This is a genomic window from Escherichia sp. KCJ4928 (assembly GCF_004352695.1).
Taxonomy (GTDB): Bacteria; Pseudomonadota; Gammaproteobacteria; order Enterobacterales; family Enterobacteriaceae; genus ECMA0423.
In genome coordinates, this window is record NZ_SJWV01000006.1 from 1 (window position 1) to 57,671 (window position 57,671).

The following is a 57,671-nucleotide window of genomic DNA, read 5'->3' on the forward strand; positions in this document are numbered from 1 at the left end:
ATTTAATGCATTAATTCTTAACATTAATTGATCAATAATATTCACCAAATCAATATCAAAAAAAATCGCAAAACATATAATTCAATACAAATCATCAGGATAGGTTTTGCAACGCGTGCATTTTGTCCCCTTTTTCCTCGTTGATTAGATGCAAAAATTTATGCTGAAATATGTCAACCGATGAAAAGCGTCGGTAGTTAAGCAGAAATTAATATCGCTTACTTTAACCACCGCAGCACAATTAGCTAATTTTACGGATGCAGAACTCACGCTGGCGGGACGTTTTTATTGCGTCAGGGTTGACATCCGTTTTTGTATCCAGTAACTCTAAAAGCATATCGCATTCATCTGGAGCTGATTTAATGACTCACATCGTTCGCTTTATCGGTCTACTACTACTAAACGCATCTTCTTTGCGCGGTAGACGAGTGAGCGGCATCCAGCATTAAGCCAGCACGCAGTCAAACAAAAAACCCGCGCCATTGCGCGGGTTTTTTTATGCCCGAAGCGAGGCGCTCTAAAAGAGACAAGGACCCAAACCATGAGCCAGCAAGTCATTATTTTCGATACCACATTGCGCGACGGTGAACAGGCGTTACAGGCAAGCTTGAGTGTGAAAGAAAAACTGCAAATTGCGCTGGCCCTTGAGCGTATGGGTGTTGACGTGATGGAAGTCGGTTTCCCCGTCTCTTCGCCGGGCGATTTTGAATCGGTGCAAACCATCGCCCGCCAGGTTAAAAACAGCCGCGTATGTGCGTTAGCTCGCTGCGTGGAAAAAGATATCGACGTGGCGGCCGAATCCCTGAAAGTCGCCGAAGCCTTCCGTATTCATACCTTTATTGCTACCTCCCCAATGCACATCGCCACCAAGCTGCGCAGCACGCTGGATGAAGTGATCGAACGCGCTATCTATATGGTGAAACGCGCCCGTAATTACACCGATGATGTTGAATTTTCTTGCGAAGATGCCGGGCGTACACCCATTGCCGATCTGGCGCGAGTGGTCGAAGCGGCGATTAATGCCGGTGCCACCACCATCAACATTCCGGACACCGTGGGCTACACCATGCCGTTTGAGTTCGCCGGAATCATCAGCGGCCTGTATGAACGCGTACCTAACATCGACAAAGCCATTATTTCCGTACATACCCACGACGATTTAGGCCTGGCGGTCGGCAACTCACTGGCGGCGGTACATGCCGGTGCACGCCAGGTGGAAGGTGCAATGAACGGGATCGGCGAGCGTGCCGGTAACTGTTCGCTGGAAGAAGTCATCATGGCGATTAAAGTTCGTAAGGATATTCTCAACGTCCACACCGCCATTAATCACCAGGAGATATGGCGCACCAGCCAGTTAGTTAGCCAGATTTGTAATATGCCGATCCCGGCAAACAAAGCCATTGTTGGCAGCGGCGCATTCGCTCACTCCTCCGGTATCCACCAGGATGGCGTGCTGAAAAACCGCGAAAACTACGAAATCATGACACCAGAATCTATTGGTCTGAACCAAATCCAGCTGAATCTGACCTCTCGTTCGGGGCGTGCGGCGGTGAAACATCGCATGGATGAGATGGGGTATAAAGAAAGTGAATATAATTTAGACAATTTGTACGATGCTTTCCTGAAGCTGGCGGACAAAAAAGGTCAGGTGTTTGATTACGATCTGGAGGCGCTGGCCTTCATCGGTAAGCAGCAAGAAGAGCCGGAGCATTTCCGTCTGGATTACTTCAGCGTGCAGTCTGGCTCTAACGATATCGCCACCGCCGCCGTCAAACTGGCCTGTGGCGAAGAAGTCAAAGCAGAAGCCGCCAACGGTAACGGTCCGGTCGATGCCGTCTATCAGGCAATTAACCGCATCACTGACTATAACGTCGAACTGGTGAAATACAGCCTGACCGCCAAAGGTCACGGTAAAGATGCGCTGGGTCAGGTGGATATTGTCGCCAACTACAACGGTCGCCGCTTCCACGGCGTCGGCCTGGCCACCGATATTGTCGAGTCCTCCGCCAAAGCCATGGTGCACGTACTGAACAATATCTGGCGTGCCGCAGAAGTCGAAAAAGAGTTGCAACGCAAAGCTCAACACAACGAAAACAACAAGGAAACCGTGTGATGTCGAAGAATTACCATATTGCCGTATTGCCGGGGGACGGTATTGGTCCGGAAGTGATGACCCAGGCGCTGAAAGTGCTGGATGCCGTGCGCAACCGCTTTGCGATGCGCATCACCACCAGCCATTACGATGTAGGCGGCGCAGCCATTGATAACCACGGGCAACCACTGCCGCCTGCGACGGTTGAAGGTTGTGAGCAAGCCGATGCCGTGCTGTTTGGCTCGGTAGGCGGTCCGAAATGGGAACATTTACCACCAGACCAGCAACCAGAACGCGGCGCGCTGTTGCCTTTGCGTAAGCACTTCAAATTATTCAGCAACCTGCGCCCGGCAAAACTGTATCAGGGGCTGGAAGCATTCTGTCCGCTGCGTGCAGACATTGCCGCTAACGGCTTCGACATCCTGTGCGTGCGCGAACTGACCGGCGGCATCTATTTCGGTCAGCCAAAAGGCCGCGAAGGTAGCGGACAATATGAAAAAGCGTTTGATACCGAGGTGTATCACCGTTTTGAGATCGAGCGTATTGCCCGCATCGCGTTTGAATCTGCTCGTAAACGTCGCCACAAAGTCACCTCAATCGACAAAGCTAACGTGCTGCAATCCTCTATTTTATGGCGTGAAATCGTCAACGAGATCGCCACGGAATACCCGGATGTCGAACTGGCGCATATGTACATCGACAACGCCACCATGCAGCTGATTAAAGATCCATCACAGTTTGACGTTCTGCTGTGCTCCAACCTGTTTGGCGACATTCTGTCTGACGAGTGCGCAATGATCACTGGCTCGATGGGGATGTTGCCTTCCGCCAGCCTGAACGAGCAAGGTTTTGGTCTGTATGAACCGGCAGGCGGCTCAGCACCAGATATCGCAGGCAAAAACATCGCCAACCCGATTGCGCAAATTCTGTCGCTGGCACTGCTGCTGCGCTACAGCCTGGATGCCGATGATGCGGCTTGCGCCATTGAACGCGCCATTAACCGCGCATTAGAAGAAGGCATTCGCACCGGGGATTTAGCCCGTGGCGCTGCCGCCGTTAGTACCGATGAAATGGGCGATATCATTGCCCGCTATGTGGCAGAAGGGGTGTAATCATGGCTAAAACGTTATACGAAAAATTATTCGACGCTCACGTAGTGTACGAAGCCGAAAACGAAACCCCGCTGTTATATATCGACCGCCACCTGGTGCATGAAGTGACCTCACCGCAGGCGTTCGATGGTCTGCGCGCCCACGGTCGCCCGGTACGTCAGCCGGGCAAAACCTTCGCCACTATGGATCACAACGTCTCTACCCAGACGAAAGACATTAATGCCTGTGGTGAAATGGCGCGCATCCAGATGCAGGAGCTGATTAAAAACTGCAAAGAATTTGGCGTCGAACTGTATGACCTGAATCACCCGTATCAGGGGATCGTCCACGTAATGGGGCCGGAACAGGGCGTCACCTTGCCGGGGATGACCATTGTCTGCGGCGACTCGCATACCGCCACCCACGGCGCGTTTGGCGCACTGGCCTTTGGTATCGGCACTTCCGAAGTTGAACACGTACTGGCAACGCAAACCCTGAAACAGGGCCGCGCAAAAACCATGAAAATTGAAGTCCAGGGCAAAGCCGCGCCGGGCATTACCGCAAAAGATATCGTGCTGGCAATTATCGGTAAAACCGGTAGCGCAGGCGGCACCGGGCATGTGGTGGAGTTTTGCGGCGAAGCAATCCGTGATTTAAGCATGGAAGGTCGTATGACCCTGTGCAATATGGCAATCGAAATGGGCGCAAAAGCCGGTCTGGTTGCACCGGACGAAACCACCTTTAACTATGTCAAAGGCCGTTTGCATGCGCCGAAAGGCAAAGATTTCGACGACGCCGTTGCCTACTGGAAAACCCTGCAAACCGACGAAGGCGCAACTTTCGATACCGTTGTCACTCTGCAAGCAGAAGAAATTTCACCGCAGGTCACCTGGGGCACCAATCCAGGCCAGGTGATTTCCGTGAACGACAATATTCCCGATCCGGCTTCGTTTGCCGATCCGGTTGAACGCGCGTCGGCAGAAAAAGCGCTGGCCTATATGGGGCTGAAACCGGGCATTCCGCTGACCGAAGTGGCTATCGACAAAGTGTTTATCGGTTCCTGTACCAACTCGCGCATTGAAGATTTACGCGCGGCAGCGGAGATCGCCAAAGGGCGAAAAGTCGCGCCAGGCGTGCAGGCACTGGTGGTTCCCGGCTCTGGCCCGGTAAAAGCCCAGGCGGAAGCGGAAGGTCTGGATAAAATCTTTATTGAAGCCGGTTTTGAATGGCGCTTGCCTGGCTGCTCAATGTGTCTGGCGATGAACAACGACCGTCTGAATCCGGGCGAACGTTGTGCATCCACCAGCAACCGTAACTTTGAAGGCCGCCAGGGGCGCGGCGGGCGCACGCATCTGGTCAGCCCGGCAATGGCTGCCGCTGCTGCTGTGACCGGACATTTCGCCGACATTCGCAACATTAAATAAGGAGCACACCATGGCAGAGAAATTTATCAAACACACAGGCCTGGTGGTTCCGCTGGATGCCGCCAATGTCGATACCGATGCAATCATCCCGAAACAGTTTTTGCAGAAAGTGACCCGTACGGGTTTTGGCGCGCATCTGTTTAACGACTGGCGTTTTCTCGATGAAAAAGGCCAACAGCCAAACCCGGACTTCGTGCTGAACTTCCCGCAGTATCAGGGCGCTTCCATTTTGCTGGCACGAGAAAACTTCGGCTGTGGCTCCTCGCGTGAGCACGCGCCCTGGGCATTGACCGACTACGGTTTTAAAGTGGTGATTGCGCCGAGTTTTGCTGACATCTTCTACGGCAATAGCTTTAACAACCAGCTGCTGCCGGTGAAATTAAGCGATGCAGAAGTGGACGAACTGTTTGCGCTGGTGAAAGCCAATCCGGGGATCCATTTCGACGTGGATCTGGAAGCGCAAGAGGTGAAAGCGGGAGAGAAAACCTATCGCTTTACCATCGATGCCTTCCGCCGCCACTGCATGATGAACGGTCTGGACAGTATTGGGCTTACCTTGCAGCACGACGACGCCATTGCCGCTTATGAAGCAAAACAACCTGCGTTTATGAATTAATCCCCTTGCCCGGTCAAATGACCGGGCTTTCCGCTATCGTCCACGTCATCAAACGTCTTTAACCTTTGCGGTTAAAAATAATGCGACAACAGAAATAACCGCAATTACCCAGTAGACAGCAAAGTGCCCCCAACTTTGTGCAATTGCTCCCTGAATAACGCCAGCCAGAATTACCCCGGTAGAAATACTGTTAGTAAATAAGGTGGTAGCTGCCCCCGCTCTTCCAGGCATTAAATCCTGAAACCATAGCATCCCAATACCCGCAACAATGCCGATAAATACAGCGTTAAAAAGTTGCAGCGTCATCAACGCCATACGGCTATGAAAGAAAATCAATCCGGTGTAAAACAGTACTCCTGCCGCCACTGCTATGACCATCATTCGCCGCTTACCATAACGTTTGACATAGTAGCCAGCCAGAATCATTGCTGGTATTTCCAGTCCAGCTGCCGTCCCCATCAGGAAACCCGCCAGTTTGTCTGGCAATCCTAACTCGCTACTGATCCACAACGGCATATCAATAATGTACATGGTGTTGCAGGTCCACATTAACGTCGAGGCGACAAATAACATCCGTACGTTACTATCCTGCCAGCCACCTTGCATTGATAAAGCATTTTCCGACGGCAGTTCTACCCACGCCACAGACGGAAGCATAAATGCAATCAATACCAGACTGAGTGTGAATATCCCGGCGGCAATCGAAAACATCACCGTAAAGCCGTAATTCAACGCCAGCATAAAGGCCAACGGTGGACCGATAACCCATGCCAGAGAAAGCTGCGCACGCATCACCGAGCTAAACATCACCACTTCTCGCGCCGAGTTATCCGCATATTCCCGCGCCAGAGCAAATAACTGTGGCATTGCCGTATTGGCCAGAGATGCCAGAAGCACACCACAGGTGATAAGCGTCAGATAATGACGATTAAATGCAAACAATAGCGCATTGCCGATAGCCATCAAACAGCAAAATATAATCAGTTTTCGCCGATCGCCCTGACTGTCAGAACGTTTTGCCAACCAGAGGCTTACGCCGATCCCAGCAATAGCATTCACCGTATAAAAGAGTCCGATCCAGAAAGGTTGCGCGCCAACCTCACGACTCAGAAATAAGCTCAATGTAGGAGCCTGTAGCGCCCCGGCCACCCCCATCATAAAAGCGACCAGCATAAATGCCGCGTAAACACCGTTCATACGGCGAGCCATCGTCATTATCCAGATCATACGTTCCCTTTTTAGCGCGGCGAGAATAAAAAAAACCAGCAGGTATAATCTGCTGGCGGGTGATTTTACACCAATACTCAGTCACACATGATGCAGGCAAGTCAACTTTCAGAATTGCGGTCATCCCACTGCATCAGTCCTTCAAGCATGGTTAATCGTTGTGGGACGCTTAACCAACGCAACCAACACAACTTCGCTGTCGCGGTAAAATAGTGCTGATAAAACTGACGCATGGGGCACCTCCTTGCTTCATCGTTAGGAATTATTGACTTAATATAGGGAAAATAAAATTGCTGTCTTTTGCGCAGGAGTTCCCCTTTTATGCCATCTGCTCGTCTGCAACAACAGTTCATCCGCCTGTGGCAATGCTGCGAGGGTAAATCGCAGGACACAACGCTCAACGAACTGGCAGCGTTATTGAGCTGCTCGCGTCGTCATATGCGTACCCTGCTCAACACCATGCAGGATCGCGGCTGGCTGACGTGGGAAGCGGAAGTCGGGCGCGGTAAACGCTCGCGTCTGACATTCCTCTATACCGGGCTGGCGCTTCAGCAACAGCGGGCGGAAGACCTGCTGGAGCAGGATCGTATCGACCAACTAGTGCAGTTGGTTGGCGACAAAGCGACTGTGCGGCAAATGCTGGTTTCTCATCTGGGCCGCAGCTTCCGCCAGGGGCGGCACATCCTGCGCGTGCTCTACTATCGTCCGTTGCGTAATCTGCTACCTGGCAGCGCATTGCGCCGTTCCGAAACCCATATTGCCCGGCAAATCTTCAGTTCGCTAACGCGCATAAATGAGGAAAATGGGGAACTGGAAGCAGACATCGCCCACCACTGGCAGCAAATATCACCGCTTCACTGGCGTTTCTTTTTGCGTCCAGGAGTCCATTTTCATCATGGTCGTGAACTGGAAATGGACGACGTGATCGCCTCTTTAAAACGAATCAATACGCTGCCGCTCTATTCGCATATTGCGGACATTGTGTCGCCGACGCCCTGGACGCTGGATATCCATCTCACGCAACCGGACCGCTGGTTACCGTTACTGCTGGGACAAGTTCCGGCGATGATCCTGCCGCGCGAATGGGAAACCCTCAGTAACTTTGCCAGCCATCCCATCGGCACCGGTCCGTATGCGGTGATCCGCAACACCACCAATCAACTGAAAATTCAGGCATTCGATGACTTCTTCGGTTACCGGGCATTAATCGATGAAGTTAACGTCTGGGTTCTGCCGGAAATTGCCGACGAGCCAGCTGGAGGTCTGATGCTAAAAGGTCCACAGGGCGAGGAAAAAGAGATTGAAAGCCGCCTGGAGGAAGGTTGCTACTATTTACTGTTCGACAGCCGCACCCATCGCGGGGCGAATCAGCAAGTCAGGGACTGGGTAAGCTATGTGCTTTCTCCAACTAATCTGGTCTATTTCGCTGAGGAACAGTACCAGCAACTGTGGTTCCCGGCTTATGGACTGCTCCCCCGTTGGCACCATGCCCGCACCATAAAGAGCGAAAAACCGGCTGGCCTGGAAAGCCTCACCCTGACCTTTTATCAGGATCACAGTGAGCATCGGGTGATTGCCGGGATCATGCAGCAGATTCTGGCAAGTCACCAGGTCACGCTGGAAATCAAAGAGATCAGCTACGATCAGTGGCATGAAGGAGAGATCGAGAGCGATATCTGGCTTAATAGCGCCAACTTTACGCTGCCGCTGGATTTTTCGCTGTTCGCGCACTTGTGCGAGGTGCCGCTGCTCCAACACTGTATTCCGATCGACTGGCAAGCCGACGCCGCCCGCTGGCGCAATGGCGAAATGAACCTGGCGAACTGGTGCCAGCAACTGGTCGCCAGTAAAGCAATGGTGCCGCTTATCCACCACTGGCTGATCATTCAGGGACAACGCAGTATGCGCGGCCTGCGTATGAATACCCTCGGCTGGTTCGATTTTAAATCAGCGTGGTTTGCGCCGCCGGATCCATGATTGCTGGTAGATAACAAAATCACTACACTAACGCCGTTCTCAACGGGGTGCCACGCAAACGCGTGCGCTGAGAAAATACCCGTCGAACCTGATCCGGATAACGCCGGCGAAGGGATTTGAGGCTCCTTCTCAAGTCCTTTGCCACTCTTTTTTGAGGTGCAAAGTGTTAAAAAAATGTCTTCCCCTGCTGTTGCTGTGCACAGCGCCCGTTTTCGCTAAACCCGTTCTGACTGTTTATACCTACGATTCCTTCGCCGCCGACTGGGGGCCTGGTCCAAAGATCAAAAAAGCTTTTGAAGCCGACTGTAACTGCGAACTGAAACTGGTGGCGCTGGAAGATGGCGTTTCGCTTCTCAACCGTCTACGGATGGAAGGCAAAAATAGTAAAGCCGATGTGGTGCTGGGGCTGGATAACAATCTGTTAGACGCCGCCAGTAAAACCGGACTATTTGCCAAAAGCGGTGTGGCAGCGGATGCCGTTAACGTTCCCGGCGGCTGGAATAATGACACTTTCGTCCCGTTTGATTACGGCTATTTCGCCTTCGTCTATGACAAGAACAAACTGAAAAACCCGCCGCAAAGCCTGAAAGAATTGGTTGAGAGCGATCAAAACTGGCGGGTGATTTATCAGGATCCGCGCACCAGTACGCCGGGGCTGGGCCTGCTGTTGTGGATGCAAAAAGTCTATGGCGATGACGCCCCACAAGCCTGGCAAAAACTGGCGAAGAAAACCGTCACGGTCACCAAAGGCTGGAGCGAAGCCTACGGCCTGTTTTTAAAAGGTGAAAGCGATCTGGTACTGAGTTACACCACCTCTCCGGCTTATCACATTCTCGAAGAGAAAAAAGATAACTACGCCGCCGCGAACTTTAGCGAAGGTCACTATCTGCAGGTGGAAGTCGCCGCCCGCACCGCTGCCAGCAAGCAGCCGGAGCTGGCGCAAAAATTCCTCCAGTTTATGGTTTCTCCGGCTTTTCAGAATGCGATCCCAACCGGTAACTGGATGTATCCGGTGGCAAATGTCACGCTGCCTGCCGGGTTTGAACAATTGACCAAACCGGCCACCACGCTGGAGTTCACACCAGCTGAAGTGGCGGCACAACGTCAGGCATGGATTAGCGAATGGCAACGCGCCGTCAGCCGTTAATTCCCGGCTGGTTAATTCCAGGTGTAAGCGCCGCCACGCTGGTGGTAGCGGTTGCGCTCGCGGCGTTTCTCGCCCTGTGGTGGAACGCGCCGCAGGGTAACTGGGTGGCAGTCTGGCAGGACAGCTACCTGTGGCATGTGGTGCGCTTCTCCTTCTGGCAGGCGTTTCTCTCGGCGCTACTCTCTGTCGTACCCGCGATATTCCTCGCCCGCGCCCTCTATCGCAGGCGCTTTCCGGGTCGGCTGGCGCTGTTGCGTCTGTGCGCAATGACCTTGATCCTCCCGGTGCTAGTTGCTGTTTTCGGCATTCTTAGCGTCTATGGTCGTCAGGGCTGGCTGGCATCGCTCTGCCAATCGCTCGGTCTGGAGTGGACCTTTTCGCCCTACGGCCTGCAAGGCATTTTGCTGGCGCACGTATTTTTTAATCTGCCGATGGCGAGCCGCTTATTACTCCAGGCACTGGAAAACATTCCCGGCGAACAACGTCAGCTTGCCGCCCAGCTTGGGATGCGCGGCTGGCATTTTTTCCGCTTCGTCGAATGGCCGTGGCTACGGCGACAAATCCCGCCGGTTGCCGCGCTTATCTTTATGCTCTGTTTCGCCAGCTTCGCCACCGTGCTATCGCTGGGCGGCGGTCCGCAGGCAACTACTATCGAGCTGGCTATTTATCAGGCGCTGAGTTACGACTACGATCCTGCCCGCGCGGCGATGCTGGCGCTGCTCCAGATGGTGTGTTGCCTTGGGCTGGTGCTGTTGAGTCAGCGACTAAGTAAGGCCATTGCGCCCGGTACCACGCTGCTGCAAGGCTGGCGCGATCCGGACGATCGTCTGCATAGCCGCATTTGCGACACGGTGTTAATAGTGCTGGCGCTGCTGCTGTTGCTGCCACCGTTGCTGGCGGTGATCGTCGATGGCGTAAATCGCCAGTTGCCGGAAGTGCTGGCACAACCGGTGCTGTGGCAGGCGCTGTGGACCTCGTTGCGTATTGCGCTGGCGGCAGGTGTATTGTGCGTAGTGCTGACCATGATGCTGCTATGGAGCAGTCGCGAACTGCGGGCGCGGCAGAAAATGCTGGCGGGTCAGGCGCTGGAGATGAGCGGCATGTTGATCCTCGCCATGCCGGGGATTGTGCTGGCTACCGGCTTCTTTTTACTGCTCAACAACACTATCGGCCTGCCACAATCTGCTGACGGCATTGTGATTTTCACCAATGCGTTAATGGCGATCCCTTATGCGCTGAAAGTACTGGAAAACCCGATGCGCGATATCACCGCCCGCTACAGTATGTTGTGTCAGTCGCTGGGCATTGAAGGCTGGTCGCGCTTAAAAGTGGTCGAGCTGCGCGCCCTGAAACGTCCACTGGCGCAGGCGCTGGCTTTTGCCTGCGTGCTGTCGATTGGTGATTTTGGCGTAGTGGCGTTGTTCGGTAACGATGATTTCCGTACCCTGCCGTTTTATCTCTACCAGCAAATTGGCTCCTATCGCAGCCAGGACGGTGCGGTCACCGCGTTAATTCTGCTGCTGCTCTGTTTTCTGCTGTTTACCGTGATTGAAAAACTACCGGGGCGAAATGTTAAAACTGACTGATATCACCTGGCTTTATCACCATTTGCCGATGCGTTTTAGCTTAACGGTGGAACGCGGCGAGCAGGTGGCGATCCTCGGGCCAAGCGGCGCGGGTAAAAGTACCCTGCTGAATTTGATTGCCGGTTTTCTGACGCCAGCCAGCGGTTCGCTGACTATCGATGGCGTAGATCACACAACTATGCCGCCGTCACGCCGTCCGGTGTCGATGCTGTTTCAGGAGAACAACCTGTTCAGCCACCTGACGGTCGCGCAGAACATCGGGCTGGGGCTTAATCCAGGACTGAAGCTGAACGCGGCACAGCAGGAGAAAATGCACGCGATTGCCCGTCAGATGGGGATTGATAATTTAATGGCGCGGTTACCGGGCGAGCTTTCCGGCGGTCAGCGACAGCGCGTGGCGTTAGCGCGTTGTCTGGTACGCGAACAACCGATTTTATTGCTCGATGAACCGTTTTCTGCGCTCGATCCGGCGCTGCGTCAGGAGATGCTGACGCTGGTGAGCACGAGCTGCCAGCAGCAAAAAATGACGCTATTGATGGTGTCGCACAGCGTGGAAGATGCGGCGCGGATTGCCACGCGCTCGGTGGTGGTCGCCGACGGGCGTATCGCCTGGCAGGGTAAGACCGATGAGTTGTTGAGCGGTAAGGCGAGAGCTTCGGCACTATTGGGGATTACGGGTTAGTATGCACTGTCGGATGCGGCGTGAACGCCTTATCCGACCTACGGACAGTGCGTTTTGTAGGCCTGATAAGACGCGGCAAGCGTCGCATCAGGCAACCCGCCCTAAACCCCAACCACTTTACGCAAAATATCGATATACACCGGCATCAACGGGTGGCGAATTAACACCACCAGCGCCACCACGCCGATGGCAGAAATCAACGGCGTCAGCCACAACAAACGACCGCGGGACAAATAATGACTCAAACGGTCAGTCGCTTTACCGCTGCGCCATAACCGCCAGCACAGCCAGCCACCAACCCACAAAAATACCGCTGTTGCCAGCAGCAACCATTTAAACTCACCGCTCTGCATTCCGGCAGGAATATCGATCGCCGCGCCCGCCAGAATCCCCGGCAGGAAGTAAAACGGCGGCCATAACAGGCAGCCAATAATATTTGGCGTGATAAATTTTGCCACCGGCAGATCCAGCATTCCCGCCACCATTGGCACCAGCGGACGCGTCGGGCCAACAAAACGACCGACCAGAATGGTGAACATGCTGTGTTGATGCAACGCATGTTCAGTTTTATCGAGTAATACTTTGTTTTTCTTCAGAAATGACCAGCGATGCAACGGCTTTTTAAAACGCCAGCCCAGCCAGAAGGAGATCCAGTCGCCCAGCAGGCAACCGACGATCCCTGCCAGCCAGGCGTGCCAGAAACTTAACTCGCCGCTGCCAATCAGCGCTCCCAGCCCCGCCATCAGCACCGTACCGGGTAGAATCAAACCGACCAGCGCCAGCGACTCCAGAAAGGCCACCAACACCACCGCCATCAATGAATACACGGTAGATTGGGTAATAAAGTGTTCCAGCAATGCTTGCATAATGTGCCTGTCAAATGGACGAAGCAGGGATTCTGCAAACCCTATGCTACTCCGTCAAGCCGTCAATTGTCTGATTCGTTACCAATTATGACAACTTGACGGCTACATCATTCACTTTTTCTTCACAACCGGCACGGAACTCGCTCGGGCTGGCCCCGGTGCATTTTTTAAATACTCGCGAGAAATAGAGTTGATCGTCAAAACCAACATTGCGACCGACGGTGGCGATAGGCATCCGGGTGGTGCTCAAAAGCAGCTTCGCCTGGCTGATACGTTGGTCCTCGCGCCAGCTTAAGACGCTAATCCCTAACTGCTGGCGGAAAAGATGTGACAGACGCGACGGTGACAAGCAAACATGCTGTGCGACGCTGGCGATATCAAAATTGCTGTCTGCCAGGTGATCGCTGATGTACTGACAAGCCTCGCGTACCCGATTATCCATCGGTGGATGGAGCGACTCGTTAATCGCTTCCATGCGCCGCAGTAACAATTGCTCAAGCAGATTTATCGCCAGCAGCTCCGAATAGCGCCCTTCCCCTTGCCCGGCGTTAATGATTTGCCCAAACAGGTCGCTGAAATGCGGCTGGTGCGCTTCATCCGGGCGAAAGAAACCCGTATTGGCAAATATTGACGGCCAGTTAAGCCATTCATGCCAGTAGGCGCGCGGACGAAAGTAAACCCACTGGTGATACCATTCGCGAGCCTCCGGATGACGACCGTAGTGATGAATCTCTCCTGGCGGGAACAGCAAAATGTCACCCGGTCGGCAAACAAATTCTCGTCCCTGATTTTTCACCACCCCCTGACCGCGAATGGTGAGATTGAGAATATAACCTTTCATTCCCAGCGGTCGGTCGATAAAAAAATCGAGATAACCGTTGGCCTCAATCGGCGTTAAACCCGCCACCAGATGGGCATTAAACGAGTATCCCGGCAGCAGGGGATCATTTTGCGCTTCAGCCATACTTTTCATACTCCCGCCATTCAGAGAAGAAACCAATTGTCCATATTGCATCAGACATTGCCGTCACTGCGTCTTTTACTGGCTCTTCTCGCTAACCCAACCGGTAACCCCGCTTATTAAAAGCATTCTGTAACAAAGCGGGACCAAAGCCATGACAAAAACGCGTAACAAAAGTGTCTATAATCACGGCAGAAAAGTCCACATTGATTATTTGCACGGCGTCACACTTTGCTATGCCATAGCATTTTTATCCATAAGATTAGCGGATCCTACCTGACGCTTTTTATCGCAACTCTCTACTGTTTCTCCATACCCGTTTTTTTGGATGGAGTGAAACGATGGCGATTGCAATTGGCCTCGATTTTGGCAGTGATTCTGTGCGAGCTTTGGCGGTGGACTGCGCCAGCGGTGAAGAGATCGCCACCAGCGTAGAGTGGTATCCCCGTTGGCAAAAAGGGCAATTTTGTGATGCCCCGAATAACCAGTTCCGTCATCATCCGCGTGACTACATTGAGTCAATGGAAGCGGCACTGAAAACCGTGCTTGCAGAGCTTAGCGTCGAACAGCGCGCAGCTGTGGTCGGGATTGGCGTTGACACAACCGGCTCGACGCCCGCACCGATTGATGCCGACGGTAACGTGCTGGCGCTGCGCCCGGAGTTTGCCGAAAACCCGAACGCGATGTTCGTATTGTGGAAAGACCACACTGCGGTTGAAGAAGCGGAAGAGATTACCCGTTTGTGCCACGCGCCGGGCAACGTTGACTACTCCCGCTACATTGGCGGTATTTATTCCAGCGAATGGTTCTGGGCAAAAATCCTGCATGTGACTCGCCAGGACACCGCCGTGGCGCAATCTGCCGCATCGTGGATTGAGCTGTGCGACTGGGTGCCAGCTCTGCTTTCCGGTACCACCCGCCCGCAGGATATTCGTCGCGGACGTTGCAGCGCCGGGCATAAGTCGCTATGGCACGAAAGCTGGGGTGGCTTGCCGCCAGCCAGTTTCTTTGATGAGCTGGACCCGATCCTCAATCGCCATTTGCCTTCCCCGCTGTTCACTGACACCTGGACTGCCGATATTCCGGTGGGCACCTTATGCCCGGAATGGGCGCAGCGTCTCGGCCTGCCTGAAAGCGTGGTGATTTCCGGCGGCGCGTTTGACTGCCATATGGGCGCAGTTGGCGCAGGCGCACAGCCTAACGCACTGGTAAAAGTTATCGGTACTTCCACCTGCGACATTCTGATTGCCGACAAACAGAGCGTTGGCGAGCGGGCAGTGAAAGGTATTTGCGGTCAGGTTGATGGCAGCGTGGTACCTGGATTTATCGGTCTGGAAGCAGGCCAATCGGCGTTTGGTGATATCTACGCCTGGTTTGGTCGCGTACTCGGCTGGCCGCTGGAACAGCTTGCCGCCCAGCATCCGGAACTGAAAGCGCAAATCAACGCCAGCCAGAAACAACTGCTTCCGGCGCTGACCGAAGCATGGGCCAAAAATCCGTCTCTGGATCACCTGCCGGTGGTGCTCGACTGGTTTAACGGCCGCCGCACACCGAACGCTAACCAACGCCTGAAAGGGGTGATTACCGATCTTAACCTCGCTACCGACGCTCCGCTGCTGTTCGGCGGTTTGATTGCTGCCACCGCCTTTGGCGCACGCGCAATCATGGAGTGCTTTACCGATCAGGGGATCGCCGTCAATAACGTGATGGCGCTGGGCGGCATCGCGCGGAAAAACCAGGTCATTATGCAGGCCTGCTGCGACGTGCTGAATCGCCCGCTGCAAATTGTTGCCTCTGACCAGTGCTGTGCGCTCGGTGCGGCGATTTTTGCTGCCGTCGCCGCGAAAGTGCACGCAGACATCCCATCAGCCCAGCAAAAAATGGCCAGTGCGGTAGAGAAAACCCTGCAACCGCGCAGCGAACAGGCACAACGCTTTGAACAGCTTTATCGCCGCTATCAGCAATGGGCGATGAGCGCCGAACAACACTATCTTCCAACTTCCGCCCCGGCACAGGCTGCCCAGGCCGTTGCGACTCTATAAGGACACGATAATGACGATTTTTGATAATTATGAAGTGTGGTTTGTCATTGGCAGCCAGCATCTGTATGGCCCGGAAACCCTGCGTCAGGTCACCCAACATGCCGAGCACGTTGTTAATGCGCTGAATACGGAAGCGAAACTGCCCTGCAAACTAGTGTTGAAACCGCTGGGCACCACGCCGGATGAAATCACCGCTATTTGCCGCGACGCGAATTACGACGATCGTTGCGCTGGTCTGGTGGTGTGGCTGCACACCTTCTCCCCGGCCAAAATGTGGATCAACGGCCTGACCATGCTCAACAAACCGTTGCTGCAATTCCACACCCAGTTTAACGCGGCGCTGCCGTGGGACAGTATCGATATGGACTTTATGAACCTGAACCAGACTGCACATGGCGGTCGCGAGTTCGGCTTCATTGGCGCGCGTATGCGTCAGCAACATGCCGTGGTTACCGGTCACTGGCAGGATAAACAAGCCCATGAGCGTATCGGCTCCTGGATGCGCCAGGCGGTCTCTAAACAGGATACCCGTCATCTGAAAGTCTGCCGTTTTGGCGATAACATGCGTGAAGTAGCGGTCACCGATGGTGATAAAGTTGCCGCACAGATCAAGTTCGGTTTCTCCGTCAATACCTGGGCGGTTGGCGATCTGGTGCAGGTGGTGAACTCCATCAGCGACGGCGATGTTAACGCGCTGGTCGATGAGTACGAAAGCTGCTACACCATGACGCCTGCCACACAAATCCACGGCGAAAAACGACAGAACGTGCTGGAAGCGGCGCGTATTGAGCTGGGGATGAAGCGTTTCCTGGAACAAGGTGGCTTCCACGCGTTCACCACCACCTTTGAAGATTTGCACGGTCTGAAACAGCTTCCAGGTCTGGCCGTACAGCGTCTGATGCAGCAGGGTTACGGCTTTGCGGGCGAAGGCGACTGGAAAACCGCCGCCCTGCTTCGCATCATGAAGGTGATGTCAACCGGTCTGCAGGGCGGCACCTCCTTTATGGAGGACTACACCTATCACTTCGAGAAAGGTAATGACCTGGTGCTCGGCTCCCATATGCTGGAAGTCTGCCCGTCGATTGCCGTAGAAGAGAAACCGATCCTCGACGTTCAGCATCTCGGTATTGGTGGTAAGGACGATCCTGCCCGACTGATCTTCAATACCCAAACCGGTCCAGCGATTGTCGCCAGCCTGATTGATCTCGGCGATCGTTACCGTCTGCTGGTTAACTGTATCGACACGGTGAAAACACCGCACTCCCTGCCGAAACTGCCGGTGGCGAATGCGCTGTGGAAAGCGCAACCGGATCTGCCAACTGCTTCCGAAGCGTGGATCCTTGCTGGTGGCGCGCACCATACCGTCTTCAGCCATGCGCTGAACCTCAACGATATGCGCCAGTTCGCCGAGATGCACGACATTGAAATCACGGTGATTGATAACGACACCCGCCTGCCAGCGTTTAAAGACGCACTGCGCTGGAACGAAGTGTATTACGGATTTCGTCGCTAAGTAGCCACATCAGGTATGTAACGCCTGATGCGACGCTGACGCGTCTTATCTGGCCTACACGCTGCGATTTTGTAGGCCGGATAAGCAAAGCGCATCCGGCATTGTTTTCCCCCTCGCCCCTTTGGGGAGAGGGCCGGGGTGAGGGGAAACGACCTCTCAGGAGTCAACATGTTAGAAGATCTCAAACGCCAGGTATTAGAAGCCAACCTGGCGCTGCCAAAACACAACCTGGTCACGCTCACATGGGGCAACGTCAGCGCCGTTGATCGCGAGCGCGGCGTCTTTGTGATCAAACCTTCCGGCGTCGATTACAGCGTCATGACCGCTGACGATATGGTCGTGGTTAGCATCGAAACCGGTGAAGTGGTTGAAGGTACGAAAAAGCCCTCCTCCGACACGCCAACTCACCGGCTGCTCTATCAGGCATTCCCCTCCATTGGCGGCATTGTGCATACGCACTCGCGCCACGCCACCATCTGGGCGCAGGCGGGTCAGTCGATTCCAGCAACCGGCACCACCCACGCCGACTATTTCTACGGCACCATTCCCTGCACCCGCAAAATGACCGACGCAGAAATCAACGGCGAATATGAGTGGGAAACCGGTAACGTCATCGTAGAAACCTTTGAAAAACAGGGTATCGATGCAGCGCAAATGCCCGGCGTTCTGGTCCATTCCCACGGCCCGTTTGCATGGGGCAAAAATGCCGAAGATGCGGTGCATAACGCCATCGTGCTGGAAGAGGTCGCTTATATGGGGATATTCTGCCGTCAGTTAGCGCCGCAGTTACCGGATATGCAGCAAACGCTGCTGGATAAACACTATCTGCGTAAGCATGGCGCGAAGGCATATTACGGGCAGTAATGACTGTATAAAACCACAGCCAATCAAACGAAACCAGGCTATACTCAAGCCTGGTTTTTTGATGGATTTTCAGCGTGGCGCAGGCAGGTTTTATCTTAACCCGACACTGGCGGGACACCCCGCAAGGGACAGAAGTCTCCTTCTGGCTGGCGACGGACAACGGGCCGTTGCAGGTTACGCTTGCACCGCAAGAGTCCGTGGCGTTTATTCCCGCCGATCAGGTTCCCCGCGCTCAGCATATTTTGCAGGGTGAACAAGGCTTTCGCCTGACACCGCTGGCGTTAAAGGATTTTCACCGCCAGCCGGTGTATGGCCTTTACTGTCGCGCCCATCGCCAATTGATGAATTACGAAAAGCGCCTGCGTGAAGGTGGCGTTACCGTCTACGAGGCCGATGTGCGCCCGCCAGAACGCTATCTGATGGAGCGGTTTATCACCTCACCGGTGTGGGTCGAGGGTGATATGCACAATGGCACTATCGTTAATGCCCGTCTGAAACCGCATCCCGACTATCGTCCGCCGCTCAAGTGGGTTTCTATAGATATTGAAACCACCCGCCACGGTGAGCTGTACTGCATCGGCCTGGAAGGCTGCGGGCAGCGCATCGTTTATATGCTGGGGCCGGAGAATGGCGACGCCTCCTCGCTTGATTTCGAACTGGAATACGTCGCCAGCCGCCCGCAGTTGCTGGAAAAACTCAACGCCTGGTTTGCCAACTACGATCCTGATGTGATCATCGGTTGGAACATGGTGCAGTTCGATCTGCGAATGCTGCAAAAACATGCCGAGCGTTACCGTCTTCCGCTGCGTCTTGGGCGCGATAATAGCGAGCTGGAGTGGCGCGAGCACGGCTTTAAAAACGGCGTCTTTTTTGCCCAGGCTAAAGGTCGGCTAATTATCGACGGTATCGAGGCGCTGAAATCCGCGTTCTGGAATTTCTCTTCATTCTCGCTGGAAACTGTCGCTCAGGAGCTATTAGGCGAAGGAAAATCTATCGATAACCCGTGGGATCGAATGGACGAAATTGACCGCCGTTTCGCCGAAGATAAACCTGCGCTGGCAACTTATAACCTGAAAGATTGCGAGCTGGTGACGCAGATCTTCCACAAAACTGAAATCATGCCATTTTTACTCGAACGAGCAACGGTGAACGGCCTGCCGGTGGATCGGCACGGCGGTTCGGTGGCAGCGTTTGGTCATCTCTATTTTCCGCGAATGCATCGCGCTGGTTATGTCGCGCCTAATCTCGGCGAAGTGCCACCGCACGCCAGCCCTGGCGGCTACGTGATGGATTCACGGCCAGGGCTTTATGATTCAGTGCTGGTGCTGGACTATAAAAGCCTGTACCCGTCGATCATCCGCACCTTTCTGATTGATCCCGTCGGGCTGGTTGAAGGCATGGCGCAACCTGATCCAGAGCACAGTACCGAAGGTTTTCTCGATGCCTGGTTCTCACGGGAGAAACATTGCCTGCCGGAGATTGTGACTAACATCTGGCACGGGCGCGATGAAGCCAAACGTCAGGGTAATAAGCCGCTTTCGCAGGCGCTGAAGATCATTATGAATGCCTTTTATGGCGTGCTCGGCACCACCGCCTGCCGCTTCTTCGATCCGCGCCTGGCATCGTCGATCACCATGCGTGGTCATCAGATCATGCGGCAAACCAAAGCATTGATTGAAACGCAGGGCTACGACGTTATCTACGGAGATACCGACTCGACTTTTGTCTGGCTAAAAGGTGCACATTCGGAAGAAGAGGCGGCGAAAATCGGTCGTGCACTGGTGCAGCACGTTAACGCCTGGTGGGCGGAAACGCTGCAAAAACAACGGCTGACCAGCGCATTAGAACTGGAGTATGAAACTCATTTCTGCCGTTTTCTTATGCCAACCATTCGCGGAGCTGATACCGGCAGTAAAAAGCGCTACGCCGGGCTGATTCAGGAGGGCGACAAGCAGCGGATGGTGTTTAAAGGACTGGAAACCGTGCGCACCGACTGGACGCCGCTGGCCCAGCAGTTTCAGCAGGAGCTGTACCTGCGTATCTTCCGCAACGAGCCATATCAGGAGTACGTCCGCCAAACCATCGACAAACTGATGGCGGGTGAACTGGATGCGCGGCTGGTTTACCGTAAACGCCTTCGCCGTCCGCTGAGCGAATATCAGCGTAATGTTCCGCCTCATGTACGCGCCGCTCGCCTTGCCGATGAAGAAAATCAAAAGCGCGGTCGCCCCTTGCAATATCAGAATCGCGGCACCATTAAGTACGTATGGACCACCAACGGCCCGGAGCCGCTGGACTACCAACGTTCGCCACTGGATTACGAACACTATCTGACCCGCCAGCTACAACCCGTGGCGGAGGGAATACTCCCTTTTATTGAGGATAATTTTGCTACACTTATGACCGGGCAACTTGGGCTATTTTGAGCAAAAAAAAGAGTTCGCCAGATACCATTTTGATGCGTGACGAATGCTTTGCCATCCAGTACCATAGCGCCCTTTCCATTCCTGGACCTGAATAACACCACTACCTCATAAGCACGGTAGCGGGTGGTTATTGCCTGCAATTAAAGATATAGAGCCGAACACATATGCCTTTTACACTTGGTCAACGCTGGATCAGCGATACAGAAAGCGAATTGGGACTTGGAACCGTTGTCGCGGTGGATGCGCGAACTGTCACTTTACTTTTCCCATCTACTGGTGAAAACCGTCTGTACGCACGCAGTGATTCCCCCGTGACCCGCGTGATGTTCAACCCTGGTGATACTATTACCAGCCATGACGGCTGGCAGATGCAAGTCGAAGAAGTAAAAGAAGAAAATGGCTTGCTGACCTATATCGGTACTCGCCTGGATACTGAAGAGTCCGGCGTAGCCCTGCGTGAAGTTTTCCTTGATAGCAAACTGGTGTTCAGCAAACCGCAGGACCGTCTGTTTGCCGGGCAGATTGACCGTATGGACCGCTTTGCGCTGCGTTATCGCGCGCGTAAGTATTCCAGCGAACAGTTCCGTATGCCGTACAGCGGCCTGCGCGGTCAGCGTACCAGCCTGATTCCGCATCAGCTCAACATCGCTCATGATGTTGGTCGCCGCCACGCGCCGCGCGTCCTGCTGGCTGACGAAGTGGGTTTAGGGAAAACCATTGAAGCCGGGATGATCCTGCATCAGCAACTGCTCTCTGGCGCTGCTGAACGTGTGCTAATTATCGTCCCGGAAACCTTACAGCATCAGTGGCTGGTAGAAATGCTGCGCCGTTTCAACCTGCGCTTTGCGCTATTTGATGATGAGCGTTATGCCGAAGCTCAGCACGATGCTTACAACCCGTTCGACACCGAACAGCTGGTGATTTGCTCGCTGGATTTTGCCCGTCGTAGCAAACAGCGCCTGGAACATCTCTGTGAAGCCGAATGGGACCTGCTGGTGGTCGATGAAGCGCATCACCTGGTGTGGAGCGAAGATGCGCCAAGCCGTGAATATCAGGCCATTGAACAACTGGCAGAGCACGTGCCGGGCGTTCTGCTGCTGACCGCGACCCCGGAACAGCTGGGGATGGAAAGCCACTTCGCCCGTCTGCGTCTGCTGGACCCGAACCGTTTCCACGATTTTGCGCAGTTCGTTGAAGAGCAGAAAAATTATCGTCCGGTTGCGGACGCCGTTGCCATGCTGCTGGCAGGTAACAAACTGAGCAATGACGAACTGAACATGCTCGGCGAGATGATCGGCGAGCAGGATATCGAGCCGCTGTTGCAGGCAGCAAACAGCGACAGCGAAGATGCCCAGAGCGCCCGTCAGGAGCTGGTTTCGATGCTGATGGATCGCCACGGCACCAGCCGCGTGCTGTTCCGTAACACGCGTAACGGTGTGAAAGGATTCCCGAAACGCGAGCTGCACACCATTAAACTGCCGCTACCGACGCAGTATCAGACGGCTATTAAAGTCTCCGGCATTATGGGCGCACGTAAAAGTGCGGAAGATCGTGCTCGCGATATGCTCTACCCGGAGCGTATTTATCAGGAATTTGAAGGTGATAACGCCACCTGGTGGAACTTCGATCCGCGCGTTGAGTGGCTGATGGGCTACCTGACCAGCCATCGCTCTCAGAAAGTGCTGGTGATCTGCGCCAAAGCTGCCACTGCGCTGCAACTGGAGCAGGTACTGCGCGAACGTGAAGGTATTCGCGCTGCGGTGTTCCACGAAGGTATGTCGATTATCGAACGTGACCGCGCTGCCGCCTGGTTTGCCGAAGAAGACACCGGCGCACAGGTACTGCTGTGCTCAGAAATCGGTTCTGAAGGACGTAACTTCCAGTTCGCCAGCCACATGGTGATGTTTGACCTGCCATTCAACCCGGATCTACTGGAGCAGCGTATTGGTCGTCTGGATCGTATCGGCCAGGCGCACGATATTCAGATCCATGTGCCTTATCTGGAGAAAACCGCTCAGTCGGTGCTGGTGCGCTGGTATCACGAAGGTCTGGATGCATTTGAGCACACCTGCCCGACCGGACGCACTATTTACGATAGCGTATACAACGATCTGATTAACTATCTGGCTTCACCGGATCAAACCGAAGGCTTTGACGATCTGATCAAAAACTGCCGCGAGCAACATGAAGCGCTGAAAGCACAACTGGAACAGGGGCGTGATCGCCTGCTGGAAATCCACTCCAACGGTGGCGAAAAAGCCCAGGCACTGGCAGAAAGCATTGAAGAGCAGGATGACGATACCAACCTGATCGCCTTCGCCATGAACCTGTTCGATATTATCGGTATCAATCAGGACGATCGCGGCGACAACATGATCGTGCTGACCCCGTCCGATCATATGCTGGTGCCGGACTTCCCTGGCCTGTCGGAAGATGGCATCACCATCACCTTTGATCGTGAAGTGGCACTGGCGCGTGAAGATGCACAGTTTATTACCTGGGAGCATCCGCTGATCCGCAACGGTCTGGATCTGATTCTTTCTGGCGATACCGGTAGCAGCACGATTTCACTGTTAAAAAACAAAGCGTTGCCGGTAGGTACGCTGTTGGTGGAACTGATTTATGTGGTTGAAGCCCAGGCTCCGAAGCAGTTGCAGCTCAACCGCTTCCTGCCACCGACGCCGGTACGTATGCTGCTGGATAAAAACGGCAACAACCTGGCGGCGCAGGTAGAGTTTGAAACCTTTAACCGCCAGCTTAACGCGGTTAACCGTCACACCGGCAGCAAACTGGTTAACGCCGTGCAGCAGGATGTTCACGCTATCCTTCAACTGGGTGAAGCGCAGATCGAGAAATCTGCCCGTGCATTGATTGATGCAGCGCGTAACGAAGCCGACGAAAAACTGTCTGCCGAGCTGTCTCGTCTGGAAGCTCTGCGTGCAGTGAACCCGAACATTCGTGACGACGAACTGACCGCCATTGAGAGCAACCGTCAGCAGGTAATGGAAAGCCTGGATCAGGCAGGTTGGCGTCTGGATGCCCTGCGTTTGATCGTTGTAACGCATCAGTAACGGAGCCGAAAATGGGGATGGAAAACTACAATCCACCGCAGGAACCCTGGTTGGTTATCCTGTATCAGGATGACCATATTATGGTGGTCAACAAGCCGAGCGGTTTGTTGTCGGTGCCGGGTCGTCTGGAAGAGCACAAAGACAGCGTGATGACGCGCATTCAGCGTGATTATCCGCAGGCAGAATCGGTGCATCGTCTGGATATGGCTACCAGCGGCGTGATTGTAGTGGCGCTGACCAAAGCCGCGGAGCGGGAGTTAAAACGCCAGTTCCGCGAGCGCGAGCCGAAAAAGCAGTATGTGGCCCGCGTCTGGGGGCATCCATCCCCCGCAGAAGGTCTGGTGGATCTGCCGCTGATTTGCGACTGGCCAAACCGCCCGAAACAGAAAGTCTGTTACGAAACGGGTAAACCTGCGCAGACGGAATATGAAGTGGTGGAGTATGCGGCGGATAACACGGCAAGAGTGGTGTTAAAACCGATTACCGGGCGTTCGCATCAATTGCGTGTGCATATGCTGGCGCTGGGGCATCCGATTCTCGGCGATCGTTTTTATGCATCACCAGAAGCGAGAGCGATGGCACCGCGTTTGTTGCTACATGCAGAGATGTTGACGATTACCCATCCGGCGTATGGCAATAGTATGACGTTTAAAGCGCCAGCGGATTTTTAATCGTCACGCTGGCGCAGTTCGGTAGGCGGATAAGGCGTTCACGCCGCATCCGGCAATTGTGCGCCGATTGCCTGATGCGACGCGGGCCGCGTCTTATCAGGCCTACAGTTTAAAACTTATTTAAACCCTTTCTGCTGCTTTATCAGCTCATATGCCTGCTGAATTTCCTGCGCTTTCTGCTTCGCCATCTCCATCATCTCAGGCGGCAAACCTTTCGCCACCAGCTTATCGGGATGGTGTTCACTCATCAGCTTACGGTAGGCACGTTTGATGGTGGTCGCATCATCCGTCGGCTTCACGCCCAGCACATTACAGGCATCTTCCAGCGTCGGGCCACGCTGCGCTTGCTGCCAGTTACCACCGCCAGATTGCTGCTGATAACCGCCGCCAAACTGTGCACCGCCCTGCATCATGCGCAAAAACTGGTCAAACTGGGCGCGGGAGATCCCTAATTCTTCAGCAATAACATACAGCACCGCCCGTTCATTCGGGTGCAGTGAACCATCAGCAAACGCCGCCTGAATCTGGATCTCCAGAAACATACGAATTAAGTCAAAACGACCAAAGCAGACACTGCGAAACTGGCGCATCTTTTCGCGCAGCGGGTAATTGTCTGATTTTCCCACCCGGAACGCATTTTGCGCCGCAGTACGGGAAGCGCCATGAAGATTCATTCGGTCCATCAACTGGCTGGCGATATGAATATCAGCCTCCGTGACGCGACCTTTGGATTTGGTTAAATGCCCCATCACTTCAAAAGTGGTGGCAAAAAACAGCGCCTGACGCTCACGCTGGTTGGCGAACCACGCCATTTTACGGCTACGGGCTTTATCAAACATATGGCCAATTAACAGGCCTAACACTACGCCCCAAAAGCCGCCGCCCATCAGTAAGGCCACGGCCACGCCAATGATTTTTCCCCAATACTGCATATATTCCCCAAATCGACACACGGATATCAGGGCTATCTCCCACAATATAAAGGTGCTTTTACCGTTTTCCGGCTGCGGTCAATTGTGGGACATCGCCTATAATTTGCATTATCATACCTGTCATTCAATGCCGTGCCTAACACCACTGACGCTATTCGGACAGGATTAACACTAGCGTAGAGATGACGAGTACGTTAGTCTCTGACCGTTTGTCACGCGCAACGTTACCGATGATGGAACAATAAAATCAACGTATGAAAAAACGTATCCCCACTCTCCTGGCCACCATGATTGCCACCGCCCTTTATAGTCAACAGGGACTGGCAGCCGACCTCGCCTCACAGTGCATGTTGGGCGTGCCAAGCTATGACCGTCCTCTGGTACAGGGCGATACCAATGACTTACCCGTGACTATCAATGCTGACCACGCGAAAGGGGACTACCCGGATGACGCCGTGTTTACTGGCAGCGTGGATATCATGCAGGGTAACAGCCGTCTGCAGGCCGACGAAGTGCAGCTCCATCAAAAAGAGGCACCAGGACAACCGGAGCCGGTACGTACCGTTGATGCGCTCGGTAATGTCCATTACGACGATAACCAGGTGATCCTCAAAGGGCCGAAAGGCTGGGCGAATCTGAACACCAAAGATACCAACGTCTGGGAAGGTGATTACCAGATGGTGGGTCGCCAGGGTCGCGGTAAAGCGGACCTGATGAAACAACGTGGCGAAAACCGCTATACCATTCTGGATAACGGTAGCTTTACCTCTTGTCTGCCGGGTTCTGACACCTGGAGCGTGGTAGGTAGCGAAATTATTCATGACCGCGAAGAACAAGTTGCGGAGATCTGGAACGCCCGCTTTAAGGTGGGTCCGGTACCGATCTTTTATAGCCCCTATTTGCAGTTGCCGGTGGGTGACAAACGTCGCTCTGGTTTCTTGATCCCGAACGCCAAGTACACCACCACCAACTACTTTGAGTTCTACCTGCCATATTACTGGAACATCGCGCCAAATATGGATGCCACCATCACGCCGCATTATATGCATCGTCGTGGCAACATCATGTGGGAGAACGAATTCCGCTACCTCTCCCAAGCGGGCGCTGGCTTGATGGAACTGGACTATCTGCCTTCAGATAAAGTCTATGAAGATGAACACCCGAACGATGACAGTTCACGTCGTTGGTTATTCTACTGGAACCACTCCGGGGTCATGGATCAGGTGTGGCGTTTCAACGTCGACTACACCAAGGTCAGCGATCCTAGCTACTTCAATGATTTCGATAACAAGTACGGTTCCAGTACTGACGGCTACGCAACGCAAAAATTCAGCGTTGGCTATGCGGTGCAAAACTTCAATGCCACCGTTTCAACCAAGCAGTTCCAGGTTTTCAGCGAACAGAACACCAGTAGCTACTCGGCAGAGCCGCAGTTAGACGTTAATTACTACCAGAATGATGTTGGTCCGTTTGATACGCGTATTTACGGCCAGGCAGTGCACTTTGTTAACACCAGAGACGACATGCCTGAAGCAACCCGTGTTCACCTGGAACCGACCATCAATTTGCCGCTCTCTAATAACTGGGGCAGCATCAATACCGAAGCGAAGTTGCTGGCAACCCATTATCAGCAAACCAATCTTGACTGGTATAACTCCAGAAACACGACCAAGCTGGACGAATCCGTTAACCGCGTAATGCCGCAATTCAAAGTTGACGGCAAAATGGTCTTTGAACGCGATATGGAAATGCTGGCTCCGGGTTATACCCAAACGCTGGAACCGCGCGCGCAGTATTTGTACGTGCCGTATCGCGATCAGAGCGACATCTATAACTACGACTCGTCTCTGCTGCAATCTGACTACTCTGGCCTGTTCCGGGACCGGACTTACGGCGGTCTTGACCGTATTGCCTCCGCTAACCAGGTGACGACCGGTGTCACATCTCGCATATATGATGATGCTGCCGTTGAACGTTTTAATATTTCCGTTGGTCAAATCTACTATTTCACGGAGTCTCGCACTGGCGATGACAACATAACATGGGAGAATGACGACAAAACGGGTTCACTGGTGTGGGCAGGCGATACTTACTGGCGTATCTCCGAGCGTTGGGGATTGCGTGGCGGGATTCAGTACGATACACGTCTGGATAACGTAGCGACCAGTAACTCCAGCATTGAATACCGTCGGGATGAAGACCGTCTGGTACAGCTGAATTACCGTTACGCCAGCCCGGAATATATTCAGGCTACGCTGCCTAAGTACTATTCCACTGCTGAGCAATATAAGAATGGTATTTCGCAGGTAGGTGCTGTCGCCAGCTGGCCAATTGCCGATCGTTGGTCCATTGTTGGGGCCTACTACTACGACACCAATGCGAACAAGCAAGCCGACTCTATGTTAGGTGTGCAATACAGCTCCTGCTGCTATGCAATTCGCGTCGGTTACGAGCGGAAGCTGAACGGTTGGGATAACGATAAACAACATGCGGTATATGACAATGCAATCGGCTTTAACATCGAACTTCGCGGCCTGAGCTCCAACTACGGTCTGGGTACGCAAGAGATGCTGCGTTCGAACATTCTGCCGTATCAAAACACTTTGTGATTTGTTGATTTACCACGTAATCCGCAGTGCGGTTAATTGAAATGGAAAAAGTATGAAGAACTGGAAAACGCTGCTTCTCGGTATCGCCATGATCGCGAATACCAGTTTCGCTGCCCCCCAGGTAGTCGATAAAGTCGCAGCCGTCGTCAATAACGGCGTCGTGCTGGAAAGCGACGTTGATGGATTAATGCAGTCGGTAAAACTGAACGCTGCTCAGGCAAGGCAGCAACTTCCTGATGACGCGACGCTGCGCCACCAAATCATGGAACGTTTGATCATGGATCAAATCATCCTGCAGATGGGGCAGAAAATGGGAGTGAAAATCTCCGATGAGCAGCTGGATCAGGCGATTGCTAACATCGCGAAACAGAACAACATGACGCTGGATCAGATGCGCAGCCGTCTGGCTTACGATGGACTGAACTACAACACCTATCGTAACCAGATCCGCAAAGAGATGATTATCTCTGAAGTGCGTAACAACGAGGTGCGTCGTCGCATCACCATCCTGCCGCAGGAAGTCGAATCCCTGGCGCAGCAGGTGGGTAACCAAAACGACGCCAGCACTGAGCTGAACCTGAGCCACATCCTGATCCCGCTGCCGGAAAACCCGACCTCTGATCAGGTGAACGAAGCGGAAAGCCAGGCGCGCGCCATTGTCGATCAGGCGCGTAACGGCGCTGATTTCGGTAAGCTGGCGATTGCTCATTCTGCCGACCAGCAGGCGCTGAACGGCGGCCAGATGGGCTGGGGCCGTATTCAGGAGTTGCCCGGGATCTTCGCCCAGGCATTAAGCACCGCGAAGAAAGGCGACATTGTTGGCCCGATTCGTTCCGGCGTTGGCTTCCATATTCTGAAAGTTAACGACCTGCGCGGCGAAAGCAAAAATATCTCGGTGACCGAAGTTCATGCTCGCCATATTCTGCTGAAACCGTCGCCGATCATGACTGACGAACAGGCCCGTGTGAAACTGGAACAGATTGCTGCTGATATCAAGAGTGGTAAAACGACTTTTGCTGCCGCAGCGAAAGAGTTCTCTCAGGATCCAGGTTCTGCTAACCAGGGCGGCGATCTCGGCTGGGCTACACCAGATATTTTCGATCCGGCCTTCCGTGACGCCCTGACTCGCCTGAACAAAGGTCAAATGAGTGCACCGGTTCACTCTTCATTCGGCTGGCATTTAATCGAACTGCTGGATACCCGTAATGTCGATAAAACCGACGCTGCGCAGAAAGATCGTGCATACCGCATGCTGATGAACCGTAAGTTCTCGGAAGAAGCAGCAAGCTGGATGCAGGAACAACGTGCCAGCGCCTACGTTAAAATCCTGAGCAACTAATGGTTAAAACCCAACGTGTTGTGATCACTCCCGGCGAGCCCGCCGGGATTGGCCCGGACTTAGTTGTCCAGCTTGCACAGCGTGAGTGGCCGGTCGAACTGGTTATTTGTGCCGATGCCACTCTCCTTACCGACCGGGCAGCGATGCTCGGTTTGCCGCTCACCCTCCGCCCTTATTCCCCCAACTCCCCTGCACAACCGCAAACTACGGGCACATTAACGCTACTTCCTGTCGCGCTACGTGAATCTGTCACTGCGGGGCAGTTAGGGGTTGAAAATGGGCATTACGTGGTGGAGACGCTGGCGCGAGCGTGTGATGGCTGTCTGAACGGTGAATTTGCTGCGCTGATCACAGGCCCCGTGCATAAAGGCGTCATTAACGACGCAGGCATTCCGTTTACCGGTCATACCGAGTTTTTCGAAGAGCGTTCGCGGGCGAAAAAGGTGGTGATGATGCTGGCGACCGAAGAACTTCGCGTGGCGCTGGCAACGACGCATTTACCGCTGCGCGATATCGCAGACGCTATCACCCCTGCACTGTTGCACGAAGTGATTGCTATTTTGCATCACGATTTACGGACCAAATTTGGTATTGCCGAACCGCGCATTCTGGTCTGCGGGCTGAATCCGCACGCAGGCGAAGGCGGTCATATGGGTACGGAAGAGATAGACACCATTATTCCGGTGCTCAATGAGCTGCGGGCGCAGGGGATGAAACTCAACGGGCCGCTGCCTGCCGATACCCTGTTTCAGCCGAAATATCTCGATAACGCCGACGCCGTGCTGGCGATGTACCACGATCAGGGTCTTCCCGTGCTAAAATACCAGGGCTTCGGGCGCGGTGTGAACATTACGCTGGGCCTGCCCTTTATTCGCACATCAGTGGACCACGGCACCGCGCTTGAACTGGCGGGACGTGGTAAAGCCGATGTCGGCAGTTTTATTACGGCGCTTAATCTCGCCATCAAAATGATTGTTAACACCCAATGAATAATCGAGTCCACCAGGGCCACTTAGCCCGTAAACGCTTCGGGCAAAACTTTCTCAACGATCAGTTCGTGATCGACAGCATTGTTTCTGCCATTAACCCGCAGAAAGGCCAGGCGATGGTCGAAATCGGCCCCGGTCTGGCGGCATTGACCGAACCGGTCGGCGAACGTCTGGACCAGCTGACGGTCATCGAACTTGACCGCGATCTGGCGGCACGTCTGCAAACGCACCCTTTCTTAGGCCCGAAACTGACGATTTATCAGCAGGATGCGATGACCTTTAACTTTGGCGAACTGGCCGAGAAAATGGGTCAGCCGCTGCGTGTTTTCGGCAACCTGCCTTATAACATCTCCACGCCGTTGATGTTCCATCTGTTTAGCTATACTGATGCCATTGCCGACATGCACTTTATGTTGCAAAAAGAGGTGGTGAATCGTCTGGTTGCAGGACCGAACAGCAAAGCGTATGGTCGATTAAGCGTCATGGCGCAATACTATTGCAATGTGATCCCGGTACTGGAAGTACCGCCGTCAGCCTTTACACCACCACCCAAAGTGGATTCCGCCGTCGTGCGCCTGGTTCCTCATGCAACGATGCCTCACCCGGTTAAAGATGTTCGCGTGTTGAGCCGCATCACCACCGAAGCCTTTAACCAGCGTCGTAAAACCATTCGTAACAGCCTCGGCAACCTGTTTAGCGTCGAGGTGTTCACAGGAATGGGGATCGACCCGGCGATGCGAGCGGAAAATATCTCTGTCGCGCAATATTGCCAGATGGCGAACTATCTGGCGGAGAACGCGCCTTTGCAGGAGAGTTAACGATGATCAATTCGCCCCGAGTGTGTATTCAGGTTCAAAGCGTCTACATTGAGGCACAATCTTCACCTGATAATGAACGTTACGTTTTTGCTTATACCGTAACCATACGCAATCTGGGGCGAGCGCCAGTGCAGTTGTTGGGGCGTTACTGGCTGATCACCAATGGCAATGGCCGTGAAACCGAAGTCCAGGGCGAAGGAGTGGTTGGCGTCCAGCCACTTATCGCGCCTGGCGAAGAGTACCAGTACACCAGCGGTGCAATCATTGAAACCCCGCTGGGCACCATGCAGGGTCACTACGAAATGATCGATGAAAATGGCGTCCCTTTCAGCATCGACATTCCCGTATTCCGACTCGCCGTTCCCACACTCATTCATTAAAAGAATATGGCGACATACCTTATTGGCGACGTTCATGGTTGTTACGATGAACTGATCGCATTGCTGCATAAAGTAGAATTTACCCCTGGGAAAGATACCCTCTGGCTGACGGGCGATCTGGTCGCGCGCGGCCCGGGTTCGCTGGATGTTCTGCGCTATGTGAAATCCTTAGGCGACAGCGTACGTCTGGTGCTGGGCAATCACGATCTGCATCTGCTGGCGGTATTTGCCGGGATCAGCCGCAATAAACCGAAAGATCGCCTGACACCGCTGCTGGAAGCGCCGGATGCCGACGAGCTGCTTAACTGGCTGCGTCGCCAGCCTCTGCTGCAAATCGACGAAGAGAAAAAGTTGGTGATGGCCCACGCAGGGATCACGCCGCAGTGGGATCTGCAGACCGCCAAAGAGTGCGCACGCGATGTAGAAGCGGTGCTGTCGAGCGACTCCTATCCCTTCTTCCTTGATGCCATGTACGGCGATATGCCAAATAACTGGTCACCGGAATTGCGGGGGCTGGGAAGACTGCGTTTTATCACCAACGCCTTTACCCGTATGCGTTTTTGCTTTCCAAACGGTCAACTGGATATGTACAGCAAAGAATCGCCGGAAGAAGCCCCTGCCCCACTGATACCGTGGTTTGCGATTCCTGGCCCTGTCGCTGAAGAATACAGCATCGCCTTTGGTCACTGGGCATCGCTGGAGGGCAAAGGTACGCCGGAAGGTATATACGCGCTGGATACCGGCTGCTGCTGGGGTGGTACATTAACCTGCCTGCGCTGGGAAGATAAACAGTATTTTGTCCAGCCGTCGAACCGGCATAAGGATTTGGGCGAAGCGGCGGCGTCTTAAACACAGCCTGATATAGGAAGGCCGGATAAGACGCGACCGGCGTCGCATCCGGCACTAGCCGTAAATTCTATACAAAATTACCGCCGCTCCAGAATCTCAAAGCAATAGCTGTGAGAGTTCTGCGCATCAGCATCGTGGAATTCGCTGAATACCGATTCCCAGTCATCCGGCTCGTAATCCGGGAAATGGGTGTCGCCTTCCACTTCTGCGTCGATATGCGTCAGATACAGTTTCTGCGCTTTTGGCAGGAACTGCTCATAAACGCGACCGCCGCCAATCACCATGATTTCTGGTACGTCACCACACGCCGCGATGGCTTCATCCACCGATTTCACCCACGTTACGCGATCGTCCGTACCCGGTTGACTGCTGAGGATAATATTTTTGCGTCCTGGCAACGGACGACCGATGGATTCCCAGGTATGGCGGCCCATAATCACGGGTTTATTTAAGGTGTTGCGTTTAAACCAGGCGAGATCGGCAGGCAGGTTCCACGGCATGGCGTTTTCCATGCCGATAACACGATCTACCGCTAACGCCGCAATCAGACTAATCATTGATTTATCCTGGATATAAAAAATTGTCGCCACTATACGTAAAGCATAAACCGTCGTCGACTGGCGCAAGGATGATGTTGAGTAAAATTTTACGTTCTGCTGGCGAGTCCACGCTCTCCCACTGGACTCGCCACATTACAATGAAACAAAAACAAACAGTTAGCTGTAAAGTGTGATTTACGTCACTCTTTATTAGGATGAGGGTTTCGTTTCCGGTTCATCCGCCATGTTGCCGGTATGTTTCCCTTCTTCGGTTCCCTGCCAGCCATGTCGTTGAATTAATGACAGATGTTCGCGGTCTTCGGTAATGATCTCACTTAACATCGCGCTGGTGCGTTTATAGACCGCTGCGCGGGCTTTGGTGTCGTTCTCAACCATTGCCATCTCTTCCACCATCTGAATATTAAAGCGGCGGAACACATCGGCACGTTCTCGCGCTTCATACGGCCCCAGACCTAAACTTTCCAGTGCCAGACGCCCGGTTTTCAGCGCACCTTCGAAGGTTTCACGCTCCGGCTTTTCAACGCCTGCCTGACGCAAACGAATGTAGTGGTCGACATCGCGGGCGCGGGCAATAATCTGCAAATGCGGGAAATGTTCTTTCACCATCTCCGTCAGTTGCAGGTTGGTTTGCGGATCATCAATAGCATTAATCAGCACTTCCGCTTTCGCCGCTCCGGCAGATTCCAGTAAATCCATCCGCGTTGCATCGCCATAAAACACTTTCATACCAAATTTACGCAGCGTTTCGATATGGTCCGGATCGTGATCGAGCACCACCATTTTCACCCCGCTGGAGAGCAGTAAACGTCCGGTAATCTGCCCAAAACGACCGAATCCGGCGATAATCACGCGCGGCTGTTCTTCATCGATCTCATCGGCTTCACGCGCTTCTTCAGTAGAAGATTGCTCAAGGCGATTGAGGATCACCAGCAGAATCGGCGTTGCCGCCATCGACAACGCCACCGCCAGAGTCAGCGATTTCGCCCACTCCGGCTCCAGCACATTCGCCATTTGCGCCGCACCAAATACCACAAAGGCAAACTCACTGCCCTGCCCTAACAGCACCGCAAACCAGCGACGCTGTTTATTTGGCACCTGCAACGGTCGGGCAATCAGCCACAGCATGGCGATTTTGATGATGAGGAAACCGAGCAGCAAAATGACAATGCGCAATGGGTTTTCAAGCAGCGTGCCAAAGTCTATCGACATGCCAACACCGATGAAAAACAGCCCCAGCAGCAAACCTTTAAATGGTTCGATATCACTCTCCAGCGCATGACGGTATTCCGAGCTTGCCAGCAGTACGCCCGCCAGAAACGCGCCCATCGCCATCGACAAGCCGACCTCTTCCAGCAGCAAACCAAAGCCAAACACGAGGAATAACGCCACGGCACTAAACACTTCCCGCAAGCCAGAGCGGGCAACAAAACGCAGCGCCGGACGCGTGACATAGCGCCCCAGCAGTACCACCAGCACCAGCGCGCCCGCCACTTTTAACGCCGAGAGAGCAAATGCGCCCATCGTCGTCGAGGCACTGCTCGCTGCCAGTAGCGGGATCATCGCCACCAGCGGGATCGCCGCGATATCCTGGAACAGCAGCACCGCAAAAGCACTGCGGCCCATTTGCGTCACCATCAGATTGCGTTCATTCATCGCCTGCATGGCAATCGCCGTTGATGAGAGCGCCAGCGTCATGCCGATCAATTCCGCGACCTGCCAGCGCAGCCCAAGTAACATACAGAACAGCCCCAGCAGGCCGCCGCAAATCACCATCTGCAATGCGCCACCGCCGAACACTGCCGCACGCAGCTTCCACAGCCTTTGTGGATCGAGTTCGAGGCCGATAATAAACAGCATCAGCACCACGCCAATCTCGGCAAAGTGCAGAATAGATTCGGCATCGGTCACCAGTCGCAGCCCCCACGGGCCAATAATGCAGCCGGCGATCAGGTAGCCAAGTACCGATCCCAGACCAAGACGTACCGCAATGGGTACAATCAGCGCCGCCGAACCGAGGTAGATCAGCGCCTGAACCAGCGTATGGCTATCCATGATGGGCCTCCTGCCATTCCAGCAGACGTTGCTTATAGCGACGCGCCTGCCCTTCGAGGGTTTCGTCGTCACAAATAAAGGTACAGTGCATGGCAAACGGTGGCAGCCAGTTCAGCCCGCAGTAGATTGCCGTCGCCTGTAGCGGCTGCGACAGCACATCAAAACCCGGATGCGCACCAATTTCAAAATGGCTTTCCCCGCCGCCGGTCGTCACCGCCCACAGCAAATGTTTGCCATGCAGCGCCGTGCCGCCATGACCGTAAGCCCAGCCGTGGGAGAAAACTTTATCGATCCAAAGTTTGAGGAGCGGAGGAATGCTGTACCACTGCATCGGGTGCTGCCAGACAATCAGATCGGCGCGAGACAGCGCCTCCTGCTCGGCGGCAATATCGATATTGAAGTCAGGATAGAGTTGATAAAGAGAGCGAATTTCGACGCCTTCCAGCGTCCTTGCCTGTTCAAGCATCCGTTTATTCGCATGGGAATGATGCGGATACGGATGCGCATAAATTATAAGAATCATAGGTAGCCCGCGTGATTACGCCTTTGTTTTCCCACAAAGTGTAGTCATATATTCACGCGGCTTATAGTCAATAATATTGATTCAGAAAAGAGAGAAATCTGAACAAATTACCCCATTCTCTGCCCGCGGATCGTCATATTGCTGGTCTGCGCCAGTGACATCCCTCGAGTCTCCGGGGCAAACGCTACGGAAATCAACAAGCCAAACAGCGAGATACCCGCCCCCATTAGCATCGTGTTACTGATACCGTAATTATTGATAAAGATCGGCAGTGCCCAGGTCGAAACAATGGTGCCAATACGACTTAAGGACATAATCACGCCCACGGCAGAGGCGCGGATATCTGTCGGGAAGAGTTCATTAGGATAGAGCCACTGCAAATTACCCGGCCCGCCAGAGAAAAAGGCATACACCGCAAAGGCCATCACTACCAGCCAGATCCCCATATCCGGGATCAGCCCCAAAACCGCCAGCGCCAGCGTCATCATGGCAAAGCTGCCAATCAACAATGGACGCCGTCCGGCAGTGTTTAACCACAGCATCGGCGGAATACAGCCGAGCATAAAGAACAGGCTAATCACCACGTTCCCCAGCGCCGCGTTTTTGCCAACACCCAATCCCAACAAACCAACGATTTGCGGGCCAAAGGTGTAAATGGCGAACATTGGGATCACCTGGCAGGTCCAGATGGCGGCAACAAACAGAACAAAAGGAAAATGGCGGCGATTAAACAGATCGCGAAAACGGGTTTGCTGCGGCTGCTCTTCATCGAAAGCCACCGGTTCGCCAAACAGTTTTATCATCATCTCTTCGCACTCTTTTACTCGCCCTTTGCGTAATAACCAGCGGGGAGATTCAGGCAGTTCGAATCGACCAATCAAAATCAACAAACAGGGGATCGCCGCGCTACCCAGCATCCAGCGCCAGCCGCCTTCCACATCATAAAGCCAGTAGCCGACCAGATCGGCGCAGGTCGCGCCGACATACCACATGGCGGCGATAAAGCTGATGGAAAATGCCCGCTGACGGGTACTGGAGAACTCGGTGATCATTGAGGTGGCGATGGGATAATCTGCACCGATGACAATGCCGATAAGTACCCGCATCACCAACAGTTCGACGGGGGATGAAACAAACATCGTCGCCACCGATATCACGCCGATGGCGATGATATCAATGAGGAACATTTTTCGCCGTCCGACTTTATCGGAAATATAGCCAAACAGCGATGTGCCAACGAACAGCCCGGCGAGCGTTCCCGCGCCCAACAAGCCAATCCAGTCAGCGTCCAGTTTTAGCGCCGGAGTCAGTTGCTCCAGCGCCACGCCAATCATTACCAGTACATAACCATCCAGAAACGGACCACCGCTTCCCCACAGCAAAATGCGGCGGTGAATTGAGGAGAATTTGAGATCGTCAAAGTTTCTGGACGGTTGCATGGGTTATTCCTGTTTTTTTGCAATGAGAGTCAGTACGGCGTTACGTATCAAACCAACATCAGCCGTAACGGAACTCCACACCAAAGGTGCCGCGCGGGTATTCCCACTGTTCCAGCGCCGACCCCAGCCCCAGAATGCGACAGGTGCCGCACTCCAGACATCCGGCGTAATCGAAGCGCACACTGCCGTCATCCTGCTTCTTGTACAGACCTGCGGGGCACGCTTTCACCAGCAGCTCCAGCGCCTGTTTATCAGCATCGGCCTTCACAACAATGTGCGGATGCTCTTCATCGACATTGAATTTATTGACGCCCAGTTTGACGTCCACATTGACGGGAGAAGTCATAAAACGGTCACTCCTTTCATGCCATCCTTGATTAGATTGATGAAGCCCACTTTCTTGCCATGGCGGAGGATTTTCTTGCGCATCAGTTCCGGCGCGCTGCCATCAATGGTGAACAGGTCACGCGCCACACCCACCGCCAGCTCCGGGTAGCCGCTAAACATGCGTGGGTTATCAAGGAACGCCGGTAGTTTCTGATACATACGCATATCGCGCAGCGGACCACTCTCAAGATGCTGACGATATTCCGCCAGTTTTTGCTTACTGAAATCGTCGCTTTTCATCGCTGAAAGCACGGTTTTTGCTGCGGCTTCCCCGGCGGCAATCGCCAGATCCATACCGCGAATGGTAAAACCGAGATTCATACACATTCCGGCGGCATCACCGGCAATCAATACGCCGTCACCAACCAACTCCGGCAGCATGTTGATGCCTGCTTCCGGCACTACGTGAGCGGAATATTCCACCAGCTTGCCGCCCGCGATCAGCGGTGCCACTGCCGGATGCTGTTTGAAATCTTCCAGCATTTGCGGCACCGATTTTTTTGCGTCATGCAGATGATGCAGACCACAAACCAGCCCCAGCGACAGGGTATTTTCATTGGTATAAAGGAAGCCGCCGCCCATCAGGCCATCGGTGGGTGATCCCGCAAACAGACAAGCCGCGCCCTGATTACCCTGCAACTGAAAACGGTCTTCGATTACCGACTTCGGTAACTCGATCAGTTCCTTCACGCCAACCGCCACATCCGTCGGTTTAACGCGTTTTGCCATCCCCAGCTTTTCGGCAAGGATGGAGTTCACTCCATCAGCAAGGATCACCGTTTTCGCTTCAATCACATCGCCATCGGCTTCTACACCGACGACTTTGCCATCGCGCTGTACGAGGTTATCGACGCGGATCCCGGTAATTAACTGCGCGCCCGCTTCTTCGGCCTGCTCCATCAGCCAGGCATCAAATTTACTGCGCAAAACGGAGTAAGAACGCTGGGATGGCGAGGTTTCGTCACCATTGCAGTAGTCCATAGTCATCGCTGACTTTTCCGTCATAAACGCGAGTTTTTCATGGGTGATCAGGCGTTCTACGGGGGCGGAGTCGGCGAAACCAGGAATAATGTGTTCCAGGCTGTGGGCATAGAGACGCCCGCCGGTGACGTTCTTGGCACCTGCGGAATTGCCACGCTCGATAACTAACACTTGCGCCCCTTCGCGGGCGAGCACCAGTGCGGCAACCGAACCGGCAAGCCCAGCACCGACGATGATGGCGTCAAAGATATCTTCGGACATAAGAGCTCCCTGTCAGCGGCAGGGCCAAAATGCAGCCCTGCCAGAGTGGATCAACGCGCTAAAGCTGCGGTCAGCGCCGGAAGGATCTTCACGGCGTCACCAACAATGCCGTAATCCGCGTACTGGAAGATCGGCGCATTTTTATCTTTATTGATGGCGAAAATGGTTTGCGATGCATTAGCACCAACCATGTGCTGAATCTGCCCGGAGATCCCCACCGCCAGGTACAGTTCAGGTTTCAGCATCAGGTTGGAGATACCGACATAGCGTTCGTGCTCCATCCATTTTTCGTTTTCCGCCACCGGACGAGAACAGGCCAACTCCGCACCTATCGCCTTGCAAAGCTGTTCTGCCAGCGCAATGTTCTCTTTGCTGCCAATACCGCGACCGACGCTGACCACCAGACGGGCTTTGTCGAGATCGACGCTGTTGCTCTGGCGCGCCTGGGTTGCCGTGCGGGTAATCGCCACAGCCGGAGCCTGCCACTCCACGGTGTGCGTTTCGCCAGTGCGTGACGCGTCTGGCTGAGCCGCATCGAACGTGCCGCTGCTGATGGTCAGTACCGCATACGGCGTGGCAATGCGTTCTTCGCCAATCGCCAGACCACCGTAAACCATGTGTTTCACTGTCGCTTTACCGTCCTGTACGCTGACGGTGCTGGCATCGTTAGACACCGCCGCTTTAAGGCGATAACCCAGTTTTGCCGCCAGTAATTTGCCGCGACGGGTGTTTGGCAGCAGCACCAGGCCGTCTGCGCCGTGCTGGCGAATAGTGTCAGCCATGACACCGGCGTAATCTTCGATCATCCGATCGTCCGGTTTGCCGTTTAATTTCCAGACATGATTAGCGCCGAGCTGGATTGCCTGTGCGCCGTCGGCATCATTGAGGACAAAGGTGTTGATTTGATTAGCTAAAGCCTGCGCACCGTTCATCAGTTCCGGCAGACGAGAAGGGGTATCGCTGAATACCCAGACTTGAGAAAACGTGTTCATAGCATCCCCTGTAATTAAATGACTTTGCGAAGATTTTCAGCAAATGCGGCGATCTGTTCTTCGCCGTCGCCTTCAATCACGATGCGCTGACGTTCGCGCTGTTTCGGCGCGGCAACCTGTTGTTCTGACCAGGCTGCCTCTGCGTTAAAACCAATATCCGCCGCCGACCATACCTGGACGGGCTTTTTCGCCGCGCCGAGAATGGCTTTCATCGAAGGAATTTGTGGGGAATTGATATCAGTGGAAACAGCAACAACCGCAGGCAGCGGAATGCTTAAGGTTTCGGTTTCATCTTCCAGTTCGCGCTCAACGGTGAGGGTATCTGCAGTCAGGGAGATAATTTTGCTGACGCCGTTAACTGCCGGAATATTGAGGATTTCGCCCACCAGCAGACCAACCTGCTGGGCATAAAGGTCGGAAGAACCATCGCCACAGAGGATCAAATCAAAGCCTGCTTTCTGGGCGGCTGCAGCCAGTGCGCTCGCCGTTTGTTGCGGCAGTGCCTGCTCGAACTGGTCATCAATCACCACAATCAGTTCATCCGGGCCGCGCGATAGCACATCTTTACGCCCTTTGGCGTTGGTCAGGGCTTTACCGCCCACACTTAAGGCCGTCACCTGCGCCTCTGCTGCCTGTTGCTTTAGCTGGCAAGCCGCTTCAATAGCGTTCAGATCGTATTGGCTTATTTTGGCATCGGCTTTGCTGAAGTCTAATGAACCATCAGCATTATTGACCGCAATATCCTGTTCATCAGGCACGCACTTATAGCAAGTAATAATCTTCATTGCATCTCCAGAAATCATGAAGGAAACGTCGTTCATATCGGTGGTGTTAATTACAGATATCACGCCCTTTAATTTGGAAATAAAACTTTAATCACCAATATTGAAAATGTCACACGCAGATAAATCCAACTTTCAATATTGTTAAGTTCCTCACCAATATTGAAAACATGGCGTAGAAAAAAGAAATTTTCAATATTGCTTTATGGATCACCAATATTGAAATTCAGATGCTATTTTTTTACTCACAACACAACATAACAAACTGATTAATAATCAAAATTAACGAGAAAATCGCCCTCTATTCACCCGAAACAAAAATGTGATAACAATCACAGAATGCAGCTTATTGAATACCCATTATGAGTTAGCCATTAACGCGTCCACGAGGTTAATAATAATTATATCAAATGTTAACAAAAATAAAACAAACGGGAACGCAAAATAAATATTCGTTTTCACAGTGGAATTAACTCATGAAGAATGAAAAGAGAAAAACGGGAATAGAACCGAAGGTTTTCTTTCCGCCGTTAATAATCGTCGGCATACTTTGTTGGCTTACAGTCAGAGATCTGGATGCAGCGAATGTCGTTATTAATGCTGTATTCAGTTACGTCACCAATGTATGGGGATGGGCATTTGAATGGTATATGGTGGTGATGCTTTTCGGTTGGTTCTGGCTGGTGTTTGGCCCGTATGCCAAAAAGCGTTTAGGTAACGAACCACCTGAATTTAGTACCGCCAGTTGGATCTTTATGATGTTCGCCTCCTGTACGTCTGCTGCCGTACTGTTCTGGGGATCGATTGAGATCTACTACTACATCTCCACCCCGCCGTTTGGCTTAGAACCGAACTCGACAGGGGCGAAAGAGTTGGGGCTGGCTTACAGCTTGTTCCACTGGGGACCTCTGCCGTGGGCCACTTACAGCTTCCTTTCAGTCGCCTTCGCTTACTTCTTCTTTGTCCGCAAAATGGAAGTGATTCGCCCCAGCTCGACACTGGTGCCGCTGGTAGGTGAAAAACACGCCAAAGGGTTGTTCGGCACTATCGTCGACAACTTCTATCTCGTCGCCTTGATCTTCGCGATGGGTACCAGTCTGGGCCTTGCCACGCCGCTGGTGACCGAGTGTATGCAATGGTTGTTTGGCATTCCGCATACCCTGCAACTGGACGCTATCATCATTACCTGCTGGATTATCCTCAACGCCATTTGCGTCGCTTGCGGTCTGCAAAAAGGGGTACGTATCGCCAGTGACGTGCGTAGTTACCTGAGCTTCCTGATGCTGGGTTGGGTGTTCATTGTCAGCGGTGCCAGCTTCATCATGAACTACTTCACCGATTCGGTGGGGATGTTGCTGATGTATCTGCCGCGCATGTTGTTCTATACCGATCCCATCGCTAAAGGCGGCTTCCCGCAGGGCTGGACCGTGTTCTACTGGGCATGGTGGGTGATTTATGCTATCCAGATGAGTATCTTCCTCGCCCGCATCTCCCGTGGTCGTACTGTGCGTGAACTGTGCTTCGGCATGGTGCTGGGGCTGACAGCGTCAACCTGGATCCTGTGGACTGTACTCGGTAGTAACACTCTGCTGTTGATAGATAAAAACATTATCAACATTCCAAATCTGATCGAACAGTACGGTGTGCCGCGCGCCATTATCGAAACCTGGGCCGCTCTGCCACTCAGCACCGCCACCATGTGGGGCTTCTTCATCCTCTGCTTTATTGCCACCGTTACGCTGGTTAACGCCTGCTCTTATACCCTGGCGATGTCCACTTGCCGCGAAGTACGCGATGGTGAAGAACCACCGCTGCTGGTGCGTATCGGTTGGTCAATTCTGGTTGGCATTATCGGTATTGTTTTGCTGGCGCTCGGCGGCCTGAAACCGATTCAAACTGCCATTATCGCCGGAGGATGCCCGCTGTTCTTCGTCAACATTATGGTGACGCTCTCCTTTATTAAAGACGCGAAACAGAACTGGAAAGATTAATTAACCCCCAAAATATCAAGAGGTTGAAAGATGGATTTTAATTTAAATGATGAGCAGGAACTGTTTGTCGCCGGTATCCGCGAACTGATGGCCAGCGAAAACTGGGAGGCCTATTTTGCCGAGTGCGACCGTGACAGCGTCTACCCGGAACGTTTTGTCAAAGCACTGGCGGATATGGGTATCGACAGTCTGCTGATCCCTGAAGAGCACGGTGGTCTGGACGCGGGGTTTGTTACTCTCGCCGCCGTGTGGATGGAGCTGGGACGTCTGGGGGCACCAACCTATGTGCTGTACCAGTTGCCGGGCGGGTTCAACACCTTCCTGCGCGAAGGCACACAAGAGCAGATCGACAAGATTATGGCTTTCCGCGGCACCGGTAAGCAGATGTGGAACTCAGCGATTACCGAACCGGGCGCGGGCTCCGACGTGGGTAGCCTGAAAACGACTTATACCCGTAGAAATGGTAAGATTTATCTTAATGGTAGTAAGTGTTTTATTACCAGCAGCGCCTACACCCCGTACATCGTGGTGATGGCGCGCGACGGGGCTTCTCCGGACAAACCTGTCTACACCGAATGGTTTGTTGATATGAGCAAACCGGGCATCAAAGTGACCAAACTTGAAAAGCTCGGTCTGCGTATGGATAGCTGCTGTGAAATCACCTTTGACGACGTGGAACTGGACGAGAAAGACATGTTCGGTCGGGAAGGTAACGGCTTTAACCGCGTCAAAGAAGAGTTCGATCATGAACGTTTCCTGGTAGCTCTCACCAACTACGGTACGGCGATGTGCGCCTTTGAAGATGCGGCGCGCTACGCCAACCAGCGCGTGCAGTTTGGCGAGGCTATTGGCCGTTTCCAGTTGATTCAGGAAAAATTCGCCCACATGGCGATCAAATTAAACTCCATGAAAAACATGCTGTATGAAGCAGCGTGGAAAGCAGACAACGGCACCATCACCTCTGGCGATGCAGCGATGTGCAAATACTTCTGCGCCAATGCGGCATTTGAAGTGGTGGATAGCGCAATGCAGGTGCTGGGCGGTGTCGGGATTGCGGGCAACCACCGCATCAGCCGCTTCTGGCGTGACCTGCGTGTAGACCGCGTCTCCGGGGGATCTGACGAAATGCAGATCCTGACGCTGGGTCGCGCGGTGCTGAAGCAATACCGCTAAGTCCGTGCGCTGCCTGATGCGACGCTAATGCGTCTTATCAGGCCTACGGGAGCACGAATGTAGGCCGGATAAAGCGTTTACGCCGCATCCGGCAGTCATGCGCTACATAAATTTTTCAGGAGCTAATAATGGATCATCTACCCATGCCGAAATTCGGGCCGTTGGCCGGATTGCGCGTTGTCTTCTCCGGTATCGAAATCGCCGGGCCGTTCGCCGGGCAAATGTTCGCAGAATGGGGTGCGGAAGTTATCTGGATCGAGAACGTCGCCTGGGCCGACACCATTCGCGTTCAACCGAACTACCCGCAGCTCTCCCGCCGCAATTTGCACGCGCTGTCGTTAAATATTTTCAAAGATGAAGGCCGCGAAGCGTTTCTGAAATTAATGGAAACCACCGATATCTTCATCGAAGCCAGCAAAGGTCCGGCCTTTGCCCGTCGTGGCATTACCGATGAAGTACTGTGGCAGCACAACCCGAAACTGGTTATCGCTCACCTGTCCGGTTTTGGTCAGTACGGCACCGAGGAGTACACCAATCTTCCGGCCTATAACACCATCGCCCAGGCCTTCAGTGGTTACCTGATTCAGAACGGTGATGTTGACCAGCCAATGCCTGCCTTCCCGTATACCGCCGATTACTTTTCTGGCCTGACCGCCACCACGGCGGCGCTGGCAGCACTGCATAAAGTGCGTGAAACCGGTAAAGGCGAAAGTATCGACATCGCCATGTATGAAGTGATGCTGCGTATGGGCCAGTACTTCATGATGGATTACTTCAACGGCGGCGAAATGTGCCCGCGCATGAGCAAAGGTAAAGATCCCTACTACGCCGGTTGCGGTCTGTATAAATGTGCCGACGGCTACATCGTGATGGAACTGGTGGGCATTACCCAAATTGAAGAGTGCTTTAAAGATATTGGCCTCGCACATCTACTCGGTACGCCGGAAATCCCGGAAGGCACTCAGCTTATCCACCGTATCGAATGCCCTTACGGCCCACTGGTAGAAGAAAAACTCGATGCCTGGCTGGCGGCACATACCATCGCAGAAGTTAAAGAACGCTTTGCCGAACTGAATATCGCCTGTGCCAAAGTACTGACCGTACCGGAACTGGAAAGCAATCCACAGTATGTGGCCCGTGAATCAATCACTCAGTGGCAAACGATGGATGGTCGCACCTGCAAAGGGCCGAACATCATGCCGAAATTCAAAAATAACCCCGGACAAATCTGGCGCGGAATGCCCTCACATGGCATGGACACGGCTGCCATTTTGAAAAATATCGGCTACAGCGAAAACGACATTCAGGAGTTGGTCAGCAAAGGTCTGGCCAAAGTTGAGGACTAAACGCGTGGCGTCAGTCGGCTTGCCTGACTAGCGCCCGCCCAATAACAAACGAACAAAAATGGATAGAGGTGCAATGGATATCATTGGCGGACAACATCTACGTCAAATGTGGGACGATCTTGCGGACGTTTACGGTCATAAAACGGCGCTGATTTGTGAATCCAGCGGCGGAGTCGTTAACCGGTATAGTTATCTTGAGTTAAATCAGGAGATTAACCGCACGGCAAACCTGTTTTATACGCTGGGGATTCGCAAAGGCGACAAGGTTGCACTACATCTCGACAACTGCCCGGAATTTATCTTTTGCTGGTTCGGGCTGGCAAAAATTGGCGCGATTATGGTGCCGATTAACGCCCGCCTGTTACGCGAGGAAAGCGCGTGGATCCTGCAAAATAGCCAGGCGTGCCTGCTGGTGACCAGTGCGCAATTCTATCCTATGTATCAACAGATTCAGCAGGAAGATGCCACTCAATTGCGGCACATTTGCCTGACAGATGTGGCACTTCCCGCTGATGATGGCGTGAGTTCGTTTACTCAACTGAAAAATCAACAACCTGCCACCTTGTGCTATGCACCGCCGCTATCGACTGACGATACGGCGGAAATTCTCTTCACCTCCGGCACCACCTCCCGACCGAAAGGTGTGGTGATTACCCATTACAACCTGCGCTTCGCTGGATATTACTCCGCCTGGCAGTGTGCACTGCGTGACGATGACGTCTACCTGACGGTAATGCCTGCGTTTCATATCGATTGCCAGTGTACTGCGGCGATGGCGGCGTTTTCTGCCGGGGCCACCTTTGTGCTGGTCGAGAAATACAGCGCCCGCGCCTTCTGGGGACAGGTGCAGAAGTACCGCGCCACCATTACCGAATGTATTCCGATGATGATCCGTACGTTGATGGTGCAGCCGCCTTCAGCGAACGATCGGCAACACCGCCTGCGGGAAGTGATGTTTTATCTCAACTTGTCGGAGCAGGAAAAAGATGCGTTTTGTGAACGCTTCGGCGTTCGCTTGCTGACGTCTTATGGGATGACGGAAACCATTGTGGGCATTATCGGCGATCGCCCTGGCGATAAACGACGCTGGCCGTCGATTGGTCGAGCGGGGTTTTGCTACGAAGCGGAGATCCGCGACGATCACAATCGCCCGCTCCCGGCAGGTGAGATCGGTGAAATCTGTATTAAAGGCGTACCAGGGAAAACCATCTTCAAAGAGTATTTTCTCAACCCGAAAGCCACTGCAAAAGTGCTGGAAGCTGATGGCTGGCTGCATACCGGCGATACCGGATACCGCGACGAAGAAGGCTTTTTTTATTTCGTCGATCGCCGCTGCAATATGATCAAACGCGGTGGCGAGAATGTCTCCTGCGTGGAGCTGGAAAATATCATCGCCACCCATCCGAAAATTCAGGACATCGTGGTTGTGGGTATTAAAGATTCGATTCGCGATGAAGCCATCAAAGCATTTGTGGTGCTGAATGAAGGTGAAACATTGAGCGAAGAGGAATTTTTCCGCTTCTGCGAACAAAATATGGCGAAATTTAAAGTGCCCTCTTATCTGGAGATCAGAAAAGATCTGCCACGTAATTGCTCGGGGAAAATAATTAGAAAGAATCTGAAATAAATGAAACAGCAGGGAATTACCCTGCCAGCTAATAATCACGTTCTAAAACAATATGCATTTTTTGCAGGGATGTTGTCGTCCCTGAAAAAGCAAAAATGGAGAAAAGGAATGAGTGAATCATTACATCTGACCCGCAATGGATCAATTCTGGAAATTACCCTTGATCGTCCAAAAGCGAATGCTATTGATGCAAAAACCAGCTTTGAAATGGGCGAAGTATTTCTAAATTTCCGTGACGATCCGCAATTACGTGTCGCCATTATTACCGGTGCCGGAGAGAAATTCTTTTCCGCAGGCTGGGATTTAAAAGCAGCAGCAGAAGGCGAAGCACCGGATGCTGACTTTGGTCCGGGTGGTTTTGCGGGCTTAACCGAAATTTTCAATCTGGATAAACCGGTCATCGCAGCCGTGAACGGCTACGCCTTTGGCGGCGGCTTTGAACTGGCACTGGCGGCAGATTTTATTGTCTGTGCCGATAACGCCAGCTTCGCCCTGCCGGAAGCCAAACTGGGCATCGTTCCTGACAGCGGCGGCGTGCTGCGTCTGCCGAAGATCCTGCCGCCTGCCATCGTCAATGAAATGGTGATGACCGGCAGACGAATGGGCGCAGAAGAGGCGCTGCGTTGGGGGATAGTCAACCGCGTGGTTAGCCAAGCGGAACTGATGGATAACGCCCGCGAACTGGCGCAGCAGCTGGTTAACAGCGCCCCGCTGGCGATTGCGGCGCTGAAAGAGATCTACCGCACCACCAGCGAAATGCCGGTAGAAGAAGCGTATCGCTATATTCGCAGCGGCGTGTTGAAACACTATCCGTCGGTTCTGCATTCGGAGGATGCCATTGAAGGGCCGCTGGCGTTTGCCGAGAAGCGCGATCCAGTGTGGAAAGGACGTTAACAACCGTGAGCTATTACACCTTTGAGGGGTTAATTCCGGTTGTTCACCCGACGGCGTTTGTCCATCCCAGTGCCGTCTTGATTGGCGATGTGATTGTGGGAGCCGGTGTCTACATCGGCCCACTCGCCTCACTGCGTGGTGACTACGGGCGGTTGATCGTGCAAGCGGGAGCCAATATTCAGGATGGCTGCATTATGCATGGCTACTGCGACACTGACACCATCGTTGGGGAAAACGGCCATATCGGGCACGGAGCGATCCTGCATGGTTGTGTGATTGGTCGCGATGCATTGGTCGGGATGAACAGCGTGATTATGGATGGCGCGGTCATTGGCGAAGAGAGCATTGTTGCCGCCATGAGCTTTGTCAAAGCGGGCTTTAGCGGCGAGAAACGCCAGTTGTTGATGGGTACGCCAGCCCGCGCTGTACGCAGTGTTAGTGACGACGAGTTACACTGGAAACGGTTGAATACCAAAGAGTATCAGGATCTTGTCGGGCGCTGTCATGCATCGTTACATGAAACGCAGCCACTGAGGCAAATGGAGGAAAATCGCCCCCGTTTGCAGGGGACGACGGATGTGACGCCGAAACGGTGATGTTGCCGGATGCGGCGTAAACGCCTTATCCGACCTGGCTGGAAAGCAACCGTAAGCCGGATAAGATGCGCCAGCATCGCATCCAGCAACCAGGCTGCGTGGTATCAACGAAATGACATTAACGACGCATACTCTTTGACAACATCATCTGCCACTTCTGCTCGCGGTTAAGTTCCGTGAGCGGAACGGCAGGAATACGCGGCGTCTTTCTTACGCCAACTAATTTTTCCCGACTGTTATTGCGCAGGCGCGCGTAAATTTGCTCATCGATATCGACCACTTTAACCAGTCGCTGACACTGGCATCCCCGCCCTTCCAGCTTATTAGGGATCATCTTAACTTCGCAGCTTATTTCTGTGACTTCCGACAGAATATAAGTCAGGGTATTAACCGCCTTGCTGTGTTCAATATCGAAATGAATAGAGATCTCTCTTGCTATCACCCACCGATTTTCAGCCATCATCCATTCGGCGATTAACAAGTAGAGTGGTTTTTCAACATATCCTTCACACATACGAACTCCAGTTTCACAAATTAAAAGTCTGGCTATGACTCGTTTTGAAGCAATTAAACAAGGCCATATTAAAATTGTGGATATATCGATAGTATGCAACTTCACCGTCGATAAGTGTGAGCTAAATCCTGCTTATGTCATCAAAAATATCGATTCCCCAAAAGATTTACTTAATGGGCAAAAAAACGGTCCTCATCAGAGAACCGTATTAGTTATTCGATCAAATTAGCGGATGAAAAATATCCGCCATGACACGCTATTATTTGATCTGCGCGTGCATTTCCTGCACCGAAATTACTTTTTCGGTCGCATCAGCATTCAGCGCCATCGCGGTAGCGAAACCGCCGTTCAGGGTGGTGTCGTAATGCACTTTATATTGCAGCGCACTGCGACGGATCACGCGGGAGTCTTCAATCGCGCGACGGCCTGAGGTGGTGTTGATGATGTAGGTATATTCGCCATTCTTAATACGGTCCTGAATGTGCGGACGGCCTTCATGCACCTTGTTTACCAGACGCGGATTGATACCCGCTTCGCCCAGCACAATCGCCGTGCCGTGCGTCGCATCCAGCTCGAAGCCCTGTTTCAGCAATTTTGCCGCCAGGTCCACCACGCGTTCTTTATCGCCTTCGCGCACGGAAAGCAGCGCACGACCGTGTTTCTTCATGGTGGAGTTGCTGCCCAGCTGCGCTTTGGCAAACGCTTCAGCGAAGGTGCGGCCCACGCCCATCACTTCCCCGGTGGAGCGCATTTCTGGCCCTAACAGCGGGTCAACACCCGGGAATTTATTGAACGGCAGCACCACTTCTTTCACCGAGTAGTACGGCGGGATAACTTCTTTGGTTACGCCCTGCTCAGCCAGCGATTTGCCAGCCATCACACGCGCCGCCACTTTTGCCAGCGGTACGCCGGTGGCTTTGGAGACGAACGGAACGGTACGCGCCGCACGCGGGTTAACTTCAATCAGGTAGACTTCGTTGTTTTTCACCGCAAACTGCACGTTCATCAGACCGCGCACCTGCAATTCGAAGGCCAGTTTCTGCACCTGCTGGCGCATCACATCCTGAATTTCCTGACTTAAGGTGTAGGCTGGCAGAGAACATGCGGAGTCACCGGAGTGCACGCCCGCCTGCTCGATGTGCTCCATGATGCCGCCAATCAGCACCATTTCGCCGTCGCAGATGGCATCCACGTCAACTTCTACCGCGTCATCAAGGAAGTGATCCAGCAACACTGGCGCATCGTTAGACACGCTGACCGCCGTCTGGAAGTAGCGACGCAGGTCAGCTTCGTCATAGACGATTTCCATCGCCCGACCGCCGAGAACGTAAGACGGACGTACCACCAGCGGGTAGCCAATCTCTTTCGCCTTCTCTACCGCCATTTCAATAGCGGTAACGGTGGCGTTCGCCGGTTGTTTCAGTTTCAGACGCTCAACCGCATGCTGGAAGCGTTCACGGTCTTCTGCACGGTCGATAGCATCCGGGCTGGTGCCGATAACCGGTACGCCAGCAGCTTCCAGCGCGCGCGCCAGTTTCAGCGGGGTCTGACCGCCGTACTGAACGATAACGCCTTTCGGCTTCTCAATACGCACGATTTCTAGCACATCTTCCAGAGTTACCGGCTCGAAGTAGAGGCGATCGGAAGTGTCGTAGTCGGTGGAGACGGTTTCCGGGTTACAGTTAACCATAATGGTTTCGTAACCGTCTTCGCGCAGCGCCAGCGAGGCGTGTACACAGCAGTAGTCGAATTCGATACCCTGACCGATACGGTTCGGGCCGCCGCCGAGAACCATGATTTTTTCACGGTCGGTAGACGGATTCGCTTCGCACTCTTCTTCATAAGTGGAGTACATGTAAGCGGTGTCGGTGGCGAACTCTGCCGCACAGGTATCCACGCGCTTATAAACCGGGTGCAGGTCATACTGGTCGCGCAGCTTGCGGATTTCCGCTTCGCGCACGCCCGCCAGTTTTGCCAGACGCGCATCGGCAAAGCCTTTGCGTTTCAGCTGGCGCAGGAATTCAGCGTTCAGGCCAGTGATGCCCACTTCCGCTACTTTCTCTTCCAGACGCACCAGTTCTTCAATCTGTACCAGGAACCAGCGGTCAATATTGGTCAGGTTGAACACGCCGTCCACAGACAGGCCCGCACGGAAGGCATCGGCGATGTACCAGATACGCTCTGCGCCAGCATCTTTCAGTTCGCGACGGATTTTGGTTAACGCTTCCGGGTCATCGAGGCTCACTTTCGGGTCGAATCCAGTCGCACCGACTTCCAGGCCGCGCAGCGCTTTTTGCAGGGATTCCTGCTGCGTGCGACCAATCGCCATCACTTCGCCAACCGATTTCATCTGAGTGGTCAGACGGTCGTTAGCACCAGCGAATTTTTCGAAGTTGAAGCGAGGAATTTTAGTAACCACATAGTCGATGGACGGCTCGAAGGAGGCCGGAGTACGTCCGCCAGTGATGTCGTTCATCAGTTCGTCGAGGGTGTAACCCACCGCCAGTTTCGCCGCCACTTTAGCAATCGGGAAACCGGTCGCTTTCGACGCCAGCGCCGAAGAACGGGACACGCGTGGGTTCATTTCGATAACAATCAGGCGACCGTTTTTCGGGTTCACCGCAAACTGGACATTGGAACCACCGGTTTCAACGCCGATTTCACGCAGCACCGCCATCGAGGCGTTACGCATGATTTGATATTCTTTGTCGGTCAGCGTTTGGGCTGGCGCGACAGTGATGGAGTCACCGGTATGGATGCCCATCGCATCAAAGTTTTCGATAGAGCAGACGATGATGCAGTTGTCGTTTTTATCACGCACCACTTCCATCTCGTACTCTTTCCAGCCGATCAGCGACTCATCAATCAGCAGCTCTTTGGTTGGGGAGAGATCCAGACCGCGGGCGCAAATTTCTTCAAACTCTTCGCGGTTATAAGCGATACCGCCGCCGCTACCGCCCATGGTAAAGGATGGGCGAATAATGCACGGGAAGCCCACGTCAGCGGCAACCGCCAGCGCTTCTTCCATCGTGTGTGCGATACCGGAACGCGCGGTTTCCAGACCAATTTTCTTCATCGCTACGTCGAAACGACGGCGGTCTTCTGCTTTATCAATCGCATCGGCGGTCGCACCAATCATAGTCACGCCGAACTCTTCCAACACGCCCTGACGCTCCAGCTCCAGCGCGCAGTTCAGCGCCGTCTGACCGCCCATCGTTGGCAGCACCGCGTCCGGGCGCTCTTTTTCAATAATCTTGCGTACTACTTCCCAGTGAATCGGCTCGATGTAGGTCGCATCGGCCATTTCCGGGTCGGTCATGATGGTCGCCGGGTTGGAGTTCACCAGAATGACGCGGTAACCCTCTTCGCGCAGGGCTTTACATGCTTGCGCGCCAGAGTAGTCAAACTCACACGCCTGACCGATAACAATCGGGCCCGCACCCAGAATCAGGATACTTTTTATATCTGTACGTTTTGGCATGGCTCTTTTACTCCTGATTACTTAGCGGTTTTACGGTACTGCTCAATTAACTCGATAAAGTGGTCGAACAACGGCGCTGCGTCGTGTGGCCCAGGGCTGGCTTCCGGGTGACCCTGGAAGCTGAACGCCGGTTTATCAGTGCGATGAATGCCCTGTAACGTACCGTCGAACAGGGATTTATGCGTGACACGCAGGTTTGCAGGTAATGTTGCTTCATCCACCGCAAAACCGTGGTTCTGGGCGGTGATCATCACCACGTTTTTCTCCACATCTTTAACCGGATGGTTGCCGCCGTGGTGACCAAATTTCATTTTGACAGTCTTCGCACCGCTCGCCAGCGCCAGCAGCTGATGACCGAGGCAGATGCCGAATACCGGAATATCGGTTTCGAGGAATTTCTGGATGGCGGTAATGGCGTAATCGCACGGGGCCGGGTCGCCAGGACCGTTGGAGAGGAAGATGCCGTCTGGATTCATTTTCAGCACATCTTCCGCAGAAGTTTGCGCCGGAACGATGGTCAGGCGACAGCCTCTATCCACCAGCATCCGCAGGATGTTGCGCTTGGCACCAAAATCATAAGCCACGACGTGGAACGGCAGCTCGTCTTCTTTTTTCGCTTCTGGCAGGCCGCCGGTCAACGTCCAGCTCCCTTGTGTCCAGCTATAGGCTTCTGCGGTGGTCACTTCTTTTGCCAGATCCATGCCATTCAGACCTGGGAACGCGCGGGCTTTTTCTAACGCCAACGCCGCATCCGGGTTATCGCCTGCGATAATGCAGCCATTCTGTGCGCCTTTCTCGCGCAGTAAACGCGTCAGCTTACGGGTATCGATATCGGCAATCGCCACGATGTTATGGCGCTTCAGGTAAGAAGAGAGGTCTTCGGTATTACGGAAGTTGCTGGCAATCAGCGGCAGGTCGCGAATCACCAGACCTTGTGCATGTACCTGAGAAGATTCTTCATCGGCGTCATTAGTGCCGACATTGCCAATATGGGGATAAGTAAGAGTAACGATTTGACGAGAATAGGAAGGATCAGTGAGGATTTCTTGATAACCGGTCATTGAAGTATTGAAAACGACTTCCCCAACCGCCGAACCTGTTGCCCCTATGGCCCGACCGTGAAACTGGGTTCCGTCTTCCAGAACCAATAGCGCTGACTTAATCAAAACACCCTCCAGAGAATATTCACTCACTTTATTTGCATATTAATTCACAATGATGACGTAAATCAATGCAAATCTGCTTACCGACGAATTTCTGGCAAACGGCGGCATTCTGGAGATATGGGCGCTAAAAGTCAACTTAATGGCGGTATTTTTTATATTATTTTGTGGCTCATGCATGTTTTACAGGCATTAAGCGATAAAAAGATCATATAACCTGTTCTGGAAAACGCTTGCGCAGCAAGAAGATTGCATGAAATAAAAACGAGCAGGAAAAAGTGGACCAAATGGTCAAAATTTACATTAAAACAACAAAAACAGAAGACAAAACATGTAATTTTTGGCACTTATAGAATATTTAAAAACATAACACTAAAAATAAAAGGGCCAAAAATTAAAGCCCTTTACAATCAATAAATTAAATGTGTTATTTTTGCACAATAACAAATATTTTGTGGTTACAAACTATTGAGATCAAGCACATCTCGCATATCAAAAAGACCACTTTCCTTACCACTCAACCACAAAGCCGATCTTACCGCGCCGTTAGCAAATGTCATGCGGCTGGACGCCTTATGGGTGATCTCCAGACGCTCGCCAATATCGGCAAACATCGCGGTATGTTCGCCAACGATGTCACCTGCACGCACGGTGGCAAAACCAATGGTGCCAGGCACACGTTCACCGGTGTGGCCTTCACGACTGTAGACCGCGCAATCTTTCAGATCTTTATCAAGGGCGTGGGCGATCGCCTCTCCCATTGCCAGTGCGGTGCCTGACGGCGCATCAACTTTATGTCTATGATGTGCTTCAATAATTTCGATATCGGTGTAGTCACCCATCACTTTGGCTGCTTTCTCCAGCAGCTTAAGCATGACGTTAACGCCAACGCTAAAATTGGCGGCAAAGACAATCGCAATATCGGCGGCGGCGTCACGAATCGCCTGTTTACCGGCTTCGTCAAACCCCGTAGTGCCGATCACCATCCCTTTGCCATGCTGGCGACAAAAAGCGAGATGGTTCAGCGTACCTTCCGGACGGGTAAAATCGATAAACACATCAAAATCATCTTTTACCGCATCGAGGCTGCTTTGCACGGTAACGCCTGTTTTCCCTGCACCAGCCAGCTCACCGGCGTCGCTGCCCAGTAAAGAAGATCCTTCGCGCTCCAGCGCCGCGCCCAGCTGCACGCCTTCTAATGCCAGCGCCGCCTGAATCAACTGGCGGCCCATACGCCCCCCGGCTCCCGCGATGGCAACGCGGATGTTTGCATCATGCATAGCTATTCTCTTTTGTTAATTTGCATAGACCGTTTTCAGAGTAACCAGCGCATCGCTACGCCGCCAGCCAAAAACGCTGATAATTAGAAATTAATGATAAACAGGGAGGGATATCAGTGAAAGGCATGAGTCGATGAATGACTGCATGCCGATAACATGTGACAGGTTACGACGCCAGAGCCAGCACCTCAGCCACCCACTGCTGGAAGCCTTTCACATCCAGATCCAATGCCACCTTTACATTGGCTGGTTTGCCCAGGCAACCGTCGATATCAACCACCGTCGTGCCTGAGGTAAATTCGCCCTGAGTTTCCACTGCCACAAAACACGGTTTAAGAGTGAACAATTCCGGGCGCACCAGCCAGGCAATAGCGCAAAGATCGTGCATACGCAGTCCACTTTGCATACTGCCGCTACGGTAGTGGCTAAACAGGGCGTGGAGCATTTTTCCGGTGCGATTCAACTCCGGCAAAGTAGCGAGATAGTCAGGGGTTAATATTGCCTGATTGGTGACATCCAGACCGCACATGACGATTTCGATGCCGCTACGGAAGACACAGGCAGCCGCTTCTGGATCGGCAGCGATATTAAACTCGGCGTTTGGTGTGCAGTTGCCGCGACCAGCAGAACCGCCCATGATCACCAGACGACGAATATACGGTTTACATTCCGGGCATTGTGAAAGTAACAGCGCAATATTGGTTAACGGGCCGATGGCCACCAGGGTAACGGGCTCTGGTGCACGCATCAGGGCATCCCGAATCGCCAGAAACGCTGGTATCCCGATTGGCTTTCGGTTGTGCTCAACAAAGTCGTAGCCAGCCATTCCCGATTCGCCGTGCACAGATGCCGCATCACGCGGTGCGCGTACCAGCGGCACAGCGGCCCCTTGGGCGAGCGGAATCTCCGCATTCCAGAAATGCAGCAGTTGCAGGGCATTGCGGGTAGTTTTCTCAACCGAGACATTACCCGCGACGGTGGTCATCAGTTGCAGGTCGAGTTCGGGTGCAAAAATCGCGGCGGCAATGGCGACGGCATCGTCAATGCCGGGGTCAGTATCGAGGAAGATAGGTAAACGCATGTTTTCTCCATAAAAAATGCCGGTAACAAGACCGGCATTTTCGCATAACTTAGGCTGCTAATGACTTAATCGACTTCACGAATATCGACACGCAGCTCTTTCGGCACTTCGAAAACAATGTTTTCTTCACGGCCTTCCAGCGGAATGGCTTCACCACCGCCCAGCTGCTGCAAACGTGCCACCACATTCTGCACCAGAATATCCGGAGCCGATGCGCCCGCAGTCACGCCGACGCATTTAACCTCTTTCACCCACTCTTCCTGGATATCTTTCGCATCGTCAATCAAAAACGCGCGTTTGCCCATACGCTGGGCCAGCTCCGCCAGACGGTTGGAGTTGGAGGAGTTTTTCGAACCGACCACCAACACAACTTCCGCCTGTTCTGCCAGGGCGCGTACCGCTTCCTGACGGTTAGTCGTGGCGTAGCAGATGTCATCTTTGCGCGGACCGACAATTTTCGGGAAGCGTTTACGCAGCGCGTCGATCACATCAGACGTGTCATCCACCGACAGCGTGGTCTGGGTCATAAAGGAGAGCTTCTCTTCGTTTTTGACCGTCAGTTTCCACACATCATCCGGCGATTCGACCAGATACATTCCCCCTTCCGGGTTACTGTACTGGCCCATTGTCCCTTCCACTTCCGGGTGCCCGGCGTGACCGATGAGAATAGATTCTTCGCCACGGCGACTGGCGCGGGCGACTTCCATATGCACTTTGGTCACCAGCGGACAGGTCGCGTCAAATACCGTCAAATCGCGACTTTTTGCTTCGTTACGTACCGCCTGAGAAACACCGTGTGCGGAGAAAATCAGGATCGCGCCGTCCGGTACTTCGCTAATCTGCTCAATAAAGATAGCCCCACGCTCACGCAAGCTATCGACCACATAGCGGTTATGTACCACTTCGTGACGGACATATATCGGTGCGCCGTAAATGGCCAGCGCGTTTTCAACAATGCTGATAGCGCGGTCTACCCCGGCACAAAAACCACGCGGGTTGGCCAACAGGATCTGCATGTTACGCCTCCAGTGCCGGATCGATTTCCAGCACTTCAATATCAAAATGAACGGTCTGCCCGGCCAGCGGATGGTTGAAATCAACGGTAATGGAGTCGCCGTTAATTTCGCGGATCACGCCAGGCATCTCACTGCCATCCATTGCGGTAAAAAGCATAATTGCGCCAATTTCTGGCTCGCCTGCATCCATAAATTCACGGCGGGAGAAGTACTGAATCAGGTCCGGTGACGGCACGCCAAACGCCGCATCGGGCTCCAGCGAGAAGGTGGTTTTATCGCCCACTTTCAGCCCCAACAGGTGTTGCTCCAGCCCTTCAGAAAGAGAAGCATCACCCAGGCGGAACAGCGCCGGTTTACCGTTGTTGCGGGTAGACTCAGCGGTGGTGCCATCATCGAGTTTCAGCGTGAAGTGCACCAGGACGGCGCTATTGCTCTGTACAGATTCAGACATGCAGGTTTGCTCTTATATTTTGAGGATTTTTGCCGGATGCGGCCTACGATTTCGCAGCAATCTGTAGGCCTTATCCGGCAGGGTTTATTATTGTTTTTTCGCTTTAGAAGGCAAAAAACCTTCCAGCACAATCAGTGCCGCACCGACACAAATGGCAGTATCGGCAAGGTTGAAGGTGGCGAAGTGCCAGTCGCCGACGTAGAAGTCGATCATATCGACAACGAAGCCGTGCCACAGGCGGTCGAACAGGTTGCCCAGCGCGCCGCCAATAATCAGCGCATAAGCGATATTGTTTAGCTTCTGCGTGGCCTTCGAGCGATACATCATCACTGCCAGGATCACGCTAATACCAATCGCAATACCGGCAAAGAACCAACGCTGCCAGCCGCCGCTATCGGCAAGGAAACTAAACGCCGCGCCATAGTTACGCGCATAATGCAGATTAAGCGACGGGAACAGCGGGACCGTATCCCCCAGAGCAAAGTTCTGGAGGATCAGGTATTTGCTGCCCAGATCGATAATCAGCACGACTACCACCAGCCACAGCCAGCGTAGCCCTGTTGAACAGATCGATTGACTCATCAGGCAAACTTACGTTTTTCACCGTCACCGGCGACGTTGCTGACACAGCGGCCGCAGATTTCTGCGTGTTCCGCCACCTTGCCGACATCCTGGGTGTAGTGCCAGCAGCGTGGGCACTTCTCACCTTCGGCTTTACTCAACGCGACTTTCAGCCCTTTGAGTACTTCGCTCTGCTGAGCATCAGCAGGTGCGTCATTATAGTCTGCAACGGTAGCGCCGGAGGTCAACAGGACAAATCGTAATTCATCGCCCAGCGCGGTCAGTTTCGCCGCCAGTTCCGGTTCTGCATACAAGGTTACTGCCGCTTCCAGCGAGCCACCCACTTTC

At 53.4% G+C, this 57,671-nt stretch carries 49 protein-coding genes and 1 riboswitch (1 of these 50 running past the window's edge); of the genes, 27 read left to right on the top strand and 22 right to left on the bottom strand.

The window, feature by feature from the left end:
• The first annotated feature begins 362 nt into the window (after positions 1 to 362).
• The 5 genes from leuL to leuD all read left to right on the top strand — a co-directional run bounded on the left by leuL (position 363) and on the right by leuD (position 5,223).
• A complete protein-coding gene (gene leuL, locus E0D98_RS01830; RefSeq protein ID WP_001300467.1) occupies positions 363 to 449 on the top strand; it encodes a leu operon leader peptide in 87 nt (28 codons plus the stop codon).
• Positions 450 to 541: 92 nt separating this feature from the next.
• Positions 542 to 2,113: a 2-isopropylmalate synthase gene (gene leuA / locus E0D98_RS01835; protein ID WP_000082846.1), complete on the top strand. Its 1,572-nt coding sequence runs from the start codon at positions 542 to 544 to the stop codon at positions 2,111 to 2,113.
• Positions 2,113 to 3,204: a 3-isopropylmalate dehydrogenase gene (gene leuB, locus E0D98_RS01840; RefSeq protein WP_000042353.1), complete on the top strand. Its 1,092-nt coding sequence runs from the start codon at positions 2,113 to 2,115 to the stop codon at positions 3,202 to 3,204. The genes leuA and leuB overlap by 1 nt, the downstream gene beginning before the upstream one ends.
• 2 nt (positions 3,205 to 3,206) lie before the next feature.
• Positions 3,207 to 4,607, top strand: coding sequence for a 3-isopropylmalate dehydratase large subunit (leuC, locus tag E0D98_RS01845; RefSeq protein ID WP_001140652.1), 1,401 nt, complete (start codon positions 3,207 to 3,209; stop codon positions 4,605 to 4,607).
• Positions 4,608 to 4,617: 10 nt separating this feature from the next.
• Positions 4,618 to 5,223 (top strand): 3-isopropylmalate dehydratase small subunit, encoded by a 606-nt coding sequence (leuD, locus tag E0D98_RS01850; protein WP_000818228.1) that lies wholly within the window; start codon positions 4,618 to 4,620, stop codon positions 5,221 to 5,223.
• Positions 5,224 to 5,271: 48 nt separating this feature from the next.
• Here leuD and setA read toward each other — a convergent pair whose 3' ends face one another.
• Both setA and sgrT read right to left on the bottom strand, forming a co-directional pair.
• Complete coding sequence (gene setA / locus E0D98_RS01855) at positions 5,272 to 6,450, bottom strand: sugar efflux transporter SetA (RefSeq protein ID WP_050877040.1); 1,179 nt, start codon at positions 6,448 to 6,450, stop codon at positions 5,272 to 5,274.
• Between the two features lie 101 nt (positions 6,451 to 6,551).
• Positions 6,552 to 6,683: a glucose uptake inhibitor SgrT gene (gene sgrT / locus E0D98_RS01860; RefSeq protein ID WP_001248770.1), complete on the bottom strand. Its 132-nt coding sequence runs from the start codon at positions 6,681 to 6,683 to the stop codon at positions 6,552 to 6,554.
• 88 nt (positions 6,684 to 6,771) lie between these two features.
• Between sgrT and sgrR the strand changes: the two genes are divergently transcribed.
• From sgrR to thiQ, 4 genes are all read left to right on the top strand, one after another.
• Positions 6,772 to 8,427: a DNA-binding transcriptional regulator SgrR gene (gene sgrR, locus E0D98_RS01865; protein WP_001297366.1), complete on the top strand. Its 1,656-nt coding sequence runs from the start codon at positions 6,772 to 6,774 to the stop codon at positions 8,425 to 8,427.
• A gap of 33 nt (positions 8,428 to 8,460) precedes the next feature.
• Positions 8,461 to 8,560, top strand: a riboswitch (TPP riboswitch).
• 30 nt (positions 8,561 to 8,590) lie between these two features.
• The gene (gene thiB, locus E0D98_RS01870) at positions 8,591 to 9,574 is read left to right on the top strand and encodes a thiamine ABC transporter substrate binding subunit (RefSeq protein ID WP_001295536.1); all 984 of its coding nucleotides are present in this window, start codon (positions 8,591 to 8,593) and stop codon (positions 9,572 to 9,574) included.
• Positions 9,550 to 11,160, top strand: coding sequence for a thiamine/thiamine pyrophosphate ABC transporter permease ThiP (gene thiP / locus E0D98_RS01875; RefSeq protein ID WP_000235706.1), 1,611 nt, complete (start codon positions 9,550 to 9,552; stop codon positions 11,158 to 11,160). Before thiB ends, thiP begins: the two co-directional genes overlap by 25 nt.
• Complete coding sequence (gene thiQ, locus E0D98_RS01880) at positions 11,144 to 11,842, top strand: thiamine ABC transporter ATP-binding protein ThiQ (protein WP_000916280.1); 699 nt, start codon at positions 11,144 to 11,146, stop codon at positions 11,840 to 11,842. Before thiP ends, thiQ begins: the two co-directional genes overlap by 17 nt.
• A 101-nt stretch (positions 11,843 to 11,943) precedes the next feature.
• Here thiQ and E0D98_RS01885 read toward each other — a convergent pair whose 3' ends face one another.
• Both E0D98_RS01885 and araC read right to left on the bottom strand, forming a co-directional pair.
• The gene (locus E0D98_RS01885; protein WP_001148413.1) at positions 11,944 to 12,708 is read right to left on the bottom strand and encodes a DedA family protein; all 765 of its coding nucleotides are present in this window, start codon (positions 12,706 to 12,708) and stop codon (positions 11,944 to 11,946) included.
• 85 nt (positions 12,709 to 12,793) lie between these two features.
• Positions 12,794 to 13,672 (bottom strand): arabinose operon transcriptional regulator AraC, encoded by an 879-nt coding sequence (gene araC, locus E0D98_RS01890; RefSeq protein ID WP_001300811.1) that lies wholly within the window; start codon positions 13,670 to 13,672, stop codon positions 12,794 to 12,796.
• 338 nt (positions 13,673 to 14,010) lie between these two features.
• Here araC and araB point away from each other — a divergent pair, with 338 nt between their 5' ends.
• The 6 genes from araB to rluA all read left to right on the top strand — a co-directional run bounded on the left by araB (position 14,011) and on the right by rluA (position 24,256).
• The gene (araB, locus tag E0D98_RS01895; protein WP_000951795.1) at positions 14,011 to 15,711 is read left to right on the top strand and encodes a ribulokinase; all 1,701 of its coding nucleotides are present in this window, start codon (positions 14,011 to 14,013) and stop codon (positions 15,709 to 15,711) included.
• Between the two features lie 10 nt (positions 15,712 to 15,721).
• The gene (gene araA, locus E0D98_RS01900) at positions 15,722 to 17,224 is read left to right on the top strand and encodes an L-arabinose isomerase (protein WP_000151734.1); all 1,503 of its coding nucleotides are present in this window, start codon (positions 15,722 to 15,724) and stop codon (positions 17,222 to 17,224) included.
• A 168-nt stretch (positions 17,225 to 17,392) separates the two neighbouring features.
• Positions 17,393 to 18,088 (top strand): L-ribulose-5-phosphate 4-epimerase, encoded by a 696-nt coding sequence (gene araD, locus E0D98_RS01905; RefSeq protein WP_000888666.1) that lies wholly within the window; start codon positions 17,393 to 17,395, stop codon positions 18,086 to 18,088.
• 74 nt (positions 18,089 to 18,162) lie between these two features.
• The gene (gene polB / locus E0D98_RS01910; protein WP_131890473.1) at positions 18,163 to 20,514 is read left to right on the top strand and encodes a DNA polymerase II; all 2,352 of its coding nucleotides are present in this window, start codon (positions 18,163 to 18,165) and stop codon (positions 20,512 to 20,514) included.
• A gap of 164 nt (positions 20,515 to 20,678) precedes the next feature.
• Entirely contained in the window at positions 20,679 to 23,585 is a 2,907-nt protein-coding gene (gene rapA / locus E0D98_RS01915) for an RNA polymerase-associated protein RapA (protein ID WP_001117011.1), read from the top strand.
• A gap of 11 nt (positions 23,586 to 23,596) precedes the next feature.
• Positions 23,597 to 24,256 carry a bifunctional tRNA pseudouridine(32) synthase/23S rRNA pseudouridine(746) synthase RluA gene (gene rluA / locus E0D98_RS01920; protein WP_000525176.1) on the top strand — a complete coding sequence of 220 codons (660 nt, stop codon included), beginning with the start codon at positions 23,597 to 23,599 and terminating at the stop codon, positions 24,254 to 24,256.
• A 116-nt stretch (positions 24,257 to 24,372) separates the two neighbouring features.
• On the opposite strand, the gene djlA is transcribed toward rluA, so the two are convergent.
• On the bottom strand, positions 24,373 to 25,188 hold the full coding sequence (gene djlA / locus E0D98_RS01925; RefSeq protein ID WP_001200573.1) for a co-chaperone DjlA: 816 nt from the start codon (positions 25,186 to 25,188) through the stop codon (positions 24,373 to 24,375).
• 254 nt (positions 25,189 to 25,442) lie between these two features.
• Between djlA and lptD the strand changes: the two genes are divergently transcribed.
• From lptD to apaH, 6 genes are read left to right on the top strand one after another with little or no spacing between them, the layout of a single operon-like run.
• Positions 25,443 to 27,797 (top strand): LPS assembly protein LptD, encoded by a 2,355-nt coding sequence (gene lptD / locus E0D98_RS01930; RefSeq protein ID WP_000746151.1) that lies wholly within the window; start codon positions 25,443 to 25,445, stop codon positions 27,795 to 27,797.
• Between the two features lie 52 nt (positions 27,798 to 27,849).
• On the top strand, positions 27,850 to 29,136 hold the full coding sequence (gene surA / locus E0D98_RS01935) for a peptidylprolyl isomerase SurA (RefSeq protein ID WP_000800457.1): 1,287 nt from the start codon (positions 27,850 to 27,852) through the stop codon (positions 29,134 to 29,136).
• The gene (gene pdxA / locus E0D98_RS01940; protein WP_000241232.1) at positions 29,136 to 30,125 is read left to right on the top strand and encodes a 4-hydroxythreonine-4-phosphate dehydrogenase PdxA; all 990 of its coding nucleotides are present in this window, start codon (positions 29,136 to 29,138) and stop codon (positions 30,123 to 30,125) included. The genes surA and pdxA overlap by 1 nt, the downstream gene beginning before the upstream one ends.
• Positions 30,122 to 30,943: a 16S rRNA (adenine(1518)-N(6)/adenine(1519)-N(6))-dimethyltransferase RsmA gene (gene rsmA, locus E0D98_RS01945; RefSeq protein WP_001065376.1), complete on the top strand. Its 822-nt coding sequence runs from the start codon at positions 30,122 to 30,124 to the stop codon at positions 30,941 to 30,943. The genes pdxA and rsmA overlap by 4 nt, the downstream gene beginning before the upstream one ends.
• A gap of 2 nt (positions 30,944 to 30,945) precedes the next feature.
• Positions 30,946 to 31,323 carry a Co2+/Mg2+ efflux protein ApaG gene (apaG, locus tag E0D98_RS01950; protein WP_000610901.1) on the top strand — a complete coding sequence of 126 codons (378 nt, stop codon included), beginning with the start codon at positions 30,946 to 30,948 and terminating at the stop codon, positions 31,321 to 31,323.
• A gap of 6 nt (positions 31,324 to 31,329) precedes the next feature.
• Complete coding sequence (apaH, locus tag E0D98_RS01955) at positions 31,330 to 32,172, top strand: bis(5'-nucleosyl)-tetraphosphatase (symmetrical) ApaH (RefSeq protein ID WP_131890476.1); 843 nt, start codon at positions 31,330 to 31,332, stop codon at positions 32,170 to 32,172.
• Positions 32,173 to 32,249: 77 nt separating this feature from the next.
• On the opposite strand, the gene folA is transcribed toward apaH, so the two are convergent.
• The 8 genes from folA to E0D98_RS01995 all read right to left on the bottom strand — a co-directional run bounded on the left by folA (position 32,250) and on the right by E0D98_RS01995 (position 40,152).
• Complete coding sequence (gene folA / locus E0D98_RS01960) at positions 32,250 to 32,729, bottom strand: type 3 dihydrofolate reductase (RefSeq protein WP_000624375.1); 480 nt, start codon at positions 32,727 to 32,729, stop codon at positions 32,250 to 32,252.
• A gap of 192 nt (positions 32,730 to 32,921) precedes the next feature.
• Positions 32,922 to 34,784: a glutathione-regulated potassium-efflux system protein KefC gene (gene kefC / locus E0D98_RS01965; RefSeq protein WP_000377191.1), complete on the bottom strand. Its 1,863-nt coding sequence runs from the start codon at positions 34,782 to 34,784 to the stop codon at positions 32,922 to 32,924.
• Positions 34,777 to 35,307, bottom strand: a complete 531-nt coding sequence (kefF, locus tag E0D98_RS01970; RefSeq protein ID WP_000600727.1) for a glutathione-regulated potassium-efflux system oxidoreductase KefF — start codon at positions 35,305 to 35,307, stop codon at positions 34,777 to 34,779. Before kefF ends, kefC begins: the two co-directional genes overlap by 8 nt.
• 107 nt (positions 35,308 to 35,414) lie before the next feature.
• Positions 35,415 to 36,746: an MFS transporter gene (locus tag E0D98_RS01975; protein ID WP_001183198.1), complete on the bottom strand. Its 1,332-nt coding sequence runs from the start codon at positions 36,744 to 36,746 to the stop codon at positions 35,415 to 35,417.
• A 58-nt stretch (positions 36,747 to 36,804) separates the two neighbouring features.
• Positions 36,805 to 37,092, bottom strand: a complete 288-nt coding sequence (gene fixX, locus E0D98_RS01980; protein WP_000203741.1) for a ferredoxin-like protein FixX — start codon at positions 37,090 to 37,092, stop codon at positions 36,805 to 36,807.
• Entirely contained in the window at positions 37,089 to 38,375 is a 1,287-nt protein-coding gene (locus tag E0D98_RS01985; RefSeq protein WP_001287715.1) for an FAD-dependent oxidoreductase, read from the bottom strand. The genes fixX and E0D98_RS01985 overlap by 4 nt, the downstream gene beginning before the upstream one ends.
• Positions 38,376 to 38,425: 50 nt before the next feature.
• Entirely contained in the window at positions 38,426 to 39,367 is a 942-nt protein-coding gene (locus E0D98_RS01990; protein WP_001091499.1) for an electron transfer flavoprotein subunit alpha/FixB family protein, read from the bottom strand.
• A 14-nt stretch (positions 39,368 to 39,381) separates the two neighbouring features.
• A complete protein-coding gene (locus E0D98_RS01995; protein ID WP_000692204.1) occupies positions 39,382 to 40,152 on the bottom strand; it encodes an electron transfer flavoprotein FixA in 771 nt (256 codons plus the stop codon).
• Positions 40,153 to 40,625: 473 nt separating this feature from the next.
• Here E0D98_RS01995 and caiT point away from each other — a divergent pair, with 473 nt between their 5' ends.
• From caiT to caiE, 6 genes are all read left to right on the top strand, one after another.
• On the top strand, positions 40,626 to 42,140 hold the full coding sequence (gene caiT, locus E0D98_RS02000; protein ID WP_000787107.1) for an L-carnitine/gamma-butyrobetaine antiporter: 1,515 nt from the start codon (positions 40,626 to 40,628) through the stop codon (positions 42,138 to 42,140).
• A 30-nt stretch (positions 42,141 to 42,170) separates the two neighbouring features.
• Positions 42,171 to 43,313, top strand: a complete 1,143-nt coding sequence (gene caiA, locus E0D98_RS02005) for a crotonobetainyl-CoA dehydrogenase (protein WP_000347117.1) — start codon at positions 42,171 to 42,173, stop codon at positions 43,311 to 43,313.
• A 128-nt stretch (positions 43,314 to 43,441) separates the two neighbouring features.
• On the top strand, positions 43,442 to 44,659 hold the full coding sequence (gene caiB, locus E0D98_RS02010) for an L-carnitine CoA-transferase (protein WP_000349932.1): 1,218 nt from the start codon (positions 43,442 to 43,444) through the stop codon (positions 44,657 to 44,659).
• A 73-nt stretch (positions 44,660 to 44,732) separates the two neighbouring features.
• Entirely contained in the window at positions 44,733 to 46,286 is a 1,554-nt protein-coding gene (caiC, locus tag E0D98_RS02015; protein ID WP_001352635.1) for a crotonobetaine/carnitine-CoA ligase, read from the top strand.
• 108 nt (positions 46,287 to 46,394) lie between these two features.
• Entirely contained in the window at positions 46,395 to 47,180 is a 786-nt protein-coding gene (caiD, locus tag E0D98_RS02020; RefSeq protein ID WP_001295419.1) for a crotonobetainyl-CoA hydratase, read from the top strand.
• Between the two features lie 5 nt (positions 47,181 to 47,185).
• Complete coding sequence (caiE, locus tag E0D98_RS02025; RefSeq protein ID WP_000122933.1) at positions 47,186 to 47,776, top strand: carnitine operon protein CaiE; 591 nt, start codon at positions 47,186 to 47,188, stop codon at positions 47,774 to 47,776.
• Positions 47,777 to 47,894: 118 nt separating this feature from the next.
• Here caiE and caiF read toward each other — a convergent pair whose 3' ends face one another.
• The 9 genes from caiF to ileS all read right to left on the bottom strand — a co-directional run.
• Positions 47,895 to 48,290: a carnitine metabolism transcriptional regulator CaiF gene (caiF, locus tag E0D98_RS02030; protein WP_000333125.1), complete on the bottom strand. Its 396-nt coding sequence runs from the start codon at positions 48,288 to 48,290 to the stop codon at positions 47,895 to 47,897.
• Positions 48,291 to 48,549: 259 nt separating this feature from the next.
• Positions 48,550 to 51,771, bottom strand: a complete 3,222-nt coding sequence (gene carB / locus E0D98_RS02035) for a carbamoyl-phosphate synthase large subunit (protein WP_001126376.1) — start codon at positions 51,769 to 51,771, stop codon at positions 48,550 to 48,552.
• 17 nt (positions 51,772 to 51,788) lie between these two features.
• Positions 51,789 to 52,937, bottom strand: a complete 1,149-nt coding sequence (gene carA / locus E0D98_RS02040; protein WP_000597260.1) for a glutamine-hydrolyzing carbamoyl-phosphate synthase small subunit — start codon at positions 52,935 to 52,937, stop codon at positions 51,789 to 51,791.
• A 455-nt stretch (positions 52,938 to 53,392) separates the two neighbouring features.
• Positions 53,393 to 54,214, bottom strand: coding sequence for a 4-hydroxy-tetrahydrodipicolinate reductase (gene dapB / locus E0D98_RS02045; protein WP_000543605.1), 822 nt, complete (start codon positions 54,212 to 54,214; stop codon positions 53,393 to 53,395).
• A 166-nt stretch (positions 54,215 to 54,380) separates the two neighbouring features.
• A complete protein-coding gene (gene rihC, locus E0D98_RS02050; RefSeq protein WP_001239116.1) occupies positions 54,381 to 55,295 on the bottom strand; it encodes a ribonucleoside hydrolase RihC in 915 nt (304 codons plus the stop codon).
• Between the two features lie 65 nt (positions 55,296 to 55,360).
• Positions 55,361 to 56,311: a 4-hydroxy-3-methylbut-2-enyl diphosphate reductase gene (gene ispH, locus E0D98_RS02055; RefSeq protein ID WP_001166395.1), complete on the bottom strand. Its 951-nt coding sequence runs from the start codon at positions 56,309 to 56,311 to the stop codon at positions 55,361 to 55,363.
• A 1-nt stretch (position 56,312) separates the two neighbouring features.
• Entirely contained in the window at positions 56,313 to 56,762 is a 450-nt protein-coding gene (gene fkpB, locus E0D98_RS02060) for an FKBP-type peptidyl-prolyl cis-trans isomerase (protein ID WP_000004655.1), read from the bottom strand.
• A gap of 87 nt (positions 56,763 to 56,849) precedes the next feature.
• Entirely contained in the window at positions 56,850 to 57,344 is a 495-nt protein-coding gene (gene lspA / locus E0D98_RS02065) for a signal peptidase II (protein WP_000083369.1), read from the bottom strand.
• Positions 57,344 to 57,671, bottom strand: partial view of an isoleucine--tRNA ligase gene (ileS, locus tag E0D98_RS02070; RefSeq protein WP_001286856.1) — the final stretch only. Its footprint extends 2,489 nt past the window's final position; the window shows 328 of its 2,817 coding nt (coding positions 2,490-2,817); its start codon lies off the right edge, out of view; it ends in the stop codon at positions 57,344 to 57,346. Before ileS ends, lspA begins: the two co-directional genes overlap by 1 nt.

Excerpts from the sequence above, each read along its gene's own strand:
- leuC (WP_001140652.1), top strand. The coding sequence starts at position 3,207 with ATGGCTAAAACGTTATACGAAAAATTATTCGACGCTCACGTAGTGTAC.
- folA (WP_000624375.1), bottom strand. The coding sequence starts at position 32,729 with ATGATTAGTCTGATTGCGGCGTTAGCGGTAGATCGTGTTATCGGCATG.
- setA (WP_050877040.1), bottom strand. The coding sequence starts at position 6,450 with ATGATCTGGATAATGACGATGGCTCGCCGTATGAACGGTGTTTACGCG.
- sgrT (WP_001248770.1), bottom strand. The coding sequence starts at position 6,683 with ATGCGTCAGTTTTATCAGCACTATTTTACCGCGACAGCGAAGTTGTGT.
- leuB (WP_000042353.1), top strand. The coding sequence starts at position 2,113 with ATGTCGAAGAATTACCATATTGCCGTATTGCCGGGGGACGGTATTGGT.
- carB (WP_001126376.1), bottom strand. The coding sequence starts at position 51,771 with ATGCCAAAACGTACAGATATAAAAAGTATCCTGATTCTGGGTGCGGGC.
- E0D98_RS01990 (WP_001091499.1), bottom strand. The coding sequence starts at position 39,367 with ATGAACACGTTTTCTCAAGTCTGGGTATTCAGCGATACCCCTTCTCGT.
- caiD (WP_001295419.1), top strand. The coding sequence starts at position 46,395 with ATGAGTGAATCATTACATCTGACCCGCAATGGATCAATTCTGGAAATT.
- kefF (WP_000600727.1), bottom strand. The coding sequence starts at position 35,307 with ATGATTCTTATAATTTATGCGCATCCGTATCCGCATCATTCCCATGCG.
- araA (WP_000151734.1), top strand. The coding sequence starts at position 15,722 with ATGACGATTTTTGATAATTATGAAGTGTGGTTTGTCATTGGCAGCCAG.
- caiB (WP_000349932.1), top strand. The coding sequence starts at position 43,442 with ATGGATCATCTACCCATGCCGAAATTCGGGCCGTTGGCCGGATTGCGC.
- caiA (WP_000347117.1), top strand. The coding sequence starts at position 42,171 with ATGGATTTTAATTTAAATGATGAGCAGGAACTGTTTGTCGCCGGTATC.
- lptD (WP_000746151.1), top strand. The coding sequence starts at position 25,443 with ATGAAAAAACGTATCCCCACTCTCCTGGCCACCATGATTGCCACCGCC.
- fkpB (WP_000004655.1), bottom strand. The coding sequence starts at position 56,762 with ATGTCTGAATCTGTACAGAGCAATAGCGCCGTCCTGGTGCACTTCACG.
- apaG (WP_000610901.1), top strand. The coding sequence starts at position 30,946 with ATGATCAATTCGCCCCGAGTGTGTATTCAGGTTCAAAGCGTCTACATT.
- sgrR (WP_001297366.1), top strand. The coding sequence starts at position 6,772 with ATGCCATCTGCTCGTCTGCAACAACAGTTCATCCGCCTGTGGCAATGC.
- thiQ (WP_000916280.1), top strand. The coding sequence starts at position 11,144 with ATGTTAAAACTGACTGATATCACCTGGCTTTATCACCATTTGCCGATG.
- djlA (WP_001200573.1), bottom strand. The coding sequence starts at position 25,188 with ATGCAGTATTGGGGAAAAATCATTGGCGTGGCCGTGGCCTTACTGATG.
- caiT (WP_000787107.1), top strand. The coding sequence starts at position 40,626 with ATGAAGAATGAAAAGAGAAAAACGGGAATAGAACCGAAGGTTTTCTTT.
- pdxA (WP_000241232.1), top strand. The coding sequence starts at position 29,136 with ATGGTTAAAACCCAACGTGTTGTGATCACTCCCGGCGAGCCCGCCGGG.
- rihC (WP_001239116.1), bottom strand. The coding sequence starts at position 55,295 with ATGCGTTTACCTATCTTCCTCGATACTGACCCCGGCATTGACGATGCC.
- araC (WP_001300811.1), bottom strand. The coding sequence starts at position 13,672 with ATGGCTGAAGCGCAAAATGATCCCCTGCTGCCGGGATACTCGTTTAAT.
- E0D98_RS01985 (WP_001287715.1), bottom strand. The coding sequence starts at position 38,375 with ATGTCCGAAGATATCTTTGACGCCATCATCGTCGGTGCTGGGCTTGCC.
- leuD (WP_000818228.1), top strand. The coding sequence starts at position 4,618 with ATGGCAGAGAAATTTATCAAACACACAGGCCTGGTGGTTCCGCTGGAT.
- dapB (WP_000543605.1), bottom strand. The coding sequence starts at position 54,214 with ATGCATGATGCAAACATCCGCGTTGCCATCGCGGGAGCCGGGGGGCGT.
- ispH (WP_001166395.1), bottom strand. The coding sequence starts at position 56,311 with ATGCAGATCCTGTTGGCCAACCCGCGTGGTTTTTGTGCCGGGGTAGAC.
- rsmA (WP_001065376.1), top strand. The coding sequence starts at position 30,122 with ATGAATAATCGAGTCCACCAGGGCCACTTAGCCCGTAAACGCTTCGGG.
- caiF (WP_000333125.1), bottom strand. The coding sequence starts at position 48,290 with ATGTGTGAAGGATATGTTGAAAAACCACTCTACTTGTTAATCGCCGAA.
- E0D98_RS01995 (WP_000692204.1), bottom strand. The coding sequence starts at position 40,152 with ATGAAGATTATTACTTGCTATAAGTGCGTGCCTGATGAACAGGATATT.
- E0D98_RS01885 (WP_001148413.1), bottom strand. The coding sequence starts at position 12,708 with ATGCAAGCATTGCTGGAACACTTTATTACCCAATCTACCGTGTATTCA.
- leuA (WP_000082846.1), top strand. The coding sequence starts at position 542 with ATGAGCCAGCAAGTCATTATTTTCGATACCACATTGCGCGACGGTGAA.
- thiP (WP_000235706.1), top strand. The coding sequence starts at position 9,550 with ATGGCAACGCGCCGTCAGCCGTTAATTCCCGGCTGGTTAATTCCAGGT.
- leuL (WP_001300467.1), top strand. The coding sequence starts at position 363 with ATGACTCACATCGTTCGCTTTATCGGTCTACTACTACTAAACGCATCT.
- araD (WP_000888666.1), top strand. The coding sequence starts at position 17,393 with ATGTTAGAAGATCTCAAACGCCAGGTATTAGAAGCCAACCTGGCGCTG.
- rluA (WP_000525176.1), top strand. The coding sequence starts at position 23,597 with ATGGGGATGGAAAACTACAATCCACCGCAGGAACCCTGGTTGGTTATC.
- rapA (WP_001117011.1), top strand. The coding sequence starts at position 20,679 with ATGCCTTTTACACTTGGTCAACGCTGGATCAGCGATACAGAAAGCGAA.
- araB (WP_000951795.1), top strand. The coding sequence starts at position 14,011 with ATGGCGATTGCAATTGGCCTCGATTTTGGCAGTGATTCTGTGCGAGCT.
- caiC (WP_001352635.1), top strand. The coding sequence starts at position 44,733 with ATGGATATCATTGGCGGACAACATCTACGTCAAATGTGGGACGATCTT.
- kefC (WP_000377191.1), bottom strand. The coding sequence starts at position 34,784 with ATGGATAGCCATACGCTGGTTCAGGCGCTGATCTACCTCGGTTCGGCG.
- surA (WP_000800457.1), top strand. The coding sequence starts at position 27,850 with ATGAAGAACTGGAAAACGCTGCTTCTCGGTATCGCCATGATCGCGAAT.
- lspA (WP_000083369.1), bottom strand. The coding sequence starts at position 57,344 with ATGAGTCAATCGATCTGTTCAACAGGGCTACGCTGGCTGTGGCTGGTG.
- apaH (WP_131890476.1), top strand. The coding sequence starts at position 31,330 with ATGGCGACATACCTTATTGGCGACGTTCATGGTTGTTACGATGAACTG.
- fixX (WP_000203741.1), bottom strand. The coding sequence starts at position 37,092 with ATGACTTCTCCCGTCAATGTGGACGTCAAACTGGGCGTCAATAAATTC.
- E0D98_RS01975 (WP_001183198.1), bottom strand. The coding sequence starts at position 36,746 with ATGCAACCGTCCAGAAACTTTGACGATCTCAAATTCTCCTCAATTCAC.